We start from the raw sequence: 55,549 nt of genomic DNA on the forward strand, positions 1-55,549 counted from the left end.
GCGGTCATCGGCGATTCGGCAAACGCCGGCTCGATCGGCGTGCATCGTGCGCAGGGCTTCACGCACGTCGGCGTATTGAAGGATTGCGGCTGGAAGTTCGGCAAGTGGCTGGACGTCGTGATGATGGAAAAGTCGCTGGGTGCCGGGAGCACGACCGCGCCCGAATGAAGATGCCATGAAAAACAAGACTCTCGCCGCCTGGCTGGCCTTCATCGGCGGGCCGCTGGGCCTGCATCGTTTCTATCTGCATGGCCTCGGAGACACGCTGGGCTGGCTGATGCCGATACCGACGGCGCTCGGCCTCTATGGCATCGAACGCGCACGCCTGTACGGCCTCGACGACGGCTGGAGCTGGCTGCTCATTCCGCTGATCGGCTTCACGATCGCAGGCTGCGCGCTGACCGCCATCGTCTACGGGCTGATGGCAACGGAGAAATGGAACGCGCGCTTCAACGCCGGTGCCGCCGAGGACGTGGCGCCAGGGCGTACGGGCTGGCTCACGATCGGCGCGGTGGTTTTCTCGCTGCTGATCGGCAGCGCTGTTCTGATGGCCAGCATCGCCTTCAGCTTCCAGCGTTACTTCGAGCACCAGGTCGAAGAGGGCCGGAAGATTTCGCAGTGAACCGCCACATCGCAGAACTGCCGACAGCCTGCGATGTTCTCGTTGTGGGCGCCGGCCCGGCCGGTAGCGCAGCGGCATTGACGCTTGCGCGAGCGGGTCTCGATGTCGTGCTGGTGGACCAACAAGCCTTCCCCCGCGACAAGGTCTGCGGCGACGGATTGATTCCCGATGCGCACCGCGCGCTGCGCAAACTCGGTGTGCTGGACGAGGTGATGGCGCGCGCCCGTCACGTCGGCATGGCGCGATGCAACGGCCCGCGCGGCGGCTTCGTCGACATACCCGGAACACTCGCCGTGCTGCCGCGCAAGGAACTGGACATGATCCTTTGCCGCGCCGCCGCGGCCGCTGGCGCACGCATGTTCGCCCCGGTTCAGTTCATGGCTCCGCTCGAGGAGCAGACGGAAAGCGGCGAGACACGCGTCACCGGAGCGCGACTTCAGCACGGCGAAACGGCACACGTCCTGCGCGCCCGCTGGACGGTCCTCGCCACCGGTGCCAGGCCTCAGGCGCTGATGGCGGCAGGCATGTCGACCCGCACCGGCCCCAGCGGCGTCGCACTGCGCGGCTACGTCCGCAACCCGGCCATGGTCGGACGCATCGACACGCTCGAACTGGTCTGGAACCGTGCGTTCGCTCATGGCTACGGCTGGATCTTTCCTGGCCCGGACGGTGTATTCAACATCGGTGTCGGCACTTTCAAGCACACCGCGGATGCACGCCGGGGCAGCCGCGCCAAAGGCGAAGCAAACCCGAACCTGCACCAGGTGATGGAAGAGTTCGTCCGCATTCATGCGCCAGCCCGCGAGCTGCTCGCGGACGGCGTGCCGCTCGGACCCTGGAAAGGCGCACCGCTGCGCTGCTCGCTGGAGGGCGCAAAGCACACACGCCCCGGGCTGCTGGTGGCCGGCGAAGCGGCCGGCAGCACCTACCTGGTGAGCGGCGAAGGCATCGGCAAAGCCATGGAGACAGGCATCCTGGCGGCCGAAGCGTTGCATGCGCCGACCGACAGCGACGATGCCGTCCAGGCACGCTACCAGGCCGGCCTGCGCACGCTACAGCCGCGTTTCGACATGTACCGGCGCGCCAACACCATCGGCCGCCATCCGTGGCTGATCGACCTGGTCATCTGGCGTGCGAGGAAAAACCCGGCACTGCTGCGGCGCCTGAGCGGCGTATTGAACGAAACCAGCAATCCAGGCAACCTGCTGAGCCCGCACGGCTTTCGCCGGCTGTTCCTGCCGCATTGACCTCCCACGGGCGGGCGCACCGCGAGCGCTAGAAGATCTGCAGGCTGACCCAGTAGGCGATCGCCGCCACGAAAGCCGACGCGGGGATCGTGAAGATCCAGGCCCAGACGATCGTGCCCGCCACACCCCAGCGAACGGCGCTGGCGCGCTGTACCGAACCCACACCGACGATCGCGCCGGTGATGGTGTGCGTCGTCGACACCGGAATGCCCAGTGCCGTCGCCAGGAACAGCGTCAGCGCGCCACCGGTCTCCGCGCAGAAGCCACCCACCGGCTTGAGCTTGGTGATCTTCTGACCCATCGTCTTCACGATGCGCCATCCGCCAAACATCGTGCCCAATGCGATCGCCGTGTAGCAGGCCACGATGGTCCAGGTCGGCGGTGCATCGGCGTTGGCATGGCCGGTCGCGATCAACAGCATCCAGATGATGCCGATGGTCTTTTGCGCATCGTTACCGCCGTGCCCCAGGCTGTAGGCGCCGGCAGAAGCCAGCTGCAGCCGCCGGAACCAGCGATCGACGCGCGACGGCGTGGCCCGATGGAACACCCAGGCCACGATGATCATCATGAAAGAACCGAGCAGGAAACCCAGCAGCGGCGACACGAAGATGAACGCCACCGTCTTCCAGATGCCGGCAGCCACCAGCGCACCCGAGCCTGCCTTCGCGATCACGGAACCGACGATGCCGCCGATCAGCGCGTGCGAGGAGCTGCTGGGAATGCCGTAGTACCACGTCACGAGATTCCAGCTGATCGCGCCGATCAGCGCGCCGAACACCACGTGCACATCGACGATGCCGGGATGCACGATGCCCTTGCCCACGGTCGCAGCCACGCTCAGGTGGAACACGAAGATCGCGACGAGATTGAAGAAAGCCGCGAACACCACGGCCTGCGCCGGCTTGAGCACGCCGGTCGATACGACGGTGGCGATGGAATTCGCCGCGTCGTGAAAGCCGTTCATGAAGTCGAACAGGATCGCCAGCACCACCAGAAGCGCCACGACCCACAGGGCCACCTGAACCGTTGCCATGAAGCCCCGCGATCAGGAGTTCTCGAGGACGATGCCCTCGATCACGTTGGCGACGTCCTCGCACTTGTCGGTGATGGTTTCGAGCAGTTCGTAGATCGCCTTGAGCTTGATCACCTCGCGCACGTCCGGCTCCTCGCGGAACAGCTTGCTCATCGCGCTGCGCATGACGCGGTCGGCGTCGGACTCGAGCCGGTCGATCTCCTCGCAGGTCTTCAGCGTCGCTTCGGCCACCGCCGGCTCGGCGATCTTGGACAGGAACTTGACCGCGTCCTTGACGCGTTCGCAGCATTTCACGCTGAGCGTGGTCAGCCGCTTGATCTCGTCCGTCATGTGGCGCACGTCGTAGAGCGCCATGGTTTCAGCCGAATCCTGGATCAGGTCGGCCACGTCGTCCATCGTGTTGATGAGCTTGTGGATCTGCTCGCGATCGATCGGCGTGATGAAGGTCTTGTGCAGCAGCCTGTTGACGTCGTGCGTCACGCGGTCGGCTGCGCGCTCGGCGTTGTCGACGTCGCGGTTGTACTGCTCACGCAGATGCACGTCGTTGTAGTTGGCCACCAGATGCTCGAAAGCACGCGCCGCCTCGACGATGCGCTCGGCGTGCTGGTTGAACATCTCAAAAAAATTGCCCTCTCGGGGCAGCAACTTGCCGAACATGACGTTCGCTCCTTAAACGATGCGTGTGTCGTCGTGATGACGATTTCGTGACAGGCGGGAGTGTAAGGGGCGCGGCCGCGGCACCCTCTACAGCCGCTCGATGGGCTGATCGACGACCTGGGCAAGCGCCGTCGGCGCGACGCGCTCGGGCGCGATCTCCGCCAGCGGCAGCAGCACGAACGCCCGCTGCGCCATGCGCGGGTGCGGCAGTGTCAGCGTCGGCGTGTCGAGCACCTCGTCGCCATGCAGCAGCAGATCGAGATCGAGCGTGCGCGGCGCGTTGCGATAGGGCCGCTCACGGCCAGCATCCAGCTCGAGCCGCTGCAGCGCGCCCAGCAGATCGTGCGGTGCGAGCGCCGTGTCGACGGCGACGACCGCATTGATGAAATCGGGGCCGGTCGCGTCGACCGGTGCGCTGCGGTACAGCGACGAACGGACGAGCACACGGGTCCGGGGCAGGCTTGCCAGATCGTCCATCGCGCGCAGCACGGTGGCGCGCGCATCACCCAGGTTGCCGCCGATCGCGACAAAGGCGATCGTCATGCGTCCGGCGCGCTGCCGCCTTCAGGGCGGGGCTTGCGGCGGCGACGGCGCTTGCGCGGCGCGGCCGCGGCTTCGCCGTCCGGCGGCACCGCTTGCGCATCGTCGGCATCGTCCGATTCCGCGTATGCGGCATCTTCGGCGGCCGGCTTCGGCGCATCGGCAGGCGCCGCCGGCGCACGCACCCGCACGCGGGTGCGTGTCTGCGTCTTGAGTTCGTCGCGCACCTGGTCCAGCAGATCCTGCCGACGCGCATCGTCAGCCACGCTGAATTCCTGCCACCACTCGGCGATGGCCTCGCCGATCTCGCCGACGTCCGCGCGCAGCCGCATGAAGTCGAAGGCCGCGCGGAAACGGGCCTGTTCGACCAGGCTGTACGGCGTGGAGCCGGTGCGCTTGTCGAAGCGCGGCTGCATCATCCAGATCTCGCGCATGTCGGCGGCGAGCTTGCCGCGGCCCGACACGTCGCCGATGCGTGAATTGAAGACGTCGTCGATGGCATCCTGCAGGGCCGGAAACGGCGGCTGGCCGCGCTGGCCATGGCGCCCCTCGATGCGCTGCGCCCAACCGTCACGCACGTCGGCCCACAGCACGCAGGCCAGCAGGAAGCTCGGCGCCACCGGCTTGCCTTCGTCGACGCGGCGATCGGTGTCCTGCAGCGCAGCCTTCACGAAAGGCTGGTCCGCGCGCTCGACGACGACGTCCAGCAGCGGATAGATGCCCTTCGCCAGGCCCAGCTTGCGCAGTTGTGCAATGGTCGCGATGGCATGACCGGTCTGCAGCAGCTTGAGCATCTCGTCGAACAACCGGCTCTGCGGCACGTCGGCCAGCAGGCGGCTCGACTCGATCAGCGGCGCGGCGGTCTTGGCCTCGAGCTCGAAGCCGAGCGCAGCCAGCTTCGCGGAAAAGCGGATTGCACGGATGATGCGCACCGGGTCTTCGCGGTAGCGCGTGACCGGGTCGCCGATCATGCGCAGCACCAGCTTCTTGGCGTCCTTGATGCCGTTGTGATAGTCGACCACGATCTGGCTGGCCGGGTCGTAGTACATCGCGTTGACGCTGAAATCGCGGCGTGCGGCGTCTTCTTCCTGCGGGCCCCAGACGTTGTCGCGCAGCACACGGCCGGTCGAATCGACCGCATGCGTCATGCCGGCGAGTTCGCCCTTGCTGGTGCGCTCGTTGCCCTTGACCTGCTCGGCAGCCGCGTTGTCCATGTAGGCGCGGAAGGTCGAGACCTCGATCACTTCGTGTTCGCGGCCCCGCCCGTAGACGACGTGCACGATGCGAAAACGCCGGCCGATGATGAAGGCCCGTCGGAACAGGCTCTTGACCTGCTCGGGCGTGGCGTTGGTGGCCACGTCGAAATCCTTCGGACGCAGGCCCAGCAGCAGGTCGCGCACCGCGCCGCCGACCACATAGGCTTCGTAGCCCGCTTCCTGCAGCGTCGTGACGACGTTCCTCGCGCGCTCGTCGACGAGCGCCGGGTCGATGCCGTGCACGCTCGCGGGCACTTCGTTGCGCTTGCCGAAGCGCGATTTCGCGCTGCTGGCGGAGCCGGCCGATTTGCCGAGCAGCTTGTCGATGAAGGTCTTGATCATTGGGTTCGGTGGTGGCGCTGGCGCGCCTCATTCATTTTCGAGCATCGATCGGATCAGCGGGATCGTGACCGCGCGCTTCGTCTGCAGCGCATAGCCGTCGAGCTGGTTGAGCAGTTCCATCAGGCTGCCGAGGTCACGGCTGAACCGATGGAGCATGTAGTCGAGCACGTCGTCGGAAAGCATCACGCCGCGTGCGTCGGCCGCCTGGCGCAGCACGGCGCGACGTTCGGGTTCGCTGAGCACCTGCAGATGGAAGACATGACCCCAGCCGAGCCGGGTGCGCAGGTCCTCGCGCAGTTGCAGATCGGCCGGCGGCAATGCACCTGCCGCGACCACGCCGCGCTGCAGGCTCTGGGCGTTGACGAACCAGTTGAAGGCGGCGTGCTGCTGGACGGCGGTGTACAGATGCACGTCGTCCATCAGCACGGCGACCCAGCGCTCGTCGAACTCGGGCGGATCCATCACACCTGCATGCAGCCAGCCGACGCGGTTGCCCTGTGCGCTCAGCGCGCCGCCGACGGCCTCCAGCAGATGCGTCTTGCCGCTCGCGCCCTCGCCCCACAGGTAGGTGGGCACCGGCGACCGCAGCGCCGCCCCGTGCGCCTCACCGACCCACAGGCTCAGATGCCGGAGCGCGGGTTCGTTCGGTCCGGCGAAAAAGCCTGCGAGCGTGGGGCCGGTGGCGAGGCCGATGTCGAGCGCGAGCTGCTTCATGCCTCGGGCAATGAGGCCAATGGCTGGCGCAGGGCCGCGGACGACGCGGGAGATGACACAAAAGGGGGGTTCATGGCGCAGGGCCCGACGGCCCTTAAAATCGTGGCGAATTCTATCGGCCCGGCCACTTCGGTCGCCGAAGCGCCATCCTTCCCCCGTCTGTCCAGCCCCGCCAGCCCATGAACTCCAACTCCACCACTCCGCTCAGCTACAAGGACGCCGGCGTCGACATCGATGCCGGCGACGCGCTGGTCGACCGCATCAAGCCGCTCGCCAAGAAGACGATGCGCGAAGGCGTGCTGGCCGGCATCGGCGGTTTCGGCGCGCTGTTCGAAGTGCCCAAGCGCTACAAGGAACCGGTGCTGGTGAGCGGCACCGACGGCGTCGGCACCAAGCTCAAGCTGGCTTTCGAATGGAACATGCACGACACGGTCGGCATCGACCTGGTCGCCATGAGCGTCAACGACGTGCTGGTTCAGGGCGCCGAGCCGCTGTTCTTCCTCGATTACTTCGCCTGCGGCAAGCTCGACGTCGACACCGCTGCGGCCGTGGTCGGCGGCATCGCCCGTGGTTGCGAGCTGTCGGGCTGCGCACTGATCGGTGGCGAAACGGCCGAGATGCCCGGCATGTATCCCGCCGGCGAATACGACCTGGCCGGCTTCGCCGTCGGCGCGGTCGAGAAATCGAAGATCCTCACCGGTCAGGACGTGAAGCCCGGCGACGTGGTGCTCGGCCTGGCTTCGGCCGGCGTGCATTCCAACGGATTCAGCCTGGTGCGCAAGGTCATCGAGCGCGCCGGCGCCGATCTGCCGGCCACGCTCGACGGCAAGCCGTTCCGCGAAGCGGTGATGGAACCGACGCACCTCTACGTGAAACCGGTGCTCGACGCACTCGCCAAGCACCCCATCAAGGCGCTCGCGCACATCACCGGTGGCGGCCTGCTCGAGAACATTCCCCGTGTGCTGCCCGACGGCACCGCTGCCCACCTGAAGAAGGGCAGCTGGCCGCAGACCGAGCTGTTCGCCTGGCTCCAGAAGGTTGCCGGCATCGACGATATCGAGATGAACCGGACCTTCAACAACGGCATCGGCATGGTCGTCGTGATCGACGCCGCCGAAGCCGCAGCCTGCGCGGCCACGCTGCGCGCGTCGGGTGAAACCGTTTTCGAGATCGGCGCGATCGCCGCGCGCGGCGAAGGCGCCGCCGTCGTGGTGAGCTGAAAGCGAACGAGCGCAAACGGTGAGCGCCCCCACGACGTCGGTTTCCACGCGAACCCTGGTCATCGCCAGTTACCTGCTGATCGCCGGCGGGCTGCTGCTGGTGATGCTGCAGGGGCTGTTGCCCGGATTGCTCTGCGCCTGCGTCGGCTTCATGGCGACACGCTGGGCCGCACGCACCTTCGACGCCGGATTGCGCCGCGTGCGCAAGCAGCCATCGGCGCAAGCGCCGGTTCCGCTGACTTCATCGGGCCTGGCACGCGGTCTGGCGGCTGCCGTGGTGATGCTGGCGCCCCTCGTTTTGCTCACCGCCCTCTTCTCCGACACGCGCGCCTTCGTGATCAGCGCGCCCGGTCAGTACCAGGAGCTTCTCGACTACATCGCCCGCACGATCCTCGAACTTCGGCTCAAGCTGCCGCCCGAGGTCGCGATGTACCTGCCCGAGGGCTCCGCCGAAGTGCAGCGCATGGTCGCCGGCTATCTGCGCACCCAGGCCGGCATGCTGGCGCTGACCGGCCGGGCGTGGCTCGGTGCGCTGCTGTTCGCCTATGTGGGCCTGCTGGTCGGTGCGCTGGCCGCCGCGGCGCGCCCGTCGGAGTCGACGCGTCCGCTGACCGAACAATTGCGCCGGCGCATCACGACGTTCGGCGAGGCTTTCGCGCAAATCGTGGCGGCGCAGTTCTGGATCGCAGCCTTCAACGCGTTCCTCACGGCGATCTTCCTGCTCTTCCTGCTGCCGCTGTGGCATCTGCAACTCCCGTACACGCCGGCGCTGATCACGCTCACTTTCGTCGCCGGGCTCGTGCCGATCGTCGGCAACCTTCTGTGCAACACGGTGATCACGATGGTCGGCCTGTCGGTGTCGCCGGTGGCGGCGGCCGTGTGCCTCGCCTTTCTGATCCTGATCCACAAGGCCGAGTACGTGATCAACGCCAAGGTGGTCGGCAGCCGCACACAGATGGCCGTCTGGGAACTGCTGGCCGTGATGTTCGTGGCCGAGGCCGTGTTCGGCCCGGCCGGCTTGGTCGCCGCGCCGCTGTTCTACGCGTACCTCAAGAAGGAACTCCAGGCCGCGCGCCTGGTGTAGCTGCCGCTCCCGCCCGGCTGCAACGGCCGCGGCAAGACCTTTCTTTTGCTTTCTGACTTTCACGTGGACACCGTCCAGGGCTTTTGCTATTCTTTTGTGGACGGCGTACACAATTTCAGGACACACGCTGTCGACAGCTCCTCCACTCATTGCCGGAAGCCCATGCTCAAGACCATTTCCCTGATCGTTCTGCTCCTGCTGATCGCGCTGGTGGTCTATGCGGCCACGCGGCCCGGCAGCTTCCGCATCCAGCGCAGCCTCGACATCCAGGCACCGCCCGAGAAGATCCATCCGCTGATCGACGACTTCCATCAATGGCAAGCCTGGTCGCCCTACGAGAAGCTCGATCCGGCCATGACGCGCCGCTTCAGCGGTCCCGCGCGCGGCCAGGGTGCGGCGTACGAGTGGTCGAGCGACGGCAAGGCCGGCACCGGGCGCATGCAGATCCTGTCGTCGAACGCACCGAAGACGACGATCCAGCTCGATTTCAGCAAGCCGTTCAAGGCGAACAACACCGCCGAGTTCACGCTGGTGCCGCAGGATGCGGCCACGCAGGTCACCTGGGCGATGTACGGCGCGAGCCCGTTCGTCGCGAAGCTGATGGGCCTGTTCTTCGACATGGACGAGCTGGTCGGCAAGGACTTCGAAGCCGGCCTGGCCAGCCTCAAGGCAGCCGCCGAGAAGTGACGCGCCACCACCCACCCAAACCCAAAAGGAAACCACCATGAAGGTCCTCAACGCCTATCTGATGTTCGACGGCACCGCGGCCGAAGCCATGCGCTTCTATGCCGCGACGCTGGGCGGCAAGCTCGACGTGATGATGCAGTCCGAAGTGCCCGGTGAAGTGGGCTGCGCGGTGCCCGGCGACCCCGGTCGCGTGATGCACGCGCATCTCGCCTGCGAAGGCGGCATCCTGATGGCGTCCGACACGATGCCCGGCCAGCCGTACGAACGCATGCAGGGCTTCGGCCTCACGCTGACCTACGCCACCGTCGCCGAAGCGGAGCGCGTCTTCCATGCGCTGGCCGAAGGCGGCCAGATCCGGATGCCGCTGGCCAAGACCTTCTGGGTCGAGAGCTTCGGCATGCTGGTCGACCGTTTCGGCACGCCGTGGCTGATCAACGGCGGCCAGATGATGGGCAGTTGATGGCGCAGCGCCACGACGGCCGCGCGGCACCGCACCGCCGTTGGCTGGCCTTGATGGTCCTGTGCCTGGGCGTGCTGATGATCGTGCTCGACACGACCATCGTGAACGTCGCGCTGCCCTCGATCCGCCAGGATCTCGGCTTCTCGGAAACCTCGCTGGTCTGGGTCGTCAACGCCTACATGCTGACCTTCGGTGGGTTCCTGCTGCTCGGCGGACGGCTGGGCGACCTGTTCGGCCACCGCCGGCTGTTCCTGCTCGGCATCGCGCTGTTCACGCTGGCGTCGCTGGCCTGCGGCATCGCGGGCTCGCAGGCGATGCTGATCGCCGCGCGTGCCGTGCAGGGAATAGGCGGTGCGGTCGTGTCGGCGGTCTCGCTGTCGCTCATCATGAATCTGTTCACGGCGCCGGCCGATCGCGCCCGCGCCATGGGCGTGTACGGCTTCGTCTGCGCGGGCGGCGGCAGCATCGGCGTGCTGGTCGGCGGCTTGCTGACGGGCAGCCTGAGCTGGCACTGGATCTTCCTGGTCAACCTGCCGATCGGCGTGCTGGTCTGCGCCCTGTGCATGGCGCTTCTGCCGCCGGGCGCGCGCCAGAAGACCGCGCCCAGGCTCGACATGGCGGGTGCCGCCAGCATCACGGCGTCGCTGATGCTGGCCGTCTATGCGGTCGTGAACGGCAACGAGATCGGCTGGACATCGGCGCAGACGCTCGGGATGCTCGGCGCCGCATTGGCGCTGCTCATCGTGTTCTTCGCCATCGAATCGAAGGTGCATGCGCCACTGGTGCCGCTCGCGCTGTTCCGGCGGCGCAACCTCGCCACGGCGAATGTGGTGGGCGTGCTCTGGGCGGCGGCGATGTTCGCGTGGTTCTTCATTTCTGCGCTGTATCTGCAACTGGTGCTGGGTTACACCCCGCTGCAGGTCGGCCTCGCCTTCCTGCCGGCCAACCTGATCATGGCCGCGTTCTCGCTGGGCCTGTCGGCGCGGCTGGTGATGCGCTTCGGCATCCGCTGGCCGCTGGCCATCGGGCTGCTGATCGGCGCCGCGGGCCTTGCATGGTTTGCACGCGTGCCGGTCGACGGCCGCTTCGCCACCGACGTGCTGCCCGGCATGCTGCTGCTGGGGCTGGGCGCCGGTGTGGCGTTCAATCCGATGCTGCTGGCGGCGATGAGCGACGTCGATCCCGCCGATTCGGGCCTTGCTTCCGGCGTCGTCAACACCGCCTTCATGATGGGTGGCGCGCTCGGCCTCGCCGTGCTCGCGAGCCTCGCGGCGGCCTGCACCGACGCCCTGCTGGCCACAGGAGCGGCAGCGCCGCTGGCGCTCAATGCCGGCTACCGACTGGCCTTTGCGCTCGGTGCCTTGTCGGCCGCGATCGCCGGCCTGCTGGGCGCCGTGTTCGTCCGATCCACCGGCATGCCTTTGCCGGACGCAGCGCCCGGCCACGGCTGAAGCGCGGCGCAAGGCGTCCATCCGCCTGCGGCCGCAGTGGCTTCGAATGTCCTGATCTGATCGATTCACGTCCGCCGAGACGCGGACGAAATGGCCGGCCTATTCGAAAATTCGTGGCATCAACCACTCGCCGCAGGACAATCCACCCATGAACCGCTGTCTCGTTGTGATCGATGCACAAGAATCTTTCTGGCATCGTCCCTATTCCACCGATCGCGACATGGCGCCCTATCTCGCCGCGCAGAACGCGCTGATCGAAGGCTGCGCCAGCGCCGGCATCCCCATCGTGCGGGTCTTCCACTCCGACGGACCTGCCACGCCGGCCAACCCGTTTTCGGCCGAGTCCGGCCTTGTCCGGCCGATTCGAGGGCTTGCCGACTTCGAAGCCGCCGCGACCTTCACCAAGCGCCGCCACAGCGCACTGGTCGACACCGGCCTGCAGGTCTGGCTCACGCAGAACGGCATCGGCCACCTGATCGTGAGCGGCATTCGCACCGAGCAATGCTGCGAGACGACCGCGCGCCACGCTTCGGACCTGGGCTGGCGTGTCGACTACGCGCTTGACGCGACCTTGACCTTCGACATGACACAGCCCGACGGACGCCCGCTGGCGGCCGACGACATCAAGGCGCGCACGGCCACCGTGCTGCAGGACCGTTTCGCGCACGTCTGCAGCGCGGCGCAAGCGCTGGCCCGCGCGCAAGCCGACCGTGTGGCGTCGCAGGTGGCTGCATGAGCGACGCGCCGGGCCGACCCCAGCCAGCTGGCTCCGAAGGCGCCCCAGTGAGCGACGCGCGCTGGCGCGTGCTGATCCTGGCCTTCGACGGTGTCGAGGCGCTGGACTTCGCCGGGCCCTTCGAGGTCTTCACGACCGCCACGCGCATGCACCAGCGCTTGCAGCCCGACGCAGCGCCGCTGTTCGACGTGGCCGCGGTCGGCGCAGTCAGCCCGGAAAGGCCGTTGACCACCGCGCGCGCAGGACTGCGGCTGCTGCCCGATCACGGACTGGCCGGCAGCCCGCAGGCCGACGTGCTGATCGTGCCCGGCGGCGTGGTCGACCAGCCGATGGCCAGCACCGAGACGCTTCAGTGGATCGCCGCGCAGGCCGCATCGGCCGCCGTCACCGCATCGGTCTGCACCGGCGCCTTCCTGCTTGCGGCCAGCGGCGTGGTCACCGACCAGCGCGTCACCACGCACTGGGAAGACATCGCCGACCTGCGCCAGGCCTTCCCCGCACTCGACGTGGTCGATGGCGTGCGCTGGGTCGACAACGGCAAGGTCGTCACGTCGGCCGGTATCAGCGCGGGCATCGACATGAGCCTGCATCTGGTCGCACGGCTCGCGGGCGATGCGCTGGCCGAGCGCACGGCGCAGCAGATGGACTTCACATGGACACGCAACCCCTGAGTCCGCCTGCCGGCTTTGCAGGCACGCCGGCGCCGCCCTATTACGCGGTGATCTTCGCGTCGCAGCGCCATGCCGACGACGCTGGCTACGCGCAGATGGCCGACCGCATGGTCGAGCTGGCGGCACTGCAACCCGGCTTTCTCGGCGTGGAAAGCACGCGCGGCGGCGACGGTTTCGGGATCACGGTGTCGTACTGGCAGAGCCTCGAAGCGATCGCCGCCTGGCGGCAGCACGCCGAACACCGCATCGCCAAGGAAAGCGGCCGGCGCGACTGGTACGCGCACTACGAACTGCGCATCGCCAAAGTCGAACGGGCCTATGGCAAGCGCAACTGAACCCGCCGACGCAACGGGTGCGATCGATGCCGGCCAGCCGATCCGCGTCGTTTTCGTGCTGCTGGACAACAGCCTGATCCTGGACTGGGCCGGACCGGCCGAAGCCCTGCGCATCGCGAACCAGCGGCTGCTGGCGATCGGCCAGCCCGCACGCTTCGAACTCGTCTTCGCGTCGCCCAGCCCGGACGCGCGTTCGCGCGCCTCCGTCGGCGTGATGCTGAGCGACCTGCAGGCGCTGCCCGCGCACTGGGACGGACCGGCGTGGATCGTGCTCGTCGGCCTGCCGGGCCAGACCATTGCGGTCGACGGCACCGAAGCGCAGTCGCTGCTGCACTGGCTGCGCGGCCAGCGGCTCGAACGCGGGCGACTCGAGCTGGTGACGATCTGCGCCGGCGCGTTGCTCGCCGCGCATGCGGGGCTCCTGAGCGGCCGCCGCGCCACCACGCACCACCAGCATCTGGACGAATTGCGCACGACCGACGCACGCTGCGAAGTGGTCTCGAACCGCGTGTTCGTGCTCGACCCGCCGGTCTACAGCAGCGCCGGCGTGACGACGGGCATCGACCTGATGCTGCATCGCATCGCCGAGGTCTGCGGCGAGGCGCTGGCGGCACAGGTCGCGCAGACGATGGTGGTGGCGCTGCGTCGCGGGCCGCAGGACCCGGAGCTGTCGCCCTTCCTGGCCTACCGCAACCATCTGCACGCCGCGCTGCACCGCGTGCAGGACGCCGTGAGCGAACGCCCCCAGGCCGACTGGACGGTGCCGCGCATGGCACAGGTCGCGCACACGTCGGCCCGGCATCTCACGCGGCTGTTTGTGGAGCATGCGGGCGTGGCGCCGCTGGCCTACCTGCGGCGGCTGCGGCTCGCCAGTGCGCAGCTCGCGCTGCAGTCGGGCGCCAACGTCACGCAGGCGGCCGAACGCTCGGGTTTTGGCTCGGACACGCAGTTGCGGCGAGCCTGGCATCAGTTCGGGCTGACGGGATCACCGTCGGACGGTCGGCCGCCGGTCTCTCACTGACGCGCACACCGCCTTCGGATTCGGAGCCAGCGCCGATCAGGCGGTCGCCGCCGCCGGTTCGGCAGGCGCATCGTTCGGCGTCTGCAGCCACTCCCGCGCGTGAGCACGCAACGCATCGATCTGCAGCCAGACCAGCGTGAGTTCCGTACGGAACAGCCTGGCGGCCTGGTCGGTTTCGTCATCGGGGCCGACGACCGCAGCCAGTGCCGCGCGCGTGGCCGCTTCAGCGCTTGCATCGGGCACGGTGGCGACGGCAGCGGCGTCCGCCGGCACGGCTGACGGGGCCGACGAGGTCGACGAGCCCGGCGAAGGCGCCGCGTCGGCCTGCAGCAATTCCAGCGCGAGTGCTTCGAGCGCCTTGGCCGCACTCTCGGCAGCCTCGCGCAGCACGGCCGCGCGCGCCGGATCGGGCAGCGCCGCACGGTGCGCGCCCAGGGCGGAAAGATAGCTCAGCAAAGTGTGCGAGCGAATCAGGAAGCGCAGCGCCACGCCGGCCCGCGGCCGCACGAAGCCGGGCTCGCGGAACATGTGCGCGACGGCGGTGGACAGCGCGGCGTCGGCGTTGTGGTCGTTGCGCCGCGCCAGCCGGTAATCGAGGCTGTCGCGCGCGCCGGTGCGGTATTGCTCGACGATACGGCGCAGGTAGCCGGCATGGCTGCGCATCGCGGTCGCGGCCAGCTCGTTGATGCGCCGCGCCTGCCAGTGCGGCAGCACCAGCAGCACCGCCAGGCCAGCGATCGCGCTGCCGATGGCCGTGTCGACCAGCCGCGGCACGATCAGGCCGGCGCCGTTGCCGACCTGGTTGAAGCACAGCAGCACGAGCAGCGTCATCGCCGCCGTCGCGAGCAGGTAGCGCGTGGCGCGGTTCGCGAAGAACACCACGCCAGCCACCACCGCGAGCAGCGACTGCACGAGCGGTTGCGGAAACAACTGCAGCAGCGCCCAGCCGAGCACCACGCCGAGCGCGGTGCCCGCCACGCGCTGGCCCATGCGCGAGATCGTGTCGCCGTAGTTCTGCTGGCAGACGAACAGCGTCGTCAGCAGGATCCAGTAACCCTGCGCCGGATGCACCACCCACATCAGCACATAGCCGACGGTCAGCGCGATGGCCAGCCGCAGCGCATGGCGGAACAGCGCCGAGCGCGGGCTGAGCTGGCGCCGCACACGCTCGACCATGTCGCGCCAGGTGCGCGGCGAGCGGTCGAACAGGCCCATCTCGGTCCGGCCAGCCTGCGCGGAGGGCTTGCTCGCACCGGCGAGCTGGCCGTCGAGCTGCGCGAGGTTGCGCGCCAGCCCATCGACCGAGCCGAGCAGCGCAAGGCGTTCCGGCGTCGCCGTGCTCGCGCGCTCGTGCTCGATGGCGCCGCGCAGGTCGGCCATCGCCTGCACGCTGGTGTCGTCGATCACGAAGGGTTCGCGGCGTTCGATCGACTCCGACAGCCGCTGGCAGGCCAGCCCCTGCAGCGACAGCACGCGCTGGCAACGATAGAGCAGGTCGCTGTGGAAGAAGGCGTCGGCCAAGGCGTTGTAGTCGTCGTGCGAGGAGCTCGCGCGCTCGTGCACGTCCTGCGCGATCAGGTACAGCCCGCGGTAGCGCGAGATGCGGCCGGTCGGTGCGCGCTTGCCGATGCGGCGGAAGATGCTTTCCTTCGCGGCATTGAGCTCGGCCACGACCTCGGCATTGAGCTGCGCGAGCGACAGCCGCTTGCGTTCGATGTCGATGCCGCGCAGCGGCTCGAACAGCGAAGCCTTGAAGCGCACGTAGTCGCCAAGCACGGCAAACAGCCGGACGAGCTGGCGCTGCACCGGTTGCGCCGGAAAGAACGCGGCCCACAGCACCGAGAAAACGCCATACCAGGCGGCGCCCGCCAGCAGGAAGCCGGCCTGGCGCCAGCCGCCACCGCCGTGCGCGCCCTGGTGATCGAGGCTCAGCGTCGTGTACATCGCAAGGATCAGCGTCGCGTAGCCGATGGCCTTGTAGCGCGCCTCGACGGCGCCCAGCATCGTCAGCCAGAACGCGGCCAGCGCAAGCCCGACGATGAAGGCGACGGGATGGCCGAACAGCAGCTCGACCGCCCCCGCCGCGACGCCGAAGCAGACGAGTGTCAGCAACTGCGCGCGCAGGCGGCCGCGCCAGCTGTCATCGGTTTCGGCCAGCGCACTGGCGATCGAGCCGAGGAACAGCGGTATCACGGCGTCCTGATGGCCCGTGACGCCGCAGAACGCCATCAGGCTGCCAAGAGTGAACAGCACGCGCACGGGCTGCGCGAGGCCGGCGAAGGCACGCAGCCATTCGCGAAGGGTGTCGATCGTCCGGGAATCCATAGGGTCGGTGATGGTGCACGATGTGCGCCACGTTCGCTGCGTCTAGCTCAGGTAGCCACAAAAACGCAACACATGGCCGTCGGGCTCGCGGATCGCGAATTCGCGCAGGCCCCAGGGTTGCGAGACCGGCTTCTCGATGATCGTGACACCGCGCGTCACGTAGGCGGCGAACAGGCCGTCGACGTCCTGCCCGACATGGATCACGATCTCGCCCCGCCAGGGCTGCGCGTCACGGCTGCCGCGCTGCCACAGGCGGATGTAGACCGGATCGCCCCAACCGGGCTGCCCCGGTTTCCTGACGCCCTGCCTGACGCGCGCATAGCTGGGCGGCTCGCCGGCGATGAAGTCGAGCTCGAAACCAAGCACCTCGCAGAAGTAGCGCGCGGCACGCGCCGCATCGGCCACCGGCAGAACCGGCTGCACGCCGTGGAACTGGTGTCGCGTGCCGAGGTCGGGCAGCTCGGCCATGGCGCTGTTCCTCAGCTCTCGGCGCGGCGCAGCCGCAGCACGCGCTCGGAGATCACGTCGATGTCGAGCGCGTCTTCGGCATGCTGCAGATACGTCTCGAGGTCGGACACCGCCAGCGCGACGTTGCCCTGCCCGGCATGCGCGAGTCCGCGGTCGCGATGCTCGCCCCAGGCTTCGGGAAACAGCGCGATCAGCCGGTTCTGGACCGCGATCGCACGCTGCCAGTCTTCCTGGGACTGGTGGATTTCCTTCAGGTTACGCAGCATGCGGCCGATGATCTCGCGCGGTGTTGCAGGCTGCAGGTACAGCCCGAGCGGCACGTCGTAGTCGCCGACCAGTCCATTGCTGCGCTTGTAGGGTTCGAGCCGCTCGCTGAGATCCTCGCGCGACAACGATCGTCCGGTGAAAGGGTCGATCACGACCTGCCCTTTCGGCAGCGTGACCTTGAGCATGAAATGCCCCGGGAAGCCGACGCCGCGTGCCTGAAGATCCAACCCCTGTGCCAATTCCATCCAGAGCACGGCCAGCGAAATCGGAATGCCGCGCCGCGTGCGCAGCACCGCATTCAGATAGCTGTTGTCGGGGTCGTAGTAGTCGTTGACGTTGCCGCCGAAGTTCAGGTCGTGGAAGAAGAACTGGTTGAGCGCACGCAGCCGCGCCAGCGGCGCAGCATCGGCCGGCAGCCGTCGCTTGAGGCGCGCGAGCAACTGGTCGACGTCGCCCAGCACCTGCTGGACGTCGAGCTCGGGGTATTCGTCCTGCGCAATGCTCGCAGCGGCTTCGAGGAGCGGAAAGTGCTCGTCGCTTTGCACGAGCGAGCTGAAATACTCAAGGGCAGTAGGCGCCGAAAAGCTCAGAGGCATGTGTCTTTGTAGTTGAGGCTGTGAGGGCCGTCAAGGCGGCCAGGCCGGCGACCGACGGTGGCCGATCAGTGGCGCAGGAAGCTGCGCAACTTCAGCCCGGTGATGCGCAATGCACCGAAATAGATCGCCGCAGCCCCGACGACCATCAGTGCCAGCAGGCCGGCGCGCAGCAGGCGCTGCTCGCGCAGGGCGATCCAGTCGAAATGCTGATTGCCCCAGACCAGCAACGCGCCGAGCAGCGCCGTCGCGACGATCACCTGCGCAATGAAACGCCCCCAGCCAGGCGCCGGCTTGAAGCTTCCGACCCGGCGCAGACCGATCAGCAGCGCGAGCGCGTTGACCAGTTGCGCCAGCCCGATGGACAGCGTCAGGCCGGCGTGCTGCAGGTGCGGCACCAGGAAGATGTTGAGCACCTGGGTCAGCGCGAGCGTGGCCAGGCTGATGCGCATCGGCGTGCGCATGTCGTGGCGCGCGTAGTAGCCAGCGGCCAGCACCTTGATGGAGACGATGCCGAGCAGGCCCGTGCCGTAACCCATGAGCGCGACGGTGGTGCGCTGCACGTCGAGCGCGCTGAATGCGCCGTTGTGGAAGAGAACCGCCACCAGCGGCTGCGGGAACACCAGCAAGGCCACGGCACACGGCACCGTCAGCAGCACGATGAGGCGCAAGCCCCAGTCGAGCATGGCCGAATAGCGGGCGTCATCCTGCGCAGCACGCGCCGCGGCGAGCTGCGGCATCAGCACCACACCCAGCGCGACGCCGAGCATCGCGCTCGGGAATTCCATCAGCCGGTCGGCATTGGTGATCCAGGTCACGCTGCCTTCGGCGAGGTGCGAAGCGATCTGCGTGTTGATCAGCAGCGAGATCTGCGCGCCGCTGACGCCGATGAGCGCGGGGAGCATCAACCGCATGATCTTTCGCGTGGTGGGGTCCGCCCATGCCGCGCGCAGCGCCGCCAGGCCGACGCCGATGCGAGGCAGCATCCCGAGCTTGCGCAGCGCCGGGATCTGCAAGCCCAGCTGCAGCGCCCCGCCGAGCATGACGCCGATGCACTGTGCATAGATGGGTTCGATGCCCCATTTGCGGAACAGCGGTGCGCCGGCCACGATCGACAGGATCAGCGCCACGTTGAGCAGCACCGGCGATGCGGCCGGCACCACGAACCTGCGCCAGGTGTTGAGGATGCCGCCCGCAAAGGCGACCAGCGACATGAAGCCGATGTAGGGAAACATCCAGCGCGTCATGACGACGGCGGCGTCGAATCCGCCGGACTTCTGCAACCCGCTGGCCATGGCCCAGACCATCAGCGGCGCGGCGACCACGCCGGTCACGCACAGCAGCAGCAATGTCCATGTGAGCAGCGTGCCCACATGGTCGATCAGGCGCCGGGCGCCTTCGTCGCCTTCCTGCGTCTTGCAGGCGGAAAGCACCGGCACGAAAGCCTGGCTGAACGCGCCTTCTCCCAACACGCGGCGGAACAGGTTGGGAATGCGGAACGCGACGTAATAGGCGTCGGTCAATGCGCTCACGCCGAAAACCGAACTCATCAGGACGTCACGCAAGAGCCCCGTGATGCGCGATGCGAGCGTGAGAAGAGAAACGGTGGAGGCGGATTTGAGCAGGGACACGGCGCCGAAGTGTAGGCGCCCGCGTACAGAAACGCCGGCACCGTACGTCGCCTCCTCGGCGAACGCATCCGGGGCGGGCGGGCTCGAAACACTGAAAAATCGGCTTTGTCGCACCGCCGGTATTGCCCCGGCCTGGGGTTGGCGAAGCGACGCGAATCACGTGCATCCTGGGGCGGGCTATAATCTTCGGCTTTGCTGCAACATCCCCAGACACCAAGGAACACACAACATGGCATCCGCTAAACCCAAAAAGAAGAACCCGCGCCTCGCGTCGGGCCGCAAGCGCGTCCGCCAGGACGTCAAGCTCAACGCTGCGAACACCTCGCTGCGCTCCAAATACCGTACCGCGGTCAAGAACGTCGAGAAGGCCGTGCTGGCCGGCGACAAGACCAAGGCTGCCGAACTCTTCGCCAAGGCGCAGAGCGTCGTCGACACCGTCGCCGACAAGGGCATCTTCCACAAGAACAAGGCTGCTCGCGACAAGAGCCGTCTGGCTGCCAAGGTCAAGGCCCTGGCGCTCGCACCCGCAACCGCAGCGGCCTGATCTTTCAGGCCAATCGCCCGGAAGGCCCGAACAGGCCATCCGCCGTTTGACAGGGGTGCGCTGCAGCAAAGTGAAAACCGCCTTCGGGCGGTTTTTTCATGGGCGTCTTGTTTGGGTTTTCGTCATGGCCGGCGCGTGCAGCGGGACAGAACTCGGGCCCAGCCGCAGGCCATGTGCCGCCGACAAGCGGCGTGCAGCCGTTCAGGCGCCTTCGACGATTTGCAGGCCGTTGTCGCGCGCAAAGTTCATCACGAAGTCCCAGGCCATCACGTCATGGTCGCGCAGGTCCCGGTGGACGATCACGCATTTCACGCCATCGATGCTCGTCGGCACGCACCATGGCGAATAGCTCAGATGGCTCCCGGGCGTTGCGCCGCCGGGGCGAAACGAACTCATGACGCCGGCCAGCCGCTCGGCCCAGTCGCTGGGGCGGAACGTCCGGCCGTCCTTCGTGAGGCCCTGGATAAAAACTTCTTTGGCGCTGGGAGAAACCATCGGATGGGTGGGGCGCGCAGCGAGGTGCTGCGATGCACAACGATTCTATCCTTGGCCCCCCGTCCGACCACGCTGCTCGGCATTGCAGTGATGCGCAATCCTCAACGAAGCCGTCACGCCCGCCGCCTAAAATTCATGTCCGAATCGCCTTCCTTCTCCGGAGTACCGCAATGAGCGCATCTGTCGAACCCACCTCGCCCCACGTCATGAACACCTACGGCCGTCTGCCGATCGCGCTGTCGCATGGTCAAGGCTGCCGAGTCTGGGACACCAACGGCCGCGCCTACCTCGACGGACTTGGCGGCATCGCGGTCAACACGCTGGGCCACAACCATCCGGAGCTGGTGCCGGCGCTGCAGGACCAGATCGCGAAGATCATCCACAGCTGCAACTATTACCACGTGCCGGGCCAGGAAGCGCTGGCCACCAAGCTCACCGAGCTGGCCGGCATGACCAACGCCTTCTTCTGCTGCACCGGCCTCGAGGCCAATGAAGCCGCACTGAAGCTGGCGCGCAAGTTCGGCCATGACAAGGGCATCGAGCGCCCCGAGATCGTGGTCTACGAAGCGGCCTTCCATGGCCGTTCGATCGCCACGCTGTCCGCCACCGGGAACCCGAAGATCCAGAAGGGTTTCGGTCCGCTGGTCGAGGGCTTCATCCGCGTGCCGCTCAACGACATCGAGGCCCTGAAGAAGGCCACCGAGGGCAATCCGAACGTGGTCGCCGTGTTCTTCGAAACCATCCAGGGCGAAGGCGGCATCCATCCGATGCGCGTCGAGTACCTGAAGCAGGTGCGCGCGCTGTGCGACGAGCGCGACTGGCTCATGATGATCGACGAGGTGCAGTGCGGCATGGGCCGCACCGGCAAGTGGTTCGCGCACCAATGGGCCGGCATCGTGCCCGACGTGATGCCGCTGGCCAAGGGCCTGGGTTCCGGCGTGCCGATCGGCGCCGTGGTGGCCGGCCCCAAGGCCGCGCACATCTTCGGCCCCGGCAACCATGGCACGACCTTCGGCGGCAATCCGCTGGCGATGCGCGCCGGTGTCGAGACCATCCGCATCATGGAAGAGCAGAAGCTGGTCGAAAACGCCGCCAAGGTCGGCGCGCATCTCAAGGCTGCGCTGGAACGCGAATTCGAAGGCCTCTCGGGCGTGAAGGAAGTGCGCGGCCAGGGCCTGATGCTGGGCATCGAGCTCGACCGCCCCTGCGGCGTGATCCTGACCCGCGCCTGCGAGGCAGGTCTGCTGCTGAGCGTGACGGCAGACAGCGTCATCCGCCTGGTGCCACCCTTGATACTGAGCATCGCCGAAGCCGACGAGATCGTCGCCATCCTCGCGCCGATCGTGAAGGCCTTCCTCGCGGAGCCGACGCCATGACCAGCAGCACGACACCCGCCATCCGGCATTACCTGCAGTTCTCGGACTTCACCGCCGACGAGTACGCCTACCTGTTCGAGCGCGCCGCGCTGATCAAGAAGAAGTTCAAGTCGTACGAGCGGCATCAGCCGCTGGTCGACCGCACGATGGCGATGATCTTCGAGAAGGCCAGCACCCGCACCCGCGTGAGCTTCGAGGCCGGCATGTACCAGCTCGGCGGCAGCGTGGTGCATCTGACCACCGGCGACAGCCAACTGGGCCGCGCCGAACCGATCGAGGACAGCGCCAAGGTCATCAGCCGCATGGTCGACCTGGTGATGATCCGCACCTTCGGGCAGGACAAGATCGACCTGTTCGCCGAGCATTCGCGCGTGCCGGTCATCAACGGCCTGACCAACGAGTTCCATCCGTGCCAGATCCTGGCGGACATCTTCACGTACATCGAGCACCGCGGCTCCATCAAGGGCCGCACGGTGGCGTGGGTGGGTGACGGCAACAACATGGCCAACACCTGGCTGCAGGCGGCCGAGATCCTCGGCTTCACGGTGCACGTGAGCACGCCGAGCGGCTACGAGGTCGACCAGTCGATCGCCGGCATCCGCTCGGCCGAGAGCTACAAGGTCTTCAAGGACCCGATGGAAGCCTGCCGCGGCGCCGACCTCGTCACCACCGACGTCTGGACCAGCATGGGCTACGAGGCCGAGAACGAGGCGCGCAAGACGGCCTTTGCCGACTGGTGCGTCGACACCGACATGATGCGTGTGGCGCAGCCCGACGCCCTGTTCATGCACTGCCTGCCCGCACACCGCGGCGAGGAAGTCGAGGCCGATGTGATCGACGGCCCGCAGTCGGTGGTCTGGGACGAAGCAGAGAACCGGCTGCATGCCCAGAAAGCGTTGATGGAGTACTTGCTGATTGGCAAGGTCTAGCCGGGTTTTCTCGTATCCGTTGGAAATAAGCGACACCACGACCCTTCTCGCGGCGCTAACTTTGCGCCATGAGCCAACGAATCTGGGACATCTCCCCGCCCGTGCATGAGGGCGCGCCGGTCTTCCCCGGCGACACGCCCTACCAGCAGCGCTGGGCCGCGACCATCGGCCCGGGCTGCCCGGTCAACGTCAGCGAAATCCGGCTGTCTCCGCATGTCGGTGCGCACGCCGATGCGCCGCTGCACTACGACCCGGACGGCGCCAGCATCGGCGACGTCGACCTGACGCCCTTCCTCGGCCCTTGCCGCGTGATCCATGCGATCGGCTGCGGCCCGCTGATCGAATGGAAGCACCTGTCGCACGCCCTCGACGGGTTGCCGCCGCGCGTGCTGGTCCGCACCTACGACACGATGCCGGTCGACCGCTGGGACCCCGCGCTGCCGGCGTATGCGCCCGATACCGTCGCGCGGCTGGCCGAACGCGGCGTGCTGCTGATCGGCATCGACACCGCCAGCATCGACCCGGCCGACAGCAAGACCCTGGACAGCCACCAGACCATCCGCCGCCTCGGCCTGCGCGTGCTCGAGAACCTCGTGCTCGACGACGTGCCCGAGGGCGACTACGAACTCATCGCGCTGCCGCTGAAGCTGGTCAGTGCCGATGCCTCCCCGGTCCGCGCCGTGCTGCGCGAACTCCCAGCGCCGGCAACCGCCGCCACATTCCCACCGAAGTAGAACCATGACGACCTCCATCACCCTGGACGACTGGCGCGCACTGGACGCCCAAGACCCGCTGCGCAGCCTGCGCGATCTGTTCACCCTGCCTGAGGGCGTGATCTACCTCGACGGCAACTCGCTCGGCGCGCTGCCGAAAGCCGCTCCCGCACGCGTCGCCGAAGTGGTCGCGCAGGAATGGGGCAACGGCCTGATCCGCTCCTGGAACACCGCCAGCTGGATCGACCTGCCGAAGCGGCTGGGCGACAAGGTCGCGCGCCTGATCGGCGCCGCGCCGGGCGAAGTGGTCTGCACCGACAGCACCTCCATCAATCTGTACAAGGTGCTGTTCGCCGCGCTGAGCCAGATGAAGGACAGCGGCCGCCACATCGTGCTGAGCGAGCGCAGCAACTTCCCGACCGACCTGTACATCGCCGAATCGCTCTGCCGCGCGCACGGCTTCACGCTGAAGCTCATCGACGAAAAGGAATTGCCGTCGGCGCTGACGTCCGAGGTCGCCGTGCTGATGCTCACGCACGTCAACTACCGCTCCGGCGCCATGCACAACATGACGGCCGTCACGGCCGCCGCCCACGCGGTCGGCGCGCTCACGGTCTGGGACCTGGCCCACAGCGCAGGCGCCGTGCCGGTCACGCTGAACGCGAGCAATGCCGACTTCGCGATCGGCTGCGGCTACAAGTACTTCAACGGCGGCCCGGGCGCGCCGTCCTTCGTCTGGGTGCATCCGCGGCATGCGAGCCAGTTCGAGCAGCCGCTGTCGGGCTGGTTCGGCCACGCCGCGCCATTCGAATTCACGCCGCACTACCGGCCGGCGCCCGGCATCACGCGCTACCTCTGCGGCACGCAGCCGATCATCAGCCTGTCGGCGCTCGAATGCGGGCTCGACACGCTGCTGGCCGCGGAAGCCATCGACGGCAGCGAGCGCGGCATGGCGGCGATCCGCGCCAAGTCGCTGGGGTTGACCGATGCGTTCATCGCGCTGATCGAGTCGCGCTGCCCGGGCGCCTTCACGCTCGTCACGCCGCGCGAGCATTCGCGGCGGGGCTCGCAGGTGAGCCTGGCCATGCGCGAAGGCGAAGGCGCCTACGCCATCGTGCAGGCGCTCATCGCACGCGGCGTGATCGGCGACTACCGCGCCGGCGACGCGCAGATGCCCGACATCCTGCGCTTCGGCTTCACGCCGCTGTACCTGGGCTATGAAGACGTCTGGAACGCCGTCGAGCAGATCGTGCAGGTGCTCGAGTCCGGCGAGTGGCAGCGCCCCGAGTTCAATCGCAAGCATGCGGTGACGTGATGAGCAACGCACCCGACACTCCCGCCGAATCCGGCGGCGGCTGCCCGATGGGGCATGGCGCGAGCGCGGCGCCGGTGGCGTCCATCGCACAGGGCGAGAAGATCGTGCAGGACGAAAAGGCCCAGCTCGACTTCAGCGCCTCGATGAGCTACGGCGACTACCTGCAGCTCGACGCAATCCTGACCGCGCAGAAACCCCGCTCGCCCGCGCACGACGAGTTGCTCTTCATCGTGCAGCACCAGACCAGCGAACTCTGGATGAAGCTGATGCTGCACGAGCTGCGCGGCGCGATCCGTGGCGTGGCCGCCGACGAACTCGGCAGCGCGTTCAAGATGCTCGCGCGTGTGAGCAAGATCATGGAACAGCTGGTCCACGCCTGGGACGTTCTCGCGACCATGACACCGCCCGAGTACAGCGCGATGCGCCCTTACCTGGGCAGCTCCAGCGGCTTCCAGAGCTACCAGTACCGCTGCATCGAGTTCGCGCTCGGCAACAAGAACGCGGCCATGCTCAAGCCGCACGCGCACCGCGACGATCTGCTGGCGATGGTCGCGGCAGCGCATGCCGCACCCTCGCTCTACGACGAGTCGCTGCGCCTGCTGGCGCGCCGCGGTTTCGCCATTCCGGCGGACCATCTCGAACGCGACTGGACGCAACCCTATGTCGAGAGCGCTGCCGTCGAGCAGGCCTGGCTCGAGGTCTATCGCCATCCCAAGGAGCACTGGGACCTGTACCAGCTCGGCGAGGAACTGACCGATCTCGAAGATGCGTTCAGGCTCTGGCGCTTCCGCCACGTGACCACGGTGGAGCGCGTGATCGGCTTCAAGCGCGGCACCGGTGGCACCGGCGGCGTGAGCTATCTGCGCAAGATGCTCGACGTGGTGCTGTTCCCGGAAATCTGGACGCTGCGCACCAACCTTTGAACGCGCGCGTGCGGCCAGCGGCTGGACCGGTTCGGCCGGCTCGACGAACGCGCCCGGCCTCTCAACCCGCGTAGAGCCACGGCACGTCGAGCAGTCGAGGGCCGAGGGCGCGCATCGCGGCATCGCGCGCCCAGCGCACCGGCCCGGTGAGGTGGAAGATCTCGCCGTTGCGCCGCGCGCGCGCCTGCACCCGCGCGTTGCGCTCCCAGCGCATGTCGGCATAGCGCCGGAACGCGTCGGGCACATCCGCCGAGGCGCCCTCGCCGATCGCATCGGCCAGCGCCACGGCGTCCTCGATCGCCATGCCGGCGCCCTGCGCCAGATACGGCAGCATCGGATGCGCCGCGTCGCCGACCAGCGCAATCCGTTCACCGGCCATCTCGTGCGGGCCAACCATCGGGGCGCGATCGTTCAGGGTCCAGGCGCGCCAGTCCGGCATCGCTTCCAGCAACGCCTGCAATGGCGCGCAGCAACGGCCAGTGGCGCGCCACAGGGCGTCGAGGCTGGTGCGCTGGTCCCAATCGCGGGCGTCGCCGGCCGGCGCCGATTCGGCCAGCACGACGACATTCAGCGCCTCGCCGCGGCGCACCGGATAGGCGACCGCATGCAGATGCGCGCCGAGCCAGACGCGCACCTGCCGGCTGCGCAGCGCCGCCGGCAGCGCGTCCTGCGCGATCAGGCTGCGCCAGGCGGTGTGGCCGGTCGGCTGCGGCGCCGGCCCGTCGATGAGCCTCGGCCGCACGACGCTCCACAGGCCGTCGGCACCGATCAGCGCATCGCCTTCCCAGGCGCGTGCGTCGTCCGTGGACAGGCAGACGGCCTCGCCGCGCGCCGCCACCTGTGCGATGCGCGCGCTGGTGTGCAGCGTCGCCTGCGGGCAGGCGCGCACGGCCGCCAGCAGCAGCGCGTGCAGATCGGCGCGGTGGACGCAGGCATAGGGAGCGCCGTAGCGGCGCGGCATGTCGTCCTTCAGCGGCAGGCGCGCGAGTTCGGCGTGGTTGCCGGCACTGCGCACGACCAGCGCTTCCGGAAAGGCGGCGATGCCGTCCAGGCCGCTGCCGAGCCCGAGCGACTGGAGCCGCCGGGTGGCGTTCGGGCCGAGCTGGATGCCGGCACCGACTTCGCCGAAGGTGTCGGCCTGTTCGAGCAGTTCGATGCGATGCCCGCGGCGTGCCAACGCCAGGGCCGCGGCCAGGCCGCCGATGCCGCCGCCGGCGACCAGGAACTCGACGGCCATGCCGTCAGCGTGCCTGGGTGGGCTCGCCGGAGGAGGCGGACGTCTTGGGTGTCTTGGCCGTCCCGCAGCTGCCGCAGCTCTCGCAGGCGCCACAGCCGGAGCTCTTGGCCAACGATGCCGCCAGCGCATCGGCGCGTTGCCGATCGACCAGCCCGGCACGGTGGCCGCCGGTCGCCAGCGTGGATGCCGCCGAGCGGCGCCAGCCTGCGGGCATCCAGCGCCAGACGGCGTAGATGGCGGCCAACGCGACGATCAAGCCGACGATCAGTTGCTGTGTCATTTTCAGATCTCCGAGAGGTGTCTAACCCGCACCCAGCGCCACTGCGACGTGGTACGTGATGAAGCAGGCAATGTACGCCAGCCCGAACAGGTAGCCGGCCATGATCCAGACGTAGCGCCACGAGTTGGTTTCGCGGCGCACCGCAGCCAGCGTCGACAGGCACTGCGGCGCGAACACGAACCACACCAGCAGCGACAGCGCGGTCGCGAGCGACCAGCTGCCGGCCAGCAGGGGTTCGAGCGCGGTCGCGACATCGTCGCCGGTGGCCGACAGCGCGTACACCGTGCCGAGCGCACCCACCGCCACCTCGCGCGCCGCCATGCCCGGCACCAGCGCGATCGATATCTGCCAGTTGAAGCCGATCGGCGCGAAGATGGTCTGCAGGCCGCGCCCGATGATGCCGGCCAGGCTGTACTGGATGGCCGGCCCGGTCGCACCTTCGGGCGGCGACGGGAAGGTCGACAGGAACCACAGCAGGATGGTCAGCGTCAGGATGATCGTGCCCACGCGCTGCAGGAAGATCCAGGCGCGCTCGTACAGGCCGAGCGCCAGGTTGCGCGGGTTGGGCCAGCGGTAGGCAGGCAGCTCCATCAGCAGCGGCGAATGCGTCGGCCCGGTGCGGAAACGCTTGAGCACCCAGGCCACGCCCATCGCCGACAGGATGCCGAACAGGTACAGCGCGAACAGCACGACGCCCTGCAGGTTGAACACGCCGCCGACGGTCTTCGCCGGAATGAACGCCGCGATCAGCAGCGCATACACCGGCAGGCGCGCCGAACAGGTCATGAGCGGCGCGATCATGATGGTCGTCAGCCGGTCGCGCCAGTTGCTGATGGTGCGCGTGGCCATCACGCCCGGAATCGCGCACGCGAAGCTCGACAGCAGCGGAATGAAGGAGCGGCCCGACAACCCGACGGTGCCCATCACGCGGTCCAGCAGGAAGGCGGCGCGCGGCAGGTAGCCCGAGTCTTCCAGCGCGAGGATGAAGAGGAACAGGATCAGGATCTGCGGCAGGAAGACGATCACGCCACCCACGCCGGCCACCACGCCATCGACCAGCAGGCTCTGCAGCATGCCTTCGGGCACCACGCCCTTGACCCAGCCGCCGAGGCCGTCGGTGCCGGCCTTGATCAGGTCCATCGGCACGTTCGCCCAGCTGAACACCGCCTGGAACATCAGGAACAGCGTGACCGCCAGCACCAGCATGCCCCACAGCGGATGCAGCACGACGCGGTCGATGCGGTCGCTGGTGTCGAGGCTGCCCTGCGGCTCGCGCACCGCCAGGCCGAGGATGCGGCGCACCTCGCGCTGCGTGGCCAGCACGTCGTCGAGTTCGGGCGCCTGCCAGGGCAGCGGCGTGGCGGCCGGCACCGGCACATCGAGCGCGGCGAGCAGCGCATTGGCGCCGCCAGCATGGATGCCAACGGTCTCGATCACCGGCAGGCCGAGTTCGCGCGACAGCACCGCCGTATCGACGGTGATGCCCTGCTTGCGCGCCATGTCGGTCATGTTGAGCGCCATGACCATCGGCAGGCCGAGCTTGCGCGCCTCCAGCACCAGGCGCAGGTTGAGGCGCAGGTTGGTCGCGTCGGTCACGCAGACCAGCAGGTCGGGCAGCGCCTCGCGGCTCTGGCCGGTGACGATGTCGCGGGTCACGGCTTCGTCGGCCGACAGCGCATTCAGGCTGTAGGCACCCGGCAGGTCGAGCACGAAGACGCGGCGGCCGGCCGCGGTCTGCAGCGTGCCTTCCTTGCGCTCGACCGTCACGCCGGCGTAGTTGGCGACCTTCTGCCGGCTGCCGGTCAGCAGGTTGAACAGCGCGGTCTTGCCGCAGTTCGGATTGCCGAGCAGCGCGATGCGGCCCGGTGCCGTGGGTGCGGCAGGTGCAGCGCTGCCGGGCTGAAAGCTGATCGTGGCTTCAACCATGGCCCACGGCTCCCGGCGCGACGTGGACGAAGGCGGCCTCGTAGCGCCGCAGCGCGAAGGTGGTGTGGCCGAGCCGCACCGCGATCGGCTCGCGCCCCGGCGTGCCGCTCGCGATGATGCGCACCGCCTCGCCGGGCACGAAACCGATTTCGGTCAGACGAAGGACGAGCTCGCGGTCCTCGGCGCTGGCGGGACGGGCGACGTCGAGCACCGTGGCCCATTGATGGTCTGGAAGCTGGTCCAGCCGCAGGCCGGAAAGCGGCGGCGCGGCGGCGTTGTCGTTGTGATCCACGTGGGCGAAGCGACCCGTGTGCCGGGTGCATGGAGTGTCAAAACACGAATGCTAGCAATTCGCAATCGGCAAGGCCACCCATGCCCTCAACAACCGTGGTGCCCGCTCAGTTCAGGCCGAGCATTCCGCGCAGTTTCGACAGGTCTTCGGCCAGCGTGTTGACGCGGCCGGCCAGCAGCTTGCGGTCGCGTTCGGTCAGCTTCGAATAGGTCTCGAAGCCGCCGTCGGCGGTGCGGTACTTGGACAGCGTGTCGAACACGACCTTGAAGTTCGCGTCGGTCTTGTCCGAGAAGGCCTTGTTCTCGCGCACGACCAGCGGGCGCAGCAGTTCGACGATCTTGTAGGCGCCCTCGAAGTTCGACTGGAAGTCCCACAGGTCGGTGTGGCTGTAGCGGTTTTCCTCACCCGATATCTTGGTCGCGGCAACTTCTTCCATGAGCACGGCGGCGCCGCCGACCACCTTTTCCGGCGGGAAGGTCAGCGCACCCAGGCGCTTCTGCAACTCGAGCACATCGGCCAGCAGCTTGTCGGCGAAGGGGTTCAGGTCCTTGGTGCTCTTCTGCGTCCACAGGCCGTACTCGATGCGGTGGAAGCCACCGAACTCCGGGTCCTTCTCGGCCTTTTCATGGTCGTCGGCACGCGAGTCGATGGCGCTGTCCATGTCGCTGAACAGCTCGGCCACCGGCTCGATGCGCTCGTAGCTCGTGCGCGTCGGCGCATAGAGCTTCTTGGCCTTCTCGATGTCGCCGGCCTTCACCGCGGCCGTGAACACACGCACATCCGCCACCAGCTTGCGCACGTTCTCGGCCACATAGATCTTGTAGTCGGCGATCGGGCCGACCAGATCGAGCGGCGCCACGGCGGCCGTGGCGCTGACGCCATGCAGGCCGGCGGCGCACAGGGCGAGGGTGGCGATGAAGCGGCGGCGAAATTGCACGGACATGGATCTCCTTGAGTGAGTGCGTTGCGGTGAAAAAAGTGGTGGGCGCGGCACTAGGCCGGCTTCGTGGCGTCCATCAGCGCGCGGCCGAGCCAGTCGCGCGCATCGCGCACGCCCGGCAGCGCGAAGAAGAAACCGCCGCCGATCGGCTTGATGTATTCCTCCAGCGGCTCTCCGTCGAGCCGCTTCTGCACGGTGATGAAGCCCTTCTCGAGGTCGGCCTGGTAGCAGATGAAGAGCAGCCCCATTTCGAGCTGCCCGGACTTGGTGACGCCGTTCGAGTAATTGAACGGCCGGCGCAGGATCAGGTTGGCCTCGGACGCCGGCGTGCGCGGATGGGCCAGGCGGATGTGGGCGTCCATCGGCGTGACCTTGCCTTCGGGGTCCTTCGCGTAGTCGGGCACGTCGTGCTCGGTTGCGCCGGACCTTGCCCCCAGCGGCGCGCCAGTGGGTTTGACGCGACCCATGATCGCCTCCTGCTCGCGCAGCGGCGTGCGGTCCCAGCGCTCGACGAAGTTGCGGATGATCCGCACGGCCTGGTAGCTGCCGTCGCGCGCCCACATCGGCTCGTCGTCGTCCGCGCCGATCCAGACGATGCGCTCCATCAGCGCCGCATCGGCGCCGTCGGGATTGGCGGAGCCATCGCGAAAGCCCAGGAAGTTGCGCGCGCTCTCGGCCGGTTTGCCCGCCACGGCCGGGATCGGCGGCACGCTGCCTTCCTGCTTCCAGTGCAGCACCAGCAGGTCGGGCGTGTTCTTGATGATGTCGCGCAGCGCGTGGATGTTGGTGTCGGGCGTGTTGGCGCAGAACTGGATCGACAGGTCGCCGTGGCACAGCGCCGCGTCGAGCGCATCGTTCGGGTGGCGCTGCATCGTGCTCAGCCGCTTCGGCTTCTGCGCGGCAAGGCCGAAGCGCTCGTCGAACAGTGTCTCGCCGACCGCGACCGTGACGGTCAAGGCATCCGGCTGCACCACCGGCCCGAGGATGCCGGAGCCGGCCGGCGGCAGCAACGGATCGGGGTCGAGCTGCGCGCCGCCCTGCGTCAGGAAGGCGATGCGCTCGGTCAGCGTGCGGAACAGGCGCTCCAGGTCGGCGCGGTTCTCGGCCAGCACGAAGAAGGAGGCGACCATGCCGGCGGTCGGCCGCGGCGTGACGATGCCGGCCTGATGGCGGCCGATGTGGGGCACGCGGTCCTGCGTGTGGCTGCTCTGCGGCGCGTCGGTGACCTGGGCGCCCGCCGCCGGGCCTTCCGGCGGCCCCGATGGCGCAGCGGCACGCGCGGCGGACAGCCCGGCCAGCGCGGCGCTCGCCAGGCCCAGACGGCCCAGCAGACGGCGGCGCGGCGGCGATGCCGGCCCCGCGTCGTCGGCCGGGTTCGCGTCGTGGGGGGTCGAGGGATCGTTCGGTGCCATGGTGCCCCCCGTCATTCGAGCCCGAGGGCCGCGTTGACCTTGCCCAGCGATTCGGCGAGCGCGTGCACCGGCTCGGCCAGGGCCTTGCGCTGGTTCTCGTCGAGCACCGTGGGCCTGAAGCCTTCGCCCGCGCGGAACGGCGCCAGCGCGGCGTCGAACGCGGCGAAGCCCTGCTCGACTTCCCTGTTCAACGGCGACGCGGCCTTGGCCAGCAGCGGCGACAGCAGGTCGAAGATCTTCTTCGTGCCGTCGAAGCTGCCCTGCAGGTTGACCAGTTCGCCATGGCCGTAGTGGTCTTCGCCGCCCGCCGGCAGGTTGTCCGCCACACGGCGCAGCAGCTTCGACGCCGAGCCGGCCAGGCGTTCGGGCGGCACGTTGAGTGCGCGCAGACGCTGTTTCAGCGTGTCGATGTCCGCGACCAGTTGCTCGGCCACCGGCGCCAGGCCGGCCATGTCCTTGCGGTCGAACAGCGCGTATTCGATGCGGTGGAAACCGGTGAACGCCGGGTCGGCCTCGCGCTGGCCGAAATAGTCGGCGCGCGCATTGAGGCGGGTGTCGAGATCGGCGAACAGCTCGGCCATCGGCTCGATGCGCTTGTAGGCCTGGTGGGCCGGCGCGTACGCCGCCTGCGCCTGGGCCAGGTCGCCGGCCTTGACGGCATCCGCCAGCGCATGCGCCGCGTCGTCCAGCGTGCCGGCTTCGAGTGCCAGGAACACGCGGTACTCGGCCAGGGCGCCCACGTAGTTGACCAGCGACGGGCGCGCTGCCTCGGCATCGGATGCAGCCGACGGCGTGACGTGCAGCTTGCCGCGCGGATTGCTCAGCAGGCCGCAGGTGATGTCGAAGGTGCCGGGCTGCAGCTTGACCGTCATGGTCTGCGAGAAGCCGGGCGCGATGTTCTCGCGCTCCTCGACCACCATCACGCCGTCGAGGATCTCCCACTCGAGCGCACGGGTCGACTGGTTGACGATGGTGAAGGTGGTGCGGCCGGCCGGCACGGTGATCTCGTTGGGCTCGCACACGTTGCCGCGGATCGTCACGGTGACCGCGTTGTCGGCCGCCTTGGCGGGCGCCTTCTTTGCAATGCCCGAGGCGTACCAGAAGGCTGCGAGACCGGCGATGACGAGCAACGCGGAGCCGGCCACGGCGACGCGCATCAGCGAAGAGGATTTCGGGGAAGCAGAAGACATCGGGAGCAATCAGCGGGCCGTGGCACGGCCAGACGCGGACGCCGGCGCCACCGGGCGGAAAAAGAAGAACAGCGTGACGGCGAGGAAGACGAGGTACACGACGACCTCGCCCACCACCGGCGCGGCCTGGTAGCCGAGCAGGCCCGACAGCACGGCGCCGAGCGGGCTGTCCATCGGGAGCGACTCGCTCATGTCGAACACCACGCCCTGCAGCTGGTTCCAGACGCCGCCCTCGTGCAGCTTGCGCAACACGCCCGCCAGCAGCCCGGCAGCCACCAGCAGGATGAACACGCCCGTGTAGCGGAAGAAGCGGCGCAGGTCGAGCCGCACGCCGCCCGAATAGAGTCCGTAGCCGACCACCACCGAGACCGCGATACCGGCCAGCGCGCCGACCGGTGCTTCCCAGCCGCTGCTCTGCTGAAAGATCGCGAGCAGGAAGAAGACCGACTCGAGCCCTTCCCGCGCCACCGCCAGGAAGACCATGCCGATCAACGCCCAGGCTTGCCCGTCGCCCTGGGTCAGTGCGCGATCGATCGAGGCCTGCAGCTCGCCCTTGATCGAGCGCGCTGCCTTGCGCATCCAGAACACCATCGACGTCAGCATGACCACGGCGATCAGCCCGACTACGCCTTCGAACAGTTCCTGCTGCTTCTGCGGGAATTCGGCCGCGAGCAGTTGCAGGGCGGCGCCCGCGAACAGCGAGAGCGCCGTGGCCAGCAGCACGCCGACCCAGACCGCCGGCATCAGGCCGCCGCGGCCGCTTTTCTGGAGATAACTGGCAACGATGCCGACGATGAGCGCGGCTTCGATGCCCTCGCGCAGCATGATGAGAAATGGAATGAGCATCGGGATCGGGAGAGCGGAACAGGCGTCCCCCGGGGACCGGCGCATCGCGCGCCTCGGCGGCAGGGACACGCCGAGGATAACGCATCAAACGAGAGCGATTCTCATCTCCGCCGAATGACCCGCTCGCCCGAACGGGTGTATCCGACCACCGGCCCGGCGCCCCGCGCCGTCACCGGATTCACCGATCGTCAGGCGGCCAGCAGCTGGCGCAGCACGAAGGGCAGGATGCCGCCGTGCTTGTAGTAGTCGACCTCGATCGGCGTGTCGATGCGCAGGCGCACCGTCACTTCCTGGTGGCTGCCGTCCGGGCGATGCACCACCAGCTTCACGTCCATCTGCGGCTTGAGCTCGCCGCCGATCACGACGTCGATCTTCTCGTCGCCGGTCAGGCCCAGGCTCTGCCAGGAATCGGCACCGCGGAACTGCAGCGGCAGCACGCCCATGCCGACCAGGTTGGCCCGGTGGATGCGCTCGAAGCTGCGCGCGATCACGGCCTTGATGCCCAGCAGCTGCGTGCCCTTGGCGGCCCAGTCGCGCGACGAACCGGTGCCGTATTCCTCGCCGCCGAACACCACCGTCGGCACGCCCTGCTCGATGTACTTCATCGCGGCGTCGTAGATGAACATCTTCTCGTTGCCCGGCTGGAAGCGCGTCAGGCCGCCCTCTTCCTGCGTGCCGTTCGCATCGGGCGGCAGCATCAGGTTCTTGATGCGCACGTTGGCGAAGGTGCCGCGCATCATCACGTCGTGGTTGCCGCGCCGCGATCCGTAGCTGTTGAAGTCGGCCTTCTGCACGCCGTTGGCCTTGAGCCAGATGCCGGCGGGCGAGCTTTCCTTGATCGAGCCGGCCGGCGAGATGTGGTCGGTGGTGATCGAGTCGCCGAACAGCGCCATCACGCGCGCACCCTTGATGCCCGGGTCGGACGCATGCGGCTTCATCTTGAAGCCCTCGAAGAACGGCGGCTCGGCGATGTAGGTCGAGCCCGGCCAGTTGTAGACCTGCCCGCTCACGCCCTGGATGCTGCTCCAGAGCTTGCCCGGGTTGTCCTTGATCTGGTCGTAGTTCTTGCGGAAGGCCTTGGCGTTCATCGCGAAGCCCAGCAGCGAATCGATTTCCTGCGCGGTCGGCCAGATGTCGCCCAGGAACACGTCCTTGCCCTTGTGGCCCTTGCCGACCGGCTGCGTCATCAGGTCGACCGTGACGTTGCCCGCGATGGCGAAAGCCACCACCAGCGGCGGCGATGCCAGGAAGTTGGCCTTGATGTTCGGGTGGATGCGCGCCTCGAAGTTGCGGTTGCCCGACAGCACGGCTGCGCCGATCAGGTCGTTCTGCGTGATGACCTCGTTGATCTCGGGCGCCAGGTCGCCGGCGTTGCCGATGCAGGTCGTGCAGCCGTAGCCCGCCAGGTAGAAGCCGAGCTTCTCGAGGTACGGCAGCAGGTCGGCCTTCTCGAGGTATTCGGTCACGATGCGCGAGCCGGGCGCGAGCGACGTCTTCACGTGCGGCTTGACCTTCAGGCCGGCTTCGACCGCCTTCTTGGCCAGCAGGCCGGCGGCCAGCAGCACGCTCGGGTTCGAGGTGTTGGTGCACGAAGTGATGGCCGCGATCAGCACGTCGCCATTGCCGATCGTGACCTTCGGCGGTGGCGCCTTGGGTGCCGTCGCAGCGACGTGCGCGGCGGCGTTGGTCGAGCGGTTGGACTCCATCTCGACCACCTGGCGCGGTGCGCCGGGCGCGGGCGATGCGGTTTCCTGCTCGGCGCCCTCGCCTTCCTGCGGGAGCGCATAGCGCAGCTTGAGCTTGTCCGCGGGCTGGTTGAAGCCGTTCGCGTCGTTGGGCTTGCTGAAGAGTTCGGAGAACTTGGTCGAAAGGTCGCCGAGGTTGATGCGGTCCTGCGGCCGCTTCGGGCCGGCCAGGCTCGGCGTGACGGTTCCTAGGTCGAGCTTCACGACCTTGGTGTAGTCGATCTCGCCCGGTGCCGGCATGCCGAACAGGCCCTGCGCCTTGTAATAGGCCTCGAACAGTTCGATCTCGGCGTCGGTCCGGCCGGTGCCCTTGAAGTACGCGATGGTCTTTTCATCGACCGGGAAGAAACCCATCGTCGCGCCGTACTCGGGCGCCATGTTGCCGATGGTCGCGCGGTCGGGCACCGGGATCGACGCGGCGCCCGGGCCGAAGAATTCGACGAACTTGCCCACCACCTTCTCGCCGCGCAGGATGGCCGTGACGTACAGCACCAGGTCGGTGGCGGTGACGCCTTCGCGCAGCTGGCCGCTGAGTTCGAAACCGACCACGTCGGGCGTCAGCATGTAGACCGGCTGGCCGAGCATCGCAGCCTCGGCCTCGATGCCGCCGACACCCCAGCCGACCACGCCGACGCCGTTGATCATGGTGGTGTGGCTGTCGGTGCCGACCAGCGAGTCGGGGTACCAGACCGGCACGTCCGACTTGTCGCCCGGCGCCTTGTAGACGCCGCGCGCGAAGTACTCGAGGTTCACCTGGTGGACGATGCCGAAGCCGGGCGGCACGACGCGGAAGGTGTCGAAGGCCTGCATGCCCCACTTCATGAACTGGTAGCGCTCGTTGTTGCGCTGGAACTCGAGCTTCATGTTGAGGTCGAGCGCCTTGGGCGTGCCGTAGTAGTCGACCATGACCGAGTGGTCGACTACCAGGTCGACCGGCACCAGCGGCTCGATGGTCTTGGGCGACTTGCCGAGCTTCGCGGCCACGCTGCGCATCGCGGCCAGGTCGGCCAGCAGCGGCACGCCGGTGAAGTCCTGCAGCACCACGCGGGTCACGACGAAGGGAATCTCGTCGGTGCGTTCGGCATTCGGCAGCCAGTGGGCGAGTTGGGCGACATGCTCGGCCGTGACCTTCTGCCCGTCGCAATTGCGCAGCACCGACTCGAGCACGATGCGGATCGACACGGGAAGCCGGTTGATGCTCGGGTACTGCTTGGCCAGTTCCTTCAGCGACCAGTACTTGCCGGATTTCCCCGAGGCAGTCTTGAATGTCTTGAGGGTGGGGGAAAACGCGTGTGTCGAGCCGACGGCCATGTGAACTCCTTCAAATCGTGGGGCGGCATAAAGATAGCAGGCTTCAATGAATCCGGCTGTCGGAAGGCAGGCCGCCCCACTCTCGAAAAGGGGTTCGCGCCGCGTCGCACGGCCGTCTTCGATGCGGCGGCCATCCGGCCGGAATGCATGACCTGCCGGGTCATGGCGAACGCGCAGCCGGCGGACCAGAATGGACGCCATGAATGCCATTGCCGCCCCTCGCTCCGCCGCTGCCGTGCCAACCCCGCCCGGGCTCGGCGGCTGGCCCCAACCGGGCATCCGCGACCCTTTCGGCGTGCACCTGCGCCATTGGCGCAAGCGTCGGCGGCTGAGCCAACTCGATCTTGCGCAGGAGGCCGACGTGTCCACGCGGCACCTGAGCTATGTCGAAACCGGTCGCGCCGCGCCGAGCCGGGAAATGGTGCTGCGGCTGGCAGACCGGCTCGAGGTTCCGTTGCGCGAGCGCAATGCCTTGCTGGTCGCTGCCGGCTACGCGCCGATGTACCGGCAGCGCGCGCTGGACGACCCCGCCCTGGCGGCGGCGCGGCGGGCCGTCGAACTGGTCCTGGAAGGCCACTCGCCCTACCCCGCGCTGGCGATCGATCGCCACTGGAACCTGGTGGCCGCCAACGCCGTCGTGCCGCTTCTGCTCGCGGGCGCGTCGCCCGAACTGCTCCAGGCGCCCATCAACGTGCTGCGGCTGAGCCTGCACCCCGACGGGCTGGCGCCGCGGATCGCCAATCTCGCCCAATGGCGTGCGCACCTGCTGGAGCGGCTTCAGCAGCAGATCGCCGCGACCGGCGACGCCACGCTGCAAGCCCTGCACGACGAGCTGGCTGCCTACCCGGCACCTGCCAACGGCCACGAGAGCGGACCCGCCTCCGCGAGCGCCGATCTGGCGGGCGTGGTCGTACCGTTCCAGCTCGCGACGCCCCAAGGCGTGCTGAGCTTCATCAGCACGACGACGATCTTCGGCACGCCGGTGGACGTCACGCTGCAGGAACTCGCGGTCGAGTCCTTCTTCCCTGCGGATGCGCGCACGGCCGCCGCGCTGGCGGACATCGCCGCGCAAACGAAGGACGACAGCACCAGCGATTGATGCGCCCGCGCGTCATGTCGGTTCAAGACGACATGAACTCGGGCCAAAGGTGTGCCCGTCCGAAAAACGGCGGTCGATAGCGTCTGTGCATCTCAACTGAACACAGGGGCACGACCATGACATCGACCAACGAACACGCCAAGCTCTGGGAGCTCATCAAGGACACGCGCTTCGGCATGCTCACGCACCGCCACGGCGACGGCCTGCTGAATGCGCATCCGCTGACCACGCAGAACAAGTCGGTCGACGAAGACGCGACGCTCTACTTCTTCGTACCGAAGAACGGCGACATCGTTCGCCACCTGGCCGAGGACGACATCGTGAACGTGTCGTACGCCAACACGGACGACGACAGCTACGTCTCGGTCGCGGGCCATGCGTCGCTGCTGGAAGACCAGGCCAAGAAGAACCAGCTCTTCACCAAGGCCGCCGAAGCGTGGTTCCCGAACGGGGTCACCGATCCGAACCTCGGCCTGCTGGCCGTGCGCATCGCCAATGCCGAATACTGGGACGTCAAGGACAGCAAGATGGTGCAGCTCTTCAAGATGATGAAGGCCGCCGTCACCGGCGAGCCGCCCAAGAATCTCGGCGACCACAAGAAGCTGAACCTGGTCTGAGCGGGAGACATCGCGCTCATGCTCGCTCCACGCGCCGATGCAACGCCCGGCCTGCTTCCGGACGCGCTCGACGTACTCGACGCGCCGCTGAGTCTTCAACGGCTGGTGCTGGGCGGCAGCGGGCGCCTGCCCCTGCCGGGATCCGGCCGCACGCTGGAACGCTGGCAGTCGCTCGCTGCCGTCGCGGCGGTGGACCTCGCCGTCGCCAAGCTGTTCGAAGGCCACACCGATGCCATCGCCATCCTCGCCGAACTCGGCGCGGAGACCGTGCCCGCCCACAGCGTGTGGGGCACCTGGTGCGCCGAACCGCCGGACGCCCGGCTCTCGCTTCGGGTTCATGACAACGGGGTCGCACGGCTCACCGGCCGCAAGGCCTGGTGCTCCGGTGCGGCGCAGGTGACCCATGCCGTCGTCAGTTGCTGGAACGAGGCCGGAGAGCCCTGCCTCGCAGCCGTCGCGATGCAGCAGCCGGGCGTGAGCGTCCGCGAAGCCGACTGGCACGCCGTCGGCATGGCCGACACGCACACCGGCGACGTGCTGTTCGACGAAGCCCTGGCTGCGCAGATCGGCCGTCCGGGCGACTACGTCGGCCGCCCCGGCTTCTGGCACGGCGGCGCAGGCATCGCCGCCTGCTGGTTCGGTGGCATGCGTGCCATTGCGGAGACCGTGCGACGCGCCAGCGGCCCTGCGGCCGATACCCATCGCAAAGCGCATCTGGGCGCCATCGACGTGGCGATGTCCGGCGCTGCCGCCGTGCTGCGTGAAGCCGCCGCCTGGATCGACGCGCAGCCCGATGCCGACGCACAGACCGTGGCGTTGCGCACCCGGCTCGTGGTCGAGCGTGCAGCCGAAGAGGTCATGACGCACGCCGGCCGCGCGGTGGGCGCAGCGCCGTTCTGTCGCGACGCGCACTTTGCGCGGGCGATGGCCGACCTGCCCGTCTATCTGCGCCAAAGCCATGCCGAACGCGATCTCGCCGCGCTCGGCGATCACCTGGCAACCGCCGCTGGAGAAGATGCATGGATGCTCTAGTCAACGACCGCGCCATCGAGGGGCTTGGAACGAGCGAGATGCAATGGCAGGCGTGCGCCCACCTGGCAACAACGCGCATCCGACTGGCGGACGACCTGGTGCCCGTCGGGTGTCGCGCCGTGGTGGTCGCGCCGCACCCGGACGACGAAGTGCTCGCGGTCGGTGGCCTGTTGACGCAGCTCGGCAAGCTGCGCCGGGAGTTGCTGCTGGTCGCGGTGACCGACGGCACGGGCAGCCACGTGGACTCGACGGAATGGCCGCCCGAACGGCTCGCACGCGAGCGTCCGCGTGAAAGCCATGCAGCCTGGCAGCAGCTCGGCCTGCATCACGTCGAAGCGCTGCGACTCGGCCTGCCCGACGGCGGCGTGACGACGATGCGCGACCATTTGTCCGACCGGCTCACCGCCCTGCTGCGCGCCAACGATGTGGTGTTCACCACGTGGCGACTCGATGGACATCCCGATCACGAGGCCACGGGCGATGCCTGCGCCGCGGCGACCGCCCGCACGGGTGCGACGCTGATCGAAGTGCCCGTCTGGGCCTGGCATTGGGCGCATGCGCGCGATGCGCGCCTGCCCTGGTCGCGCGCGCTGCGCATTCCGCTCGACGACGATGCCCTCACTCGCAAGAAGGTCGCGGTTCAGGCGTTCAAGAGCCAGCTGCTGCCGGACCCTTCGACGGGCGCAGGCCCGATCCTGCGCAGCACGACGGTCGAGCGCGCCGCACGCAACTTCGAGATCGTGTTCGCATGACGACCGCACCGCCCATCGACATTCAACGCCGCAAGGCCGGCGACGCGGGTTCACGCGCCTTCTCGGCATCGGACCGGCTGGACTATTTCGACCACCTGTACGACGAGAGCACCGACCCTTACGGGCTTCGCACGCGGTGGTACGAAGAGCGCAAACGTGCCGTGCTGATGGCGGCGCTGCCGCATCCGCGCTACGCACGCGCCTACGAGCCCGCCTGCGGTGCCGGCGAGCTCACCATGGACCTCGCCATGCGCTGCGACACCGTGCTGGCCAGCGACTTCAGCGACAAGGCGCTCGCCTCGGCACGCGCTCGCGCGATGGGGCTGGCCAATGTGCGCTTCGAGCGGCACGTGCTTCCCGCCGGATGGCCATGCGACGAACCACAGTTCGACCTGATCGTCGTCAGCGAACTCGGGTACTTCCTGGACGCAGCAGCCATGGCAACGCTGGCGTCGTGCTGCGCGCGGTCGCTTGCTGCGGATGGCGTGCTGGTCGCCTGCAACTGGCGCCCCGACTTCGCCGAACGCGCGTTGTCGACCGAAGCCGTGCATGACGCCTTCGCCGCCATCGGGCTGGCACGCAGCGTCCGGCACGAGGAGTCCGACTTCCTGCTGGAACTCTGGAGCCGCGACGCACGCTCGGTGGCGCAGCGCGAGGGCATCGCATGATCGGGATCGTGGTTCCGGCGCACAACGAGGAAGGCTGCATCGCCGCCGCGCTGGAAGCCATCCAGCTGGCCGCGGCGCACCCGGCGTTGGCGGGAGAGCACGTGCGCGTCGTGGTCGTGCTCGACAGCTGCACCGACGCCACCGGCGCCATTGCGGCGGCCTGCGGTGCCGAGGTCATCACGCTGAACGCGCGCAACGTGGGCGCCGTGCGCGCGGCCGGTGCGTCGCTGCTGCTGGCCGACGGCGCACGCTGGCTGGCGTTCACCGATGCAGACACGGTGGTGTCGCCCGAATGGCTGATGCGGCAGCTCGAACTGGACGCCGATGCGGTCTGCGGCTCGATCGGCGTGTCGGACTGGCGCATCCACGGCGCCCAGGCGGATGCGCTGCGCGAGGACTTCATGCGCGGCTACTGCGACGCCGATGGCCACCGCCACATCCATGGCGCCAATCTGGGCGTCTCTGCGGCGGCCTATGTGAGAGCGGGCGGCTTCCCGCCACTGGCCTGCAGCGAAGACGTGGCACTGGTGCAGGCGCTGGAAGCGAGCGGCGCCCGGATCGCCTGGAGCGCCGCGCCGCGCGTGGCGACCAGTGCGCGCATCGACGCACGCGCCCGCGGCGGCTTCGGCGACGCGATCCTCGCAGTGCTCACCGCCGGACTGGCAGCGGCGACGCTGCAGGCCGCCGAATGACGGCCGGGTTCAAGGCTGCGCGGCCGATCGCGTTCTAGAGGCTGCCGATCACGATCGGCCGCCGGCTGTGCCGATCTTCACCCGACGCGCGTTGCCAGATCGCCTCGTACAGACGTTCGAGATCGCGCGCGAAGCGGCACGGATCGAACAGGGGCGAGACAGCGCGCTGCGTCCAGAGAAAACGGCGGATCTGGCCGAGGCGCGCCGGATCACGCGCGAGCGAGATTGCCAGTTGCAGGTACGACGCATCGGTGGTCGCCGCCAGTTCCGTCAGCCCGATGGCGCGCAGCAGGCTCTCGGACACCCTGCTGGCAAACAGATCGCCGCTGCGCGCCACCATCGGAACGCCGGCCAGCAACGCATCGCTGCCGGTGGTGTGGGAACAGACCGGGAAGGTGTCGAGCGCGAGGTCCGCCAGTTGCAGGCGCGCCAGATGCTGCCGACGCGGCAGCCGCGGCGCCCACACGAGCCTGGCGGGATTGAGCCCGCTCGCCTCGACGGCTTTCTGCAGGTTGTGGATCGCTTCGTCATCCGAAGGCCTGAGCAGCCAGAGGACGCTGCCGGGGACGGCATGCAGCAGTTCCAGCCACAGCGAGAAGCTGCTCGCCGTGATCTTGAGGGTCTGGTTGAAGCTGCAGAACACGAAGACGCCGTCGGGCAGACCCGCGTCGGCCCTGCTCGGCGGCGCGCCAGGTTCTTCCGGCGCGTCGTTGGGCTGATAGCTGTGAGGCATGAGCGCCAGGGTCTCGCTGAAGTCGCCTGCGCGATCCGGCGGCGTGACGACCACGTCGCCGATGATGAAGTCGGCCAGACCCGGATGGCCCAGCGTGCCCGGATAACCCAGCCAGCTGATGGTCACCGGCGCCGGCCGGAGCGCCGAAATGCCGAGGCGCGCAGCAGTGGTGTAGCCCTTGAGATCGACGAGCATCTGGATGCGGTCGTGCGCGATCGCGTCTGCGATCTGCCGATCCGTCAGCCTGGACACTTCATGGAATGTCACCGGCATGGCGGCGATGCGCGCCACGTACCCATCCGATCGCTGCGTTCCGTATGAATAGAGGTGAACCTCGAAGCGGCTCGGGTCATGGCGCTCCAGGACGCCCGCCAGCAGATGCATGGTGGCGTGATCGTGGAAGTCGGCAGACAGATAGCCGATCTTCAGCTTGTCCGTCGCCGTCAACGCACCTGGATCGGCTGAGGCCTGTGCTCCCAGCTCCCTGCCCCAGCGGCTGAGCGCAAACCGGCGCCCTGCCTCCAGGTGCAGCTTCGGCGTCAGGGACGGCATGAAGAGCAGCGACCACGGCGTCGCGTTGTCCACGGCGCCGGACGAAATCATCTCGATCGCGGCCTGATCGACCTCCGCCAACCCTTCCCACGATGCGCAGCGGCGCTTGAGGAACTGCACCGAATCCCAGCGCCTTGCGTTGCGGAAGGCGAGTTCGGCATCCCGCAGCCGACCGAGGCGCTCGAGCATGCCGCCGTAGCAAAGCCAGAAGTCGGCGGAGTCGCGGTTCAACGCCAGCGCCTGTCTGAACTGGACCTCGGCCTCGTCGTAACGTCCGGCCTTCTCCAGCAGCATGGCGAGGTTCTTGTGCGCGATGGCATACGCCGCGTCCGTCGCAATCGCCTGCCGGAAACTCGCTTCCGCTTCTGCCGGCAGATTCTGTGCGGACAGCAGGTTGCCGAGGTTGTTGTAGACCTTGGCGGTCGCCGCGCCCGCCTTCACCGCGCTCTGGTAGGCGGCGATCGCCTCCAGAAACTTGGCCTGGGCGGCCAGCACGAGCGCGAGATTGGTCAGGAAATCGGGCGCCGCGCGAATGGCGATCGCCCTGCGTAGCCAAGTTTCCGCCTCCGCGTTCTTCTGCTGCAGGTAGAGCGTCACGCCCAGCCCGTGCAGCGCGGCGTCGTTTCGCGCGTCCTTGCCGATCAGTTGCCTAAATGCGGCATCGGCCATGGCCAGATCGCCGGACTGCAAATGGTTGGCCGCTGCCTCGAGCTGCTGCTTGAGATTCTGGACGCCTGCTGCTTTTTTCATTCGTCGCTCCCTGTGCCTGATTCTGCTCAGGGGAGATGCAGGGAACGGCGTCGCGGCAGCACATGCACGGCAACGGCATCGAACCAAAGAAAAAGCCCGCCGAAGCGGGCTCCTCATGCCGGCCACGAGGCCGAAGCAATGGCTCAGGCGGCGACGCCGGCAGCCACGTCCTTGTACTCGTCGAGCTTGTCGAAGTTCAGGTACTGGTAGATCTGTGCGCTGGCCGCGTCGAGCACGCCAACGCTCGCCATGTACTCTTCCTTCGTCGGGATGCGGCCCAGTCGCGAGCAGATCGCGGCGAGCTCGGCGCTGCCGAGGTACACGAAGGTGTTCTTGCCCAGCCGGTTCGGGAAGTTGCGGGTCGAAGTCGACATCACGGTTGCGCCTTCGCGCACCTGCGCCTGGTTGCCCATGCACAGCGAGCAGCCCGGCATTTCGGTGCGCGCACCGGCATTGCCGAACACGCCGTAGTGGCCTTCTTCGGTCAGCTGGTGTGCGTCCATCTTGGTCGGCGGTGCGATCCACAGCTTGACCGGGATGTCGCGCTTGCCTTCGAGCAGCTTCGACGCCGCGCGGAAGTGGCCGATGTTGGTCATGCACGAGCCGATGAACACTTCATCGATCTTGGCGCCAGCCACGTCGGACAGCGTCTTCACGTCGTCCGGGTCGTTCGGGCAGGCCACGATCGGTTCGTGGATGTCGGCCAGGTCGATCTCGATGACGGCTGCGTAGTCGGCGTCGTCGTCGCCCTTGAGCAGTTGCGGATCCTTCAGCCAGGCTTCCTGTGCGGCGATGCGGCGCGCGAGCGTGCGGCCGTCGGCATAGCCCTCGGCGATCATCCAGCGCATCAGCGTGATGTTGCTGTTGATGTACTCGATGATCGGTTCCTTGTTCAGGTGCACCGTGCAGCCGGCAGCCGAACGCTCGGCCGAAGCGTCGCTCAGTTCGAACGCTTGCTCGACCTTGAGGTCGGGCAGGCCTTCGATCTCCAGGATGCGGCCCGAGAAGATGTTCTTCTTGCCTTGCTTGGCGACCGTCAGCAGGCCCGACTTGATCGCGTACAGCGGGATCGCGTTGACCAGGTCGCGCAGCGTGACGCCGGGCTGCATCTTGCCCTTGAAGCGCACCAGCACCGATTCGGGCATGTCCAGCGGCATCACGCCGGTGGCGGCCGCGAAGGCGACCAGGCCGGAGCCGGCCGGGAAGCTGATGCCGATCGGGAAGCGGGTGTGGCTGTCGCCACCGGTGCCGACGGTGTCGGGCGTCAGCAGGCGGTTGAGCCAGCTGTGGATCACGCCGTCGCCCGGACGCAGCGAGACGCCGCCGCGGGTCGCCATGAAGTCCGGCAGTTCGTGGTGCATCTTCACGTCGACCTTCTTCGGGTACGCCGCGGTGTGGCAGAACGACTGCATCACGAGGTCGGCCGAGAAGCCCAGGCAGGCCAGGTCCTTCAGCTCGTCGCGGGTCATCGGGCCGGTGGTGTCCTGCGAGCCGACCGAGGTCATCTTCGGTTCGCAGTACGTGCCGGGACGCACGCCCTGACCTTCGGGCAGGCCGCAGGCGCGACCCACCATCTTCTGGGCGAGCGAGAAGCCCTTCTTGGTGTCGACCGGGCTGGTCGGCAGGCGGAACAGCGTGGAAACCGGCAGGCCCAGCGCTTCACGCGCCTTGGCCGTCAGGCCGCGGCCGATGATCAGCGGAATGCGGCCACCGGCGCGCACTTCGTCGAACAGCACGTCGCTCTTGACGGCGAATTCGGCGATGACCTTGCCGTCCTTGAGCGCCTTGCCGTCGTAGGGGCGCAGCTCGACCACGTCGCCCATCTCCATCTGGCTCACGTCGAGTTCGATCGGCAGCGCGCCCGAGTCTTCCATCGTGTTGTAGAAGATCGGTGCGATCTTGCCGCCCAGGCAGACGCCGCCGAAACGCTTGTTCGGCACGAAGGGGATGTCTTCGCCGGTGAACCACAGCACGGAGTTGGTGGCGCTCTTGCGCGACGAACCGGTGCCGACCACGTCGCCCGCGTAGGCAACCAGGTGACCGCGTGCGCGCAGGTCCTCGATGAACTTCACCGGACCGCGCTTGCCGTCTTCTTCGGGGACGATGCCCGGGCGCGCGTTCTTGTGCATCGCGAGCGCGTGCATCGGAATGTCGGGACGCGTCGTCGCGTCGGGCGCGGGCGACAGGTCGTCGGTGTTGATTTCGCCAGCCACCTTGAAGATGCTGACGGTGATGCTTTCCGGCACTTCCGGACGGCTGGTGAACCATTCGGCATCGGCCCAGCTCTGCAGCACGGCCTTGGCATTGGCGTTGCCGGCATCCGCCTTTTCCTTGACGTCGTGGAACTGGTCGAACATCAGCAGCGTCTTCTTGAGGCCTTCGGCCGCCACGGCGCCGACTTCCGCGTCGTCCAGCAGGTCGATCATGGGGCTGATGTTGTAGCCACCGAGCATGGTGCCGAGCAGTTCCGTCGCGCGGGCGCGGCTCAGCAGCAGGTTCGTCTCGGTGCCATGCGCCACGGCGGCAAGGTAGCTCGCCTTGACCTTCGCTGCGTCGTCCACGCCGGCCGGCACCCGGTAGGTGAGCAGGTTCAGCAGGAACTCGCCGTCCTTCGACGACGCGCTCTTCAGGAGCTCGATCACTTCGCCGGTCTGCTTGGCGGTGAGTGGGAGCGGCGGAATACCGAGCGCGGCGCGTTCGGCTACATGGTCAACGTAGGCTTGCAACATCTTTTTTTCTCCGGGAACTGAGTGGCGACGGCCTCCCGCGCAAGCAAGAGGCGCGCCGCGGGCTTACTTGCGGGGTGCGGGCTGCGCGTCGGGGCTTTCGAACAGGCTCTTCGGCGGGTTCTTCTTCATTTCGTCGGCGAAGGCGACCTGTGCGGGTGCCTGGCATTCGTCGGCCAGGCGCAGGCCTTCCTTCTGGTTCATCAGCATCGACTTGTTGGCGATCTGCAACCACATGGCGCCAGCGCGCGGGTCTTCAAGGCGGATGGCGCCGGTGCGGCTTTCGACCGGATGCATGCGGTAGCGCGCGCCCTTGGTGGCGACGGTGAAGAAGCCGGCACGCTTGTCGTCGGCCGTGATGGTCACGTCGGCGCCGAGTTCGCACTGGATCTTGCCGGTGTAGACGCGCTGTGCGACCTGCAGGTCGGCGTCGGTCAGCGTGATGTTGGTGTCGTCGCTGATCGGCGTCACTTCTTCCACGGCCTTGGCGGCGCGCTTGGTGATCTTCGGCTTCGGCTTCGTGTTCTTCGCGGTCGTGGTCTTGGCGGCCGGCTTGGCGGCGGCCTTGACCGCCGGCTTGGCGGGCGTGCTCGCTGCGGTTTGCGCGGTGGCAGCAAAAGGCAGGACGATCGCGACGGCGGCGGCAAGTGCGATGTACTTCATGGGGGTTCTTCCTGAGGGATGCGATCGGTGGCGATCAATGGGAGGCGGAAGCAAACCAGCGTTGCGCTTCCGTCGGGAGTGCGCGCCCGGTGGCATGGGCACGCTCGAGCACCTGCCAGAAATGCCGGTAGCTGGCGCGGTCGTGCAATGTGCCATCGAAACTGACCGGTGCCCAGTTCGCGACGGCCGCTGCATCGATTATTTTTGTAGCAATCTGAATCTGCCTCTCGTCCGGCGCGAAGGCCTGGAGGATGGGACGGATCTGGCTCGGATGGATGCTCCACATCCGCGTGTAGCCGAATTCGCTGGCCGCCTTGGTGGCGGCCACGCGCATGGCATCGGGGTTGCTGAATTCGGTCACGACGCAGTGCGAGGGCACCTTGCCGTAGGCATGCGCCGCCGAAGCGATCACCAGCTTGGCGCGCACCACGAGCGGATGCGTGAACTGGCCGGCCACGCCCATGCCGTCGGCGGGAATGGCGCCGGCATGGGCCGAGACGAAATCCATCAGGCCGAAGCTGAGCGACTGCACGCGCGGATGCGCGGCGATGTCGAAGGCGTTGTGCACCGCCAACGGCGATTCGATCAGCACATGCAGCGGCAGGCCGGTTGCGCCGGCGCGGTCGAGTTCGGCAACGGCCTGGCGCACGTCGTCGATCGACTCGACCTTGGGCACCATCAGATGGCTGAGCCGTTGCCCCGCCCGACCCGCGATCGTCGCGATGTCGTCGGCAAAGGAAGCGTGATCGACCGGATGGACACGCACGCCGACGCGCATGCCCGGCGCGGCCGCCAGCGCCAGTTCGGTCACCAGCGCGGCATGTTCGGCCTCGCCGCCAACCGGGGCGCCGTCCTCGCAGTCGAGCGTGACGTCGAACACGCAGGCGCCGAACTCCTCGGCCATCTCGGCCTGGAGCGCGAGGCTCTTCTTCATGCGCGCCTCGACGCCGCTGTAGTGGTCGCACACCGGGAGCGCCACGGCGCCGGCCTGCGCGCCGAGCAGCACGTCGCGTGGGTGAGAGGAAAGTGCCGTCATGCGGTGGTGCTCATGCCTGGCGTCGAGCGACGATGAACATGCGGGGGAAGGCCAGCAGCAGGCGTCCGTCGGTGTGGGCCGGATAGGCTTGCGCGACGCGGCTTTCGTAAGTGGCGAGGTAGCTGGCCTTGAGCTCGTCCGTCAGTGGGTCGACGAACGGCTTCAGGCCGGTCGCACGCACCCAGTCGACGATGGCGGCGGCGGATGCCATCGGGTGTTGATAGATGGTGTGCCAGACGTCGATCGCCGCGGCGTCGCGCGCCAGCAGGTCGTAGTAGCCGCCCAGCGGCAGCAATTCGGTGCGCAGCTTGTCGGCGTCACCGATCGGCGCCTTCCAGGGCGACTCGGAGGCGACTTCGCGCATCAGACGGTGCGTCGGTTCGCTGCGGTTGTCCGGCATCTGGATCGCCAGCACACCGCCGGGCGCCAATGCGGCAAACAGGCGCGGGATCAGCGTGGCGTGGTCCGGCACCCATTGCAGCGAGGCATTGGCGTAGATGAGATCGGGGGCGACATCCGGTGTCCACCGTGAGATGTCGCTGAGTTCGAAGCGCGCCGCCGGCAGCCGCTCGCGCGCGCTGACCAGCATGGCCTCGGAATTGTCGGTTCCCAGCACCTGCGCTTGCGGAAAGCGTTGCGCCAGGAGCTCGGTGGAATTGCCCGGGCCGCAGCCGAGATCGACCACATGCGCCGCCGCAGCGAGAGGAACGCGTGCCAGCAATTCCTGTGCAGGACGCGTGCGCTCGTCCTCGTAGCGGCGGTAGAGCGCGGGATTCCAGTCGAGCATGGTCAAGAAAGTGAAATCCCGCACGCCTGCGTGTGCAGGTGCATCTGTCGCCGGAGTGCGGGATGAGGCAAACGAACCTTAGATCAGGTGGGCGACGCCAGCTTGCTCGTCGGTCAGTTCCTTGAGCGTCTTGTCGATGCGTTCCTGGCTGAAAGCGTCGATGTCCAGGCCTTCGACGACCTTGTATTCGCCGTTTTCGCAGGTGACGGGGAAGCCGAACATCACGTCCTTCGGAATGCCGTATTGGCCGTCCGACGGAATGCCCATGGTGACCCACTTGCCGTTGGTGCCCAGGGCCCAGTCGCGCATGTGGTCGATGGCGGCGTTGGCAGCCGAAGCAGCCGACGACAGGCCACGCGCTTCGATGATGGCGGCGCCGCGCTTGCCGACGGTCGGCAGGAAGGTGTTGGCGTTCCATTCCTGATCGTTGATCAGCTTGGCGACGCTTTCGCCGTTGATGGTCGCGAAGCGGTAGTCGGCGTACATCGTGGGCGAATGGTTGCCCCAGACGGTGAGCTTCTCGATGTCAGCGACGGCCTTGCCGGTCTTGGCGGCGATCTGGCTGGCGGCACGGTTGTGGTCCAGGCGCAGCATGGCGGTGAAGTTCTTGCGCGGCAGGTCCGGTGCGCTCTTCATTGCGATGTAGGCGTTGGTGTTGGCGGGGTTGCCCACCACCAGCACCTTGACGTCGCGGCTGGCGACGGCGTTGAGCGCCTTGCCTTGTGCCGTGAAGATCGCGCCGTTGACGGCCAGCAGCTCGGCACGTTCCATGCCCGGGCCACGCGGACGCGAACCGACCAGCAGTGCGTAGTCGACGTCCTTGAAGGCGGTCATCGGGTCGCTGTGCGCTTCCATGCCGACCAGCAGCGGGAAGGCGCAATCGTCGAGTTCCATCATCACGCCCTTGAGCGCTTTCTGCGGGCCGTCGACAGGCACTTCGAGCAGTTGCAGGATGACGGGCTGGTCCTTGCCGAGCATTTCGCCGGAGGCGATGCGGAACAACAGGGCGTAACCGATTTGGCCGGCGGCGCCGGTGACGGCAACGCGAACGGGCTTTTTGCTCATGGGAAGACTCCAGAAGATGATGAAACGGCGGTGACAGTGCCATGCCGCCAGTTGGCGCCAGGGCCACGCGGCCACTGGCCCGGGGGGCGGAACCGGCCGGCATTTTAAGCCGATTCACGGTTTTGGTGGCGCCCGTCTTATGTCTTATATAAGATATCGCCCGCCGCGCACCGTTCGCGGCCGCCCCTCGATTTCCATGAACACCCCCCTCAACGCCTATACCGAGACCGGAACGCCGTCGTTCAGTCCGCTGTATCAGCAGATCAAGGCGCTGATCCTGCAGCGCCTGAAGGCGGGCGAATGGAAGCCGGGCGAGCCCATTCCCAGCGAAATGGACCTGGCTGCACGCTTCCGCGTGAGCCAGGGCACGGTGCGCAAGGCCATCGACGAGCTGGCTTCCGACAACATCGTCGTTCGTCGCCAGGGCAAGGGCACGTTCGTTGCAACCCATTCCGAACATCAGGTCCAGTACCGCTTCCTGAAGCTGGTACCCGACAGCGGCGATCTGAATTCCGAAGGCCCGGCCGAACGCACGATCGTCGATTGCCGGCGCCAGCGGGCCACGGCCGACGTGGCCCGCGCGTTGTCGCTGCGCACCGGCGACCCGGTACTTCAGGTGCGGCGCGTGCTGGCCTATTCCGGCGTGCCGACCATCCTCGAAGACCTCTGGCTGCCCGGCACGCCGTTCAAGGGCCTGACGGCCGAACGCCTGCGCGCCTGGCGCGGACCGATGTACGCGATGTTCGAAACCGAATTCGGCACGCCCATGGTGCGCGCCGAGGAAAAGATCCGTGCCGTGCTGCCCGATACGGCGCAGGCGGCGCTGCTGGCCGTCACCACGGCCACGCCCCTGCTGAGTGTCGAGCGCGTCGCACTCACCTACCACGACGTGCCCATGGAATTGCGTCGCGGGCTGTACCGCACGGACACCCATCACTACCGCAACGAACTCGGATGAATCGCCGCCAAGCCCCGCGCCGCATCCTTCGATGCACAGTGTCCGAGCAATCCGGTGCGTTGACGCCGCCGGACCTGCTGTCCGATGGTGCATTGCAATAGAATTTTGCGTTGTTTGCATTTCCGTCAAAGAACAAGCCGCCTCCTCGAAAAAGCAACGAAAGCCCCCATGACAGAGCTTGCTACTCCTCCACGCCCGCCGCGGCGACAGTTCCGAAACATCAATGCCTTCACCGATCTGACGACCTACCGGTTGCCCCCGGCCGGCATCGTCTCGATCCTGCACCGCGTGAGCGGCGCCCTGATGTTCGTGCTGATGCCGTTCATCATCTGGATGTTCGACACGTCCATCTCGTCGGAGATCTCGTTCGCACGCTTCAGCAACGTCTTCAACAACGGCGTGGGCTTCGTTCCAGGCTGGTTCTTCAAGCTCGTCGCACTGGCACTCATCTGGGCCTTCCTGCATCACTTCATCGCCGGCCTGCGCCATCTGTGGATGGACGTGAGCCACAAGGCGGTGACCAAGGAATTCGGCAAGAGTTCCGCCATCTTCACGCTCGCCGTGAGCATCCTGCTGACCGTCGTCCTCGGCGCCAAGCTGTTCGGCCTGTACTGAGCTGAGAAAGATCCTGAAATGTCTGTGAATTACGGATCCAAGCGCATCGTCGTCGGCGCGCACTACGGTTTGCGCGACTGGCTGAGCCAACGCATCACGGGCGCCCTGATGGCGCTCTTCACCGTCATCCTGCTGGCGCAGGTGCTGTTCTCGCGTGGCCCGATCGGCTACGACAAGTGGGCCGGCATCTTCTCGTCGCAGTGGATGAAGGTTCTCACCTTTGCAGTGATCGTCTCGCTGCTTTATCACGTGTGGGTCGGTATGCGCGACATCTGGATGGACTATGTCCAGCCCGTCGGCATCCGCCTCGCATGCCAAATTTTCACGATCGTCTGGCTTGTGGGTTGCGCGGGTTGGGCCATTCAAGTGCTCTGGAGAGTTTGACCCCATGACTGCCTATACCAAAGACCAAATCACCAAGCGCAAGTTCGACGTCGTCATCGTGGGTGCCGGCGGCTCGGGCATGCGTGCCTCGCTGCAACTCGCGCGTGCCGGCCTCAACGTGGCCGTGCTCTCCAAGGTGTTCCCGACCCGCTCGCACACCGTCGCGGCCCAGGGCGGCGTCGGCGCCTCGCTCGGCAACATGAGCGAAGACAACTGGCACTATCATTTCTACGACACGATCAAGGGTTCCGACTGGCTCGGCGACCAGGACGCGATCGAGTTCATGTGCCGCGAAGCACCGAAGGTCGTGTACGAGCTCGAACACTTCGGCATGCCGTTCGACCGCAATCCCGACGGCACGATCTACCAGCGTCCGTTCGGCGGCCACACTGCGAACTACGGTGAAAAGCCGGTCCAGCGCGCCTGCGCCGCAGCCGACCGCACCGGCCACGCGATGCTGCACACGCTCTATCAGAAGAACGTCGAAGCCCGCACCCAGTTCTTCGTCGAATGGATGGCGCTCGACCTCATCCGTGACGACGAGGGCGACGTGGTCGGCGTGACCGCGCTCGAGATGGAAACCGGCGACCTGCACATCCTGCAGGCCAAGACCGTGCTGCTGGCCACCGGCGGCGCCGGCCGGATCTTCGCGGCATCGACCAACGCCTTCATCAACACCGGCGACGGCCTCGGCATGGCCGCGCGCTCGGGCATTCCGCTGCAGGACATGGAGTTCTGGCAGTTCCACCCGACCGGCGTGGCCGGTGCCGGCGTGCTGCTGACCGAAGGCTGCCGCGGCGAAGGCGCGATCCTGCTTAACAGCAATGGCGAACGCTTCATGGAGCGCTATGCGCCCACGCTGAAGGACCTGGCACCGCGCGACTTCGTGTCGCGCTCGATGGACCAGGAAATCAAGGAAGGTCGCGGCTGCGGTCCCAACAAGGACTACATCCACATGAAGCTCGACCACCTGGGCGCGGACACCATCCACAAGCGCCTGCCGTCGGTGTACGAAATCGGCATCAACTTCGCGAACGTCGACGTCACGAAGGAACCGATCCCCGTGGTTCCCACCATCCACTACCAGATGGGCGGCATTCCGACCAACATCAACGGCCAGGTCGTGATGCAGGACGCAGACAACCAGAGCGTCCCGGTGAACGGTCTCTACGCCGTGGGCGAATGTTCCTGCGTGAGCGTGCACGGCGCCAACCGCCTGGGCACCAACTCGCTGCTCGACCTGCTGGTGTTCGGCCGTGCAGCCGGCAACCACATCGTCCAGTTCAACGACAAGCTCAAGGAGCACAAGCCGCTGCCGGCCAACGCGGCCGACCGCACGCTGGCACGCCTGAACGAACTCGAAGCCTCGACCGCCGGCGAGTACGCACAGGACGTGGCTGGCGAGATCCGCTCGGTGATGCAGCAGCACGCAGCCGTGTTCCGCAAGCAGGAGTCGATGAACGAAGGCGTCGTCAAGATCGCCAAGGTGCGCGATCGCGTCAAGTCGATCACGCTCAAGGACAAGTCGCGCGTGTTCAACACCGCGCGCATCGAGGCCCTGGAAGTCGACAACCTGATCGAAGTGGCACAGGCCACCATGATGTCGGCCGCCGCCCGCACCGAATGCCGTGGCGCCCACACGGTGGAAGACTACGAACGTCCTGCCGACGATCCGGTCGCACCGCTGGGCCGCGACGACAAGAACTGGATGAAGCACACGCTCTGGTACAGCGCCGAGAACCGCCTCGCCTACAAGCCGGTCCGGCTGAAACCCCTGACCGTCGATTCCGTGCCGCCCAAGGTTCGCACGTTCTAACGCTCAGCTCATAAAAAGCATTCACAAGGTCCATACGATGAAGCGCACATTCCAGATCTACCGCTACGACCCGGACAAGGACGCGAAGCCGTACATGCAGACCATCGAGATCGAACTCGACGGTCATGAGCGCATGCTGCTCGACGCCCTCATGAAGCTGAAGGCGCAAGACCCGACGCTGTCGTTCCGCCGCTCCTGCCGCGAAGGCGTCTGCGGCTCCGACGCGATGAACATCAACGGCAAGAATGGTCTGGCCTGCCTGACCAACATGAACACGCTCAAGGGCACCGTCGTGCTCAAGCCGCTGCCCGGCCTGCCGGTGATCCGCGACCTGATCGTCGACATGACGCAGTTCTTCAAGCAGTACAACTCGATCAAGCCGTACCTGCAGAACGACAGCGTGCCGCCCGAAAAGGAGCGCCTGCAGAGCCCCGAAGAGCGCGAAGAGCTCGACGGCCTCTACGAGTGCATCCTGTGCGCGAGCTGCTCGACGAGCTGCCCGAGCTTCTGGTGGAATCCTGACAAGTTCGTCGGCCCGGCCGGCCTGCTTCAGGCCTACCGCTTCATCGCCGACAGCCGCGACGAAGCCACCGCCGAGCGCCTGGACAACCTCGAAGACCCGTACCGCCTGTTCCGCTGCCACACGATCATGAATTGCGTCGACGTGTGCCCGAAGAACCTGAACCCGACCCAGGCGATCGGAAAGATCAAGGAACTGATGGTGCGTCGCGCCGTCTGACCGTCATGCAAGCAGCCGCTCTGGACTCTCTCGACCAGCCGCTGGGCGTTCGCGCGCTCAGCAAGCTGAAATGGCGTTGCCGCCGCGGCCTGCTTGAAAACGACCTCTTCATCGCCCGTTTCTTTGAACGGCATGAATCCGGACTGACCGTCAGGCAGGCCGAGGCAATGGGGACGTTGATGGACCTTTCCGATCACGATCTGCTGGATCTCTTTTTGCAGCGAAAGGAGCCCGCGCCTGAACAGGCCGGGGCGGATGTGATCGATCTGCTGCGTCTGATGCGTGTCCCCTGACGGCGCGCGAGGTTCATGTCCTTCCCCCTATCCATCTGAAGAAAGAAAGTCGAAATGAAAGCTTCCGAGACCAAGGCCACACTGTCGTTCAGCACTGGCGGCGACAAAGTCGAACTACCGATCTACAAGGGCACGCTCGGCCCGGACGTCATCGACATCCGCAAGCTCTACGCACAGACCGGCATGTTCACGTACGACCCGGGCTTCATGTCCACGGCGTCGTGCCAATCGACCATCACCTACATCGATGGCGACAAGGGCGAACTGCTGTACCGCGGCTACCCGATCGAACAGCTCGCGACCAACTGCGACTTCCTGGAAACCTGCCATCTGCTGCTGTACGGTGAACTGCCGGACGCAGCCAAGAAGGACACCTTCACCAAGCTCGTGACCAACCACACGATGGTCAACGAGCAGATGCAGTTCTTCCTGCGTGGCTTCCGCCGCGACGCGCATCCGATGGCCATCATGACCGGTCTGGTGGGCGCACTGTCGGCCTTCTATCACGACAGCACGGACATCAACAATCCGGAGCACCGCGAGATCGCCGCGATCCGCCTGATCGCGAAGATGCCGACGCTGGTCGCCATGGCGTACAAGTACACGATCGGTCAGCCGTACATGTACCCGAAGAACGACCTGAGCTACGCAGGCAACTTCCTGCACATGATGTTCGCGACGCCGTGCGAGGAGTACAAGGTGAACCCGGTGCTCGAGCGCGCGCTCGACCGCATCTTC

At 67.3% G+C, this 55,549-nt stretch carries 56 protein-coding genes (2 of these 56 cut by a window edge); 31 read left to right on the forward strand and 25 right to left on the reverse strand.

Going from position 1 to position 55,549, the window contains the following annotated elements:
- The 3 genes in view from AC07PZ_RS10585 to AC07PZ_RS10595 are tightly spaced (at most 7 nt apart) and all read left to right on the forward strand, a layout consistent with a single transcriptional unit that may run on beyond the window.
- On the forward strand, positions 1-168 hold the 3' portion of the coding sequence (locus AC07PZ_RS10585) for a GNAT family N-acetyltransferase (RefSeq protein ID WP_495295006.1). The gene continues 357 nt to the left of window position 1, outside the view; 168 of the gene's 525 nt are visible here — the last part of the coding sequence; its start codon lies off the left edge, out of view; the stop codon is at positions 166-168.
- A gap of 7 nt (positions 169-175) precedes the next feature.
- Positions 176-622, forward strand: coding sequence for a TM2 domain-containing protein (locus AC07PZ_RS10590; RefSeq protein ID WP_495295007.1), 447 nt, complete (start codon positions 176-178; stop codon positions 620-622).
- A complete protein-coding gene (locus tag AC07PZ_RS10595) occupies positions 619-1,869 on the forward strand; it encodes an NAD(P)/FAD-dependent oxidoreductase (protein WP_495295008.1) in 1,251 nt (416 codons plus the stop codon). The genes AC07PZ_RS10590 and AC07PZ_RS10595 overlap by 4 nt, the downstream gene beginning before the upstream one ends.
- A 28-nt stretch (positions 1,870-1,897) precedes the next feature.
- On the opposite strand, the gene AC07PZ_RS10600 is transcribed toward AC07PZ_RS10595, so the two are convergent.
- The 5 genes from AC07PZ_RS10600 to hda form a co-directional block, all read right to left on the reverse strand.
- A complete protein-coding gene (locus AC07PZ_RS10600) occupies positions 1,898-2,902 on the reverse strand; it encodes an inorganic phosphate transporter (RefSeq protein ID WP_495295009.1) in 1,005 nt (334 codons plus the stop codon).
- 12 nt (positions 2,903-2,914) lie between these two features.
- Positions 2,915-3,559: a DUF47 domain-containing protein gene (locus tag AC07PZ_RS10605; protein ID WP_495295010.1), complete on the reverse strand. Its 645-nt coding sequence runs from the start codon at positions 3,557-3,559 to the stop codon at positions 2,915-2,917.
- A gap of 87 nt (positions 3,560-3,646) precedes the next feature.
- Positions 3,647-4,102: a 2-amino-4-hydroxy-6-hydroxymethyldihydropteridine diphosphokinase gene (gene folK, locus AC07PZ_RS10610; protein ID WP_495295011.1), complete on the reverse strand. Its 456-nt coding sequence runs from the start codon at positions 4,100-4,102 to the stop codon at positions 3,647-3,649.
- On the reverse strand, positions 4,099-5,697 hold the full coding sequence (pcnB, locus tag AC07PZ_RS10615) for a polynucleotide adenylyltransferase PcnB (protein ID WP_495295012.1): 1,599 nt from the start codon (positions 5,695-5,697) through the stop codon (positions 4,099-4,101). The genes folK and pcnB overlap by 4 nt, the downstream gene beginning before the upstream one ends.
- A 27-nt stretch (positions 5,698-5,724) precedes the next feature.
- The gene (gene hda / locus AC07PZ_RS10620) at positions 5,725-6,411 is read right to left on the reverse strand and encodes a DnaA regulatory inactivator Hda (protein WP_495295013.1); all 687 of its coding nucleotides are present in this window, start codon (positions 6,409-6,411) and stop codon (positions 5,725-5,727) included.
- 179 nt (positions 6,412-6,590) lie between these two features.
- Here hda and purM point away from each other — a divergent pair, with 179 nt between their 5' ends.
- The 9 genes from purM (at position 6,591) to AC07PZ_RS10665 (ending at position 14,076) form a co-directional block, all read left to right on the forward strand.
- Positions 6,591-7,631 carry a phosphoribosylformylglycinamidine cyclo-ligase gene (purM, locus tag AC07PZ_RS10625; RefSeq protein WP_495295014.1) on the forward strand — a complete coding sequence of 347 codons (1,041 nt, stop codon included), beginning with the start codon at positions 6,591-6,593 and terminating at the stop codon, positions 7,629-7,631.
- A 19-nt stretch (positions 7,632-7,650) separates the two neighbouring features.
- A complete protein-coding gene (locus AC07PZ_RS10630; protein ID WP_495295015.1) occupies positions 7,651-8,715 on the forward strand; it encodes an AI-2E family transporter in 1,065 nt (354 codons plus the stop codon).
- A gap of 162 nt (positions 8,716-8,877) precedes the next feature.
- Positions 8,878-9,402: an SRPBCC family protein gene (locus AC07PZ_RS10635; protein ID WP_495295016.1), complete on the forward strand. Its 525-nt coding sequence runs from the start codon at positions 8,878-8,880 to the stop codon at positions 9,400-9,402.
- A 37-nt stretch (positions 9,403-9,439) separates the two neighbouring features.
- Positions 9,440-9,862 (forward strand): VOC family protein, encoded by a 423-nt coding sequence (locus AC07PZ_RS10640; protein WP_495295017.1) that lies wholly within the window; start codon positions 9,440-9,442, stop codon positions 9,860-9,862.
- Positions 9,862-11,313, forward strand: coding sequence for a DHA2 family efflux MFS transporter permease subunit (locus AC07PZ_RS10645; protein ID WP_495295018.1), 1,452 nt, complete (start codon positions 9,862-9,864; stop codon positions 11,311-11,313). Before AC07PZ_RS10640 ends, AC07PZ_RS10645 begins: the two co-directional genes overlap by 1 nt.
- A gap of 148 nt (positions 11,314-11,461) precedes the next feature.
- Positions 11,462-12,049 carry an isochorismatase family protein gene (locus AC07PZ_RS10650; protein ID WP_495295019.1) on the forward strand — a complete coding sequence of 196 codons (588 nt, stop codon included), beginning with the start codon at positions 11,462-11,464 and terminating at the stop codon, positions 12,047-12,049.
- A gap of 47 nt (positions 12,050-12,096) precedes the next feature.
- Complete coding sequence (locus tag AC07PZ_RS10655) at positions 12,097-12,720, forward strand: DJ-1/PfpI family protein (RefSeq protein WP_495295020.1); 624 nt, start codon at positions 12,097-12,099, stop codon at positions 12,718-12,720.
- Positions 12,702-13,055: an antibiotic biosynthesis monooxygenase family protein gene (locus AC07PZ_RS10660; RefSeq protein WP_495295021.1), complete on the forward strand. Its 354-nt coding sequence runs from the start codon at positions 12,702-12,704 to the stop codon at positions 13,053-13,055. The genes AC07PZ_RS10655 and AC07PZ_RS10660 overlap by 19 nt, the downstream gene beginning before the upstream one ends.
- A complete protein-coding gene (locus AC07PZ_RS10665) occupies positions 13,039-14,076 on the forward strand; it encodes a GlxA family transcriptional regulator (protein WP_495295022.1) in 1,038 nt (345 codons plus the stop codon). The genes AC07PZ_RS10660 and AC07PZ_RS10665 overlap by 17 nt, the downstream gene beginning before the upstream one ends.
- Before the next feature lie 36 nt (positions 14,077-14,112).
- On the opposite strand, the gene yccS is transcribed toward AC07PZ_RS10665, so the two are convergent.
- From yccS to murJ, 4 genes are all read right to left on the reverse strand, one after another.
- Positions 14,113-16,401 carry a YccS family putative transporter gene (gene yccS, locus AC07PZ_RS10670; protein ID WP_495295023.1) on the reverse strand — a complete coding sequence of 763 codons (2,289 nt, stop codon included), beginning with the start codon at positions 16,399-16,401 and terminating at the stop codon, positions 14,113-14,115.
- A 42-nt stretch (positions 16,402-16,443) separates the two neighbouring features.
- Positions 16,444-16,869 (reverse strand): bleomycin resistance protein, encoded by a 426-nt coding sequence (locus AC07PZ_RS10675; RefSeq protein ID WP_495295024.1) that lies wholly within the window; start codon positions 16,867-16,869, stop codon positions 16,444-16,446.
- Between the two features lie 11 nt (positions 16,870-16,880).
- On the reverse strand, positions 16,881-17,732 hold the full coding sequence (locus AC07PZ_RS10680; protein WP_495295025.1) for a SirB1 family protein: 852 nt from the start codon (positions 17,730-17,732) through the stop codon (positions 16,881-16,883).
- 65 nt (positions 17,733-17,797) lie between these two features.
- Positions 17,798-19,360, reverse strand: coding sequence for a murein biosynthesis integral membrane protein MurJ (murJ, locus tag AC07PZ_RS10685; RefSeq protein WP_495295026.1), 1,563 nt, complete (start codon positions 19,358-19,360; stop codon positions 17,798-17,800).
- Positions 19,361-19,589: 229 nt separating this feature from the next.
- On the opposite strand from murJ, the gene rpsT reads away from it, so the two are divergent.
- Positions 19,590-19,904, forward strand: a complete 315-nt coding sequence (rpsT, locus tag AC07PZ_RS10690; protein WP_495295027.1) for a 30S ribosomal protein S20 — start codon at positions 19,590-19,592, stop codon at positions 19,902-19,904.
- 201 nt (positions 19,905-20,105) lie between these two features.
- On the opposite strand, the gene AC07PZ_RS10695 is transcribed toward rpsT, so the two are convergent.
- Positions 20,106-20,399 carry a DUF3579 domain-containing protein gene (locus AC07PZ_RS10695; protein WP_495295028.1) on the reverse strand — a complete coding sequence of 98 codons (294 nt, stop codon included), beginning with the start codon at positions 20,397-20,399 and terminating at the stop codon, positions 20,106-20,108.
- 170 nt (positions 20,400-20,569) lie between these two features.
- Here AC07PZ_RS10695 and AC07PZ_RS10700 point away from each other — a divergent pair, with 170 nt between their 5' ends.
- The 5 genes from AC07PZ_RS10700 (at position 20,570) to kynA (ending at position 25,655) form a co-directional block, all read left to right on the forward strand.
- Positions 20,570-21,775 carry an aspartate aminotransferase family protein gene (locus AC07PZ_RS10700; protein ID WP_495295029.1) on the forward strand — a complete coding sequence of 402 codons (1,206 nt, stop codon included), beginning with the start codon at positions 20,570-20,572 and terminating at the stop codon, positions 21,773-21,775.
- Entirely contained in the window at positions 21,772-22,704 is a 933-nt protein-coding gene (argF, locus tag AC07PZ_RS10705) for an ornithine carbamoyltransferase (RefSeq protein WP_495295030.1), read from the forward strand. The genes AC07PZ_RS10700 and argF overlap by 4 nt, the downstream gene beginning before the upstream one ends.
- A 68-nt stretch (positions 22,705-22,772) precedes the next feature.
- Positions 22,773-23,438 (forward strand): arylformamidase, encoded by a 666-nt coding sequence (kynB, locus tag AC07PZ_RS10710; protein WP_495295031.1) that lies wholly within the window; start codon positions 22,773-22,775, stop codon positions 23,436-23,438.
- 4 nt (positions 23,439-23,442) lie between these two features.
- Complete coding sequence (gene kynU, locus AC07PZ_RS10715) at positions 23,443-24,732, forward strand: kynureninase (protein ID WP_495295032.1); 1,290 nt, start codon at positions 23,443-23,445, stop codon at positions 24,730-24,732.
- Positions 24,733-24,779: 47 nt separating this feature from the next.
- Positions 24,780-25,655, forward strand: coding sequence for a tryptophan 2,3-dioxygenase (kynA, locus tag AC07PZ_RS10720; RefSeq protein ID WP_495295172.1), 876 nt, complete (start codon positions 24,780-24,782; stop codon positions 25,653-25,655).
- Between the two features lie 61 nt (positions 25,656-25,716).
- On the opposite strand, the gene AC07PZ_RS10725 is transcribed toward kynA, so the two are convergent.
- The 9 genes from AC07PZ_RS10725 to AC07PZ_RS10765 all read right to left on the reverse strand — a co-directional run bounded on the left by AC07PZ_RS10725 (position 25,717) and on the right by AC07PZ_RS10765 (position 36,834).
- Entirely contained in the window at positions 25,717-26,892 is a 1,176-nt protein-coding gene (locus AC07PZ_RS10725) for an FAD-dependent monooxygenase (RefSeq protein WP_495295033.1), read from the reverse strand.
- A gap of 4 nt (positions 26,893-26,896) precedes the next feature.
- Positions 26,897-27,172 (reverse strand): DUF6587 family protein, encoded by a 276-nt coding sequence (locus AC07PZ_RS10730; protein WP_495295034.1) that lies wholly within the window; start codon positions 27,170-27,172, stop codon positions 26,897-26,899.
- Positions 27,173-27,193: 21 nt separating this feature from the next.
- Positions 27,194-29,098, reverse strand: coding sequence for a ferrous iron transporter B (gene feoB / locus AC07PZ_RS10735; protein WP_495295035.1), 1,905 nt, complete (start codon positions 29,096-29,098; stop codon positions 27,194-27,196).
- Entirely contained in the window at positions 29,091-29,390 is a 300-nt protein-coding gene (locus AC07PZ_RS10740; protein ID WP_495295036.1) for a FeoA family protein, read from the reverse strand. Before AC07PZ_RS10740 ends, feoB begins: the two co-directional genes overlap by 8 nt.
- 106 nt (positions 29,391-29,496) lie before the next feature.
- On the reverse strand, positions 29,497-30,333 hold the full coding sequence (gene efeO, locus AC07PZ_RS10745; protein ID WP_495295037.1) for an iron uptake system protein EfeO: 837 nt from the start codon (positions 30,331-30,333) through the stop codon (positions 29,497-29,499).
- 50 nt (positions 30,334-30,383) lie between these two features.
- Positions 30,384-31,742, reverse strand: a complete 1,359-nt coding sequence (gene efeB, locus AC07PZ_RS10750; RefSeq protein WP_495295038.1) for an iron uptake transporter deferrochelatase/peroxidase subunit — start codon at positions 31,740-31,742, stop codon at positions 30,384-30,386.
- An 11-nt stretch (positions 31,743-31,753) separates the two neighbouring features.
- Positions 31,754-32,932 (reverse strand): iron uptake system protein EfeO, encoded by a 1,179-nt coding sequence (efeO, locus tag AC07PZ_RS10755; protein WP_495295039.1) that lies wholly within the window; start codon positions 32,930-32,932, stop codon positions 31,754-31,756.
- Between the two features lie 9 nt (positions 32,933-32,941).
- Positions 32,942-33,778: an iron uptake transporter permease EfeU gene (gene efeU / locus AC07PZ_RS10760; protein ID WP_495295040.1), complete on the reverse strand. Its 837-nt coding sequence runs from the start codon at positions 33,776-33,778 to the stop codon at positions 32,942-32,944.
- Positions 33,779-33,966: 188 nt separating this feature from the next.
- Positions 33,967-36,834: an aconitate hydratase gene (locus AC07PZ_RS10765; RefSeq protein ID WP_495295041.1), complete on the reverse strand. Its 2,868-nt coding sequence runs from the start codon at positions 36,832-36,834 to the stop codon at positions 33,967-33,969.
- 199 nt (positions 36,835-37,033) lie between these two features.
- Between AC07PZ_RS10765 and AC07PZ_RS10770 the strand changes: the two genes are divergently transcribed.
- From AC07PZ_RS10770 to AC07PZ_RS10795, 6 genes are all read left to right on the forward strand, one after another.
- Complete coding sequence (locus AC07PZ_RS10770) at positions 37,034-37,933, forward strand: helix-turn-helix domain-containing protein (RefSeq protein WP_495295042.1); 900 nt, start codon at positions 37,034-37,036, stop codon at positions 37,931-37,933.
- Between the two features lie 116 nt (positions 37,934-38,049).
- Positions 38,050-38,550, forward strand: coding sequence for a pyridoxamine 5'-phosphate oxidase family protein (locus tag AC07PZ_RS10775; RefSeq protein ID WP_495295043.1), 501 nt, complete (start codon positions 38,050-38,052; stop codon positions 38,548-38,550).
- Between the two features lie 18 nt (positions 38,551-38,568).
- The gene (locus AC07PZ_RS10780; protein ID WP_495295044.1) at positions 38,569-39,582 is read left to right on the forward strand and encodes an acyl-CoA dehydrogenase family protein; all 1,014 of its coding nucleotides are present in this window, start codon (positions 38,569-38,571) and stop codon (positions 39,580-39,582) included.
- Positions 39,570-40,334, forward strand: coding sequence for a PIG-L deacetylase family protein (locus tag AC07PZ_RS10785; protein WP_495295045.1), 765 nt, complete (start codon positions 39,570-39,572; stop codon positions 40,332-40,334). The genes AC07PZ_RS10780 and AC07PZ_RS10785 overlap by 13 nt, the downstream gene beginning before the upstream one ends.
- Entirely contained in the window at positions 40,331-41,002 is a 672-nt protein-coding gene (locus AC07PZ_RS10790) for a methyltransferase domain-containing protein (protein WP_495295046.1), read from the forward strand. The genes AC07PZ_RS10785 and AC07PZ_RS10790 overlap by 4 nt, the downstream gene beginning before the upstream one ends.
- Entirely contained in the window at positions 40,999-41,694 is a 696-nt protein-coding gene (locus tag AC07PZ_RS10795) for a glycosyltransferase family 2 protein (RefSeq protein ID WP_495295047.1), read from the forward strand. Before AC07PZ_RS10790 ends, AC07PZ_RS10795 begins: the two co-directional genes overlap by 4 nt.
- 34 nt (positions 41,695-41,728) lie before the next feature.
- Here AC07PZ_RS10795 and AC07PZ_RS10800 read toward each other — a convergent pair whose 3' ends face one another.
- From AC07PZ_RS10800 to AC07PZ_RS10825, 6 genes are all read right to left on the reverse strand, one after another.
- Positions 41,729-43,846 carry an O-linked N-acetylglucosamine transferase, SPINDLY family protein gene (locus tag AC07PZ_RS10800; RefSeq protein ID WP_495295048.1) on the reverse strand — a complete coding sequence of 706 codons (2,118 nt, stop codon included), beginning with the start codon at positions 43,844-43,846 and terminating at the stop codon, positions 41,729-41,731.
- A 26-nt stretch (positions 43,847-43,872) separates the two neighbouring features.
- Positions 43,873-46,458: a bifunctional aconitate hydratase 2/2-methylisocitrate dehydratase gene (locus AC07PZ_RS10805; RefSeq protein ID WP_495295049.1), complete on the reverse strand. Its 2,586-nt coding sequence runs from the start codon at positions 46,456-46,458 to the stop codon at positions 43,873-43,875.
- 63 nt (positions 46,459-46,521) lie between these two features.
- Entirely contained in the window at positions 46,522-47,118 is a 597-nt protein-coding gene (locus AC07PZ_RS10810; protein WP_495295050.1) for a hypothetical protein, read from the reverse strand.
- 34 nt (positions 47,119-47,152) lie between these two features.
- Positions 47,153-48,154: an HpcH/HpaI aldolase/citrate lyase family protein gene (locus AC07PZ_RS10815; RefSeq protein ID WP_495295051.1), complete on the reverse strand. Its 1,002-nt coding sequence runs from the start codon at positions 48,152-48,154 to the stop codon at positions 47,153-47,155.
- A 10-nt stretch (positions 48,155-48,164) separates the two neighbouring features.
- Positions 48,165-48,941 (reverse strand): trans-aconitate 2-methyltransferase, encoded by a 777-nt coding sequence (tam, locus tag AC07PZ_RS10820; RefSeq protein ID WP_495295052.1) that lies wholly within the window; start codon positions 48,939-48,941, stop codon positions 48,165-48,167.
- A 78-nt stretch (positions 48,942-49,019) separates the two neighbouring features.
- On the reverse strand, positions 49,020-50,006 hold the full coding sequence (locus AC07PZ_RS10825; RefSeq protein ID WP_495295053.1) for a malate dehydrogenase: 987 nt from the start codon (positions 50,004-50,006) through the stop codon (positions 49,020-49,022).
- A 196-nt stretch (positions 50,007-50,202) separates the two neighbouring features.
- Between AC07PZ_RS10825 and AC07PZ_RS10830 the strand changes: the two genes are divergently transcribed.
- The 7 genes from AC07PZ_RS10830 to gltA all read left to right on the forward strand — a co-directional run.
- The gene (locus AC07PZ_RS10830; protein ID WP_495295054.1) at positions 50,203-50,964 is read left to right on the forward strand and encodes a GntR family transcriptional regulator; all 762 of its coding nucleotides are present in this window, start codon (positions 50,203-50,205) and stop codon (positions 50,962-50,964) included.
- A gap of 168 nt (positions 50,965-51,132) precedes the next feature.
- Positions 51,133-51,579, forward strand: a complete 447-nt coding sequence (gene sdhC, locus AC07PZ_RS10835) for a succinate dehydrogenase, cytochrome b556 subunit (RefSeq protein WP_495295055.1) — start codon at positions 51,133-51,135, stop codon at positions 51,577-51,579.
- 18 nt (positions 51,580-51,597) lie between these two features.
- Positions 51,598-51,963 carry a succinate dehydrogenase, hydrophobic membrane anchor protein gene (gene sdhD, locus AC07PZ_RS10840; protein WP_495295056.1) on the forward strand — a complete coding sequence of 122 codons (366 nt, stop codon included), beginning with the start codon at positions 51,598-51,600 and terminating at the stop codon, positions 51,961-51,963.
- A gap of 4 nt (positions 51,964-51,967) precedes the next feature.
- Positions 51,968-53,779: a succinate dehydrogenase flavoprotein subunit gene (gene sdhA, locus AC07PZ_RS10845; RefSeq protein WP_495295057.1), complete on the forward strand. Its 1,812-nt coding sequence runs from the start codon at positions 51,968-51,970 to the stop codon at positions 53,777-53,779.
- 37 nt (positions 53,780-53,816) lie between these two features.
- Positions 53,817-54,518, forward strand: coding sequence for a succinate dehydrogenase iron-sulfur subunit (locus AC07PZ_RS10850; protein ID WP_495295058.1), 702 nt, complete (start codon positions 53,817-53,819; stop codon positions 54,516-54,518).
- 5 nt (positions 54,519-54,523) lie between these two features.
- Positions 54,524-54,811: an FAD assembly factor SdhE gene (locus tag AC07PZ_RS10855; RefSeq protein ID WP_495295059.1), complete on the forward strand. Its 288-nt coding sequence runs from the start codon at positions 54,524-54,526 to the stop codon at positions 54,809-54,811.
- A 54-nt stretch (positions 54,812-54,865) separates the two neighbouring features.
- On the forward strand, positions 54,866-55,549 hold the 5' portion of the coding sequence (gene gltA, locus AC07PZ_RS10860; RefSeq protein ID WP_495295060.1) for a citrate synthase. It continues 627 nt past the right edge of the window; 684 of the gene's 1,311 nt are visible here — the first part of the coding sequence; the start codon lies at positions 54,866-54,868; the stop codon falls past the right edge of the window.

Source organism: Variovorax sp. GW821-FHT10B04 (assembly GCF_059415645.1).

Bases quoted from the DNA above. Each gene is read 5' to 3' on its own strand.
- sdhA (WP_495295057.1), top strand. From the start codon at position 51,968: ATGACTGCCTATACCAAAGACCAAATCACCAAGCGCAAGTTCGACGTC.
- purM (WP_495295014.1), top strand. From the start codon at position 6,591: ATGAACTCCAACTCCACCACTCCGCTCAGCTACAAGGACGCCGGCGTC.
- AC07PZ_RS10775 (WP_495295043.1), top strand. From the start codon at position 38,050: ATGACATCGACCAACGAACACGCCAAGCTCTGGGAGCTCATCAAGGAC.
- AC07PZ_RS10600 (WP_495295009.1), bottom strand. From the start codon at position 2,902: ATGGCAACGGTTCAGGTGGCCCTGTGGGTCGTGGCGCTTCTGGTGGTG.
- AC07PZ_RS10780 (WP_495295044.1), top strand. From the start codon at position 38,569: ATGCTCGCTCCACGCGCCGATGCAACGCCCGGCCTGCTTCCGGACGCG.
- pcnB (WP_495295012.1), bottom strand. From the start codon at position 5,697: ATGATCAAGACCTTCATCGACAAGCTGCTCGGCAAATCGGCCGGCTCC.
- efeO (WP_495295037.1), bottom strand. From the start codon at position 30,333: ATGTCCGTGCAATTTCGCCGCCGCTTCATCGCCACCCTCGCCCTGTGC.
- folK (WP_495295011.1), bottom strand. From the start codon at position 4,102: ATGACGATCGCCTTTGTCGCGATCGGCGGCAACCTGGGTGATGCGCGC.
- yccS (WP_495295023.1), bottom strand. From the start codon at position 16,401: ATGGATTCCCGGACGATCGACACCCTTCGCGAATGGCTGCGTGCCTTC.
- AC07PZ_RS10765 (WP_495295041.1), bottom strand. From the start codon at position 36,834: ATGGCCGTCGGCTCGACACACGCGTTTTCCCCCACCCTCAAGACATTC.
- efeO (WP_495295039.1), bottom strand. From the start codon at position 32,932: ATGTCTTCTGCTTCCCCGAAATCCTCTTCGCTGATGCGCGTCGCCGTG.
- rpsT (WP_495295027.1), top strand. From the start codon at position 19,590: ATGGCATCCGCTAAACCCAAAAAGAAGAACCCGCGCCTCGCGTCGGGC.
- AC07PZ_RS10675 (WP_495295024.1), bottom strand. From the start codon at position 16,869: ATGGCCGAGCTGCCCGACCTCGGCACGCGACACCAGTTCCACGGCGTG.
- AC07PZ_RS10645 (WP_495295018.1), top strand. From the start codon at position 9,862: ATGGCGCAGCGCCACGACGGCCGCGCGGCACCGCACCGCCGTTGGCTG.
- AC07PZ_RS10680 (WP_495295025.1), bottom strand. From the start codon at position 17,732: ATGCCTCTGAGCTTTTCGGCGCCTACTGCCCTTGAGTATTTCAGCTCG.
- argF (WP_495295030.1), top strand. From the start codon at position 21,772: ATGACCAGCAGCACGACACCCGCCATCCGGCATTACCTGCAGTTCTCG.
- AC07PZ_RS10815 (WP_495295051.1), bottom strand. From the start codon at position 48,154: ATGACGGCACTTTCCTCTCACCCACGCGACGTGCTGCTCGGCGCGCAG.
- kynA (WP_495295172.1), top strand. From the start codon at position 24,780: ATGGGGCATGGCGCGAGCGCGGCGCCGGTGGCGTCCATCGCACAGGGC.
- AC07PZ_RS10790 (WP_495295046.1), top strand. From the start codon at position 40,331: ATGACGACCGCACCGCCCATCGACATTCAACGCCGCAAGGCCGGCGAC.
- AC07PZ_RS10650 (WP_495295019.1), top strand. From the start codon at position 11,462: ATGAACCGCTGTCTCGTTGTGATCGATGCACAAGAATCTTTCTGGCAT.
- feoB (WP_495295035.1), bottom strand. From the start codon at position 29,098: ATGGTTGAAGCCACGATCAGCTTTCAGCCCGGCAGCGCTGCACCTGCC.
- AC07PZ_RS10700 (WP_495295029.1), top strand. From the start codon at position 20,570: ATGAGCGCATCTGTCGAACCCACCTCGCCCCACGTCATGAACACCTAC.
- AC07PZ_RS10770 (WP_495295042.1), top strand. From the start codon at position 37,034: ATGAATGCCATTGCCGCCCCTCGCTCCGCCGCTGCCGTGCCAACCCCG.
- kynB (WP_495295031.1), top strand. From the start codon at position 22,773: ATGAGCCAACGAATCTGGGACATCTCCCCGCCCGTGCATGAGGGCGCG.
- efeB (WP_495295038.1), bottom strand. From the start codon at position 31,742: ATGGCACCGAACGATCCCTCGACCCCCCACGACGCGAACCCGGCCGAC.
- sdhC (WP_495295055.1), top strand. From the start codon at position 51,133: ATGACAGAGCTTGCTACTCCTCCACGCCCGCCGCGGCGACAGTTCCGA.
- AC07PZ_RS10605 (WP_495295010.1), bottom strand. From the start codon at position 3,559: ATGTTCGGCAAGTTGCTGCCCCGAGAGGGCAATTTTTTTGAGATGTTC.
- AC07PZ_RS10805 (WP_495295049.1), bottom strand. From the start codon at position 46,458: ATGTTGCAAGCCTACGTTGACCATGTAGCCGAACGCGCCGCGCTCGGT.
- AC07PZ_RS10590 (WP_495295007.1), top strand. From the start codon at position 176: ATGAAAAACAAGACTCTCGCCGCCTGGCTGGCCTTCATCGGCGGGCCG.
- AC07PZ_RS10665 (WP_495295022.1), top strand. From the start codon at position 13,039: ATGGCAAGCGCAACTGAACCCGCCGACGCAACGGGTGCGATCGATGCC.
- AC07PZ_RS10660 (WP_495295021.1), top strand. From the start codon at position 12,702: ATGGACACGCAACCCCTGAGTCCGCCTGCCGGCTTTGCAGGCACGCCG.
- AC07PZ_RS10785 (WP_495295045.1), top strand. From the start codon at position 39,570: ATGGATGCTCTAGTCAACGACCGCGCCATCGAGGGGCTTGGAACGAGC.
- AC07PZ_RS10855 (WP_495295059.1), top strand. From the start codon at position 54,524: ATGCAAGCAGCCGCTCTGGACTCTCTCGACCAGCCGCTGGGCGTTCGC.
- AC07PZ_RS10810 (WP_495295050.1), bottom strand. From the start codon at position 47,118: ATGAAGTACATCGCACTTGCCGCCGCCGTCGCGATCGTCCTGCCTTTT.
- AC07PZ_RS10830 (WP_495295054.1), top strand. From the start codon at position 50,203: ATGAACACCCCCCTCAACGCCTATACCGAGACCGGAACGCCGTCGTTC.
- kynU (WP_495295032.1), top strand. From the start codon at position 23,443: ATGACGACCTCCATCACCCTGGACGACTGGCGCGCACTGGACGCCCAA.
- AC07PZ_RS10695 (WP_495295028.1), bottom strand. From the start codon at position 20,399: ATGGTTTCTCCCAGCGCCAAAGAAGTTTTTATCCAGGGCCTCACGAAG.
- AC07PZ_RS10725 (WP_495295033.1), bottom strand. From the start codon at position 26,892: ATGGCCGTCGAGTTCCTGGTCGCCGGCGGCGGCATCGGCGGCCTGGCC.
- sdhD (WP_495295056.1), top strand. From the start codon at position 51,598: ATGTCTGTGAATTACGGATCCAAGCGCATCGTCGTCGGCGCGCACTAC.
- efeU (WP_495295040.1), bottom strand. From the start codon at position 33,778: ATGCTCATTCCATTTCTCATCATGCTGCGCGAGGGCATCGAAGCCGCG.
- AC07PZ_RS10640 (WP_495295017.1), top strand. From the start codon at position 9,440: ATGAAGGTCCTCAACGCCTATCTGATGTTCGACGGCACCGCGGCCGAA.
- AC07PZ_RS10825 (WP_495295053.1), bottom strand. From the start codon at position 50,006: ATGAGCAAAAAGCCCGTTCGCGTTGCCGTCACCGGCGCCGCCGGCCAA.
- AC07PZ_RS10730 (WP_495295034.1), bottom strand. From the start codon at position 27,172: ATGACACAGCAACTGATCGTCGGCTTGATCGTCGCGTTGGCCGCCATC.
- AC07PZ_RS10635 (WP_495295016.1), top strand. From the start codon at position 8,878: ATGCTCAAGACCATTTCCCTGATCGTTCTGCTCCTGCTGATCGCGCTG.
- AC07PZ_RS10795 (WP_495295047.1), top strand. From the start codon at position 40,999: ATGATCGGGATCGTGGTTCCGGCGCACAACGAGGAAGGCTGCATCGCC.
- AC07PZ_RS10800 (WP_495295048.1), bottom strand. From the start codon at position 43,846: ATGAGGAGCCCGCTTCGGCGGGCTTTTTCTTTGGTTCGATGCCGTTGC.
- hda (WP_495295013.1), bottom strand. From the start codon at position 6,411: ATGAAGCAGCTCGCGCTCGACATCGGCCTCGCCACCGGCCCCACGCTC.
- tam (WP_495295052.1), bottom strand. From the start codon at position 48,941: ATGCTCGACTGGAATCCCGCGCTCTACCGCCGCTACGAGGACGAGCGC.
- AC07PZ_RS10850 (WP_495295058.1), top strand. From the start codon at position 53,817: ATGAAGCGCACATTCCAGATCTACCGCTACGACCCGGACAAGGACGCG.